At 41.2% G+C, this 57671-nt stretch carries 48 protein-coding genes and 1 pseudogene (2 of these 49 cut by a window edge); 8 read left to right on the top strand and 41 right to left on the bottom strand.

Going from position 1 to position 57671, the window contains the following annotated elements; all coding sequences use genetic code 11:
- Positions 1–791, bottom strand: partial view of a fructosamine kinase family protein gene (locus tag ACTQ5J_RS07770; RefSeq protein WP_441752094.1) — the 5' portion only. It extends 67 nt beyond the left edge of the window; the window shows 791 of its 858 coding nt (coding positions 1–791); it begins with the start codon at positions 789–791; the stop codon falls past the left edge of the window.
- Between the two features lie 396 nt (positions 792–1187).
- On the opposite strand from ACTQ5J_RS07770, the gene ACTQ5J_RS07765 reads away from it, so the two are divergent.
- Both ACTQ5J_RS07765 and ACTQ5J_RS07760 read left to right on the top strand, forming a co-directional pair.
- Entirely contained in the window at positions 1188–2888 is a 1701-nt protein-coding gene (locus ACTQ5J_RS07765) for an FAD-dependent oxidoreductase (protein WP_441752092.1), read from the top strand.
- A gap of 444 nt (positions 2889–3332) precedes the next feature.
- Positions 3333–4466 (top strand): glycerate kinase family protein, encoded by a 1134-nt coding sequence (locus tag ACTQ5J_RS07760; RefSeq protein WP_441752090.1) that lies wholly within the window; start codon positions 3333–3335, stop codon positions 4464–4466.
- Between the two features lie 184 nt (positions 4467–4650).
- Here ACTQ5J_RS07760 and ACTQ5J_RS07755 read toward each other — a convergent pair whose 3' ends face one another.
- The 12 genes and pseudogenes from ACTQ5J_RS07755 to ACTQ5J_RS07700 all read right to left on the bottom strand — a co-directional run bounded on the left by ACTQ5J_RS07755 (position 4651) and on the right by ACTQ5J_RS07700 (position 17620).
- Complete coding sequence (locus ACTQ5J_RS07755; RefSeq protein WP_441752088.1) at positions 4651–5391, bottom strand: cyclase family protein; 741 nt, start codon at positions 5389–5391, stop codon at positions 4651–4653.
- A gap of 147 nt (positions 5392–5538) precedes the next feature.
- Positions 5539–6161: pseudogene (locus ACTQ5J_RS07750) on the bottom strand (sugar O-acetyltransferase).
- A 24-nt stretch (positions 6162–6185) separates the two neighbouring features.
- On the bottom strand, positions 6186–6572 hold the full coding sequence (locus tag ACTQ5J_RS07745; RefSeq protein WP_441752086.1) for a VOC family protein: 387 nt from the start codon (positions 6570–6572) through the stop codon (positions 6186–6188).
- Between the two features lie 178 nt (positions 6573–6750).
- Positions 6751–7524: a hypothetical protein gene (locus tag ACTQ5J_RS07740; protein ID WP_441752084.1), complete on the bottom strand. Its 774-nt coding sequence runs from the start codon at positions 7522–7524 to the stop codon at positions 6751–6753.
- 256 nt (positions 7525–7780) lie between these two features.
- Positions 7781–7909 (bottom strand): hypothetical protein, encoded by a 129-nt coding sequence (locus tag ACTQ5J_RS07735; protein ID WP_441752082.1) that lies wholly within the window; start codon positions 7907–7909, stop codon positions 7781–7783.
- Positions 7910–8253: 344 nt separating this feature from the next.
- Positions 8254–9966 carry a Na/Pi cotransporter family protein gene (locus ACTQ5J_RS07730; protein ID WP_441752080.1) on the bottom strand — a complete coding sequence of 571 codons (1713 nt, stop codon included), beginning with the start codon at positions 9964–9966 and terminating at the stop codon, positions 8254–8256.
- A 341-nt stretch (positions 9967–10307) separates the two neighbouring features.
- Positions 10308–12677 (bottom strand): glycoside hydrolase family 3 protein, encoded by a 2370-nt coding sequence (locus ACTQ5J_RS07725; RefSeq protein ID WP_441752078.1) that lies wholly within the window; start codon positions 12675–12677, stop codon positions 10308–10310.
- Positions 12678–12731: 54 nt separating this feature from the next.
- Complete coding sequence (locus tag ACTQ5J_RS07720) at positions 12732–13475, bottom strand: helix-turn-helix transcriptional regulator (protein ID WP_441752076.1); 744 nt, start codon at positions 13473–13475, stop codon at positions 12732–12734.
- A 192-nt stretch (positions 13476–13667) separates the two neighbouring features.
- Positions 13668–14507 carry a carbohydrate ABC transporter permease gene (locus ACTQ5J_RS07715; RefSeq protein WP_441752074.1) on the bottom strand — a complete coding sequence of 280 codons (840 nt, stop codon included), beginning with the start codon at positions 14505–14507 and terminating at the stop codon, positions 13668–13670.
- A complete protein-coding gene (locus tag ACTQ5J_RS07710) occupies positions 14497–15462 on the bottom strand; it encodes a carbohydrate ABC transporter permease (RefSeq protein WP_441752072.1) in 966 nt (321 codons plus the stop codon). Before ACTQ5J_RS07710 ends, ACTQ5J_RS07715 begins: the two co-directional genes overlap by 11 nt.
- An 85-nt stretch (positions 15463–15547) precedes the next feature.
- A complete protein-coding gene (locus ACTQ5J_RS07705) occupies positions 15548–16912 on the bottom strand; it encodes a carbohydrate ABC transporter substrate-binding protein (protein WP_441752071.1) in 1365 nt (454 codons plus the stop codon).
- 483 nt (positions 16913–17395) lie between these two features.
- Entirely contained in the window at positions 17396–17620 is a 225-nt protein-coding gene (locus ACTQ5J_RS07700; protein WP_441752069.1) for a DUF4260 family protein, read from the bottom strand.
- A 243-nt stretch (positions 17621–17863) separates the two neighbouring features.
- Here ACTQ5J_RS07700 and ACTQ5J_RS07695 point away from each other — a divergent pair, with 243 nt between their 5' ends.
- Complete coding sequence (locus ACTQ5J_RS07695) at positions 17864–18286, top strand: N-acetyltransferase (RefSeq protein ID WP_441752067.1); 423 nt, start codon at positions 17864–17866, stop codon at positions 18284–18286.
- A 693-nt stretch (positions 18287–18979) separates the two neighbouring features.
- On the opposite strand, the gene ACTQ5J_RS07690 is transcribed toward ACTQ5J_RS07695, so the two are convergent.
- The 5 genes from ACTQ5J_RS07690 to ACTQ5J_RS07670 form a co-directional block, all read right to left on the bottom strand.
- On the bottom strand, positions 18980–19432 hold the full coding sequence (locus ACTQ5J_RS07690; protein WP_441752065.1) for a DIP1984 family protein: 453 nt from the start codon (positions 19430–19432) through the stop codon (positions 18980–18982).
- A 205-nt stretch (positions 19433–19637) separates the two neighbouring features.
- On the bottom strand, positions 19638–20024 hold the full coding sequence (locus tag ACTQ5J_RS07685) for a hypothetical protein (protein ID WP_441752063.1): 387 nt from the start codon (positions 20022–20024) through the stop codon (positions 19638–19640).
- Between the two features lie 412 nt (positions 20025–20436).
- Complete coding sequence (rpsI, locus tag ACTQ5J_RS07680) at positions 20437–20829, bottom strand: 30S ribosomal protein S9 (RefSeq protein WP_441752061.1); 393 nt, start codon at positions 20827–20829, stop codon at positions 20437–20439.
- 14 nt (positions 20830–20843) lie between these two features.
- A complete protein-coding gene (gene rplM / locus ACTQ5J_RS07675) occupies positions 20844–21287 on the bottom strand; it encodes a 50S ribosomal protein L13 (RefSeq protein WP_441752059.1) in 444 nt (147 codons plus the stop codon).
- Positions 21288–21548: 261 nt separating this feature from the next.
- Positions 21549–22883, bottom strand: coding sequence for a CapA family protein (locus ACTQ5J_RS07670; RefSeq protein WP_441752057.1), 1335 nt, complete (start codon positions 22881–22883; stop codon positions 21549–21551).
- Positions 22884–23003: 120 nt separating this feature from the next.
- On the opposite strand from ACTQ5J_RS07670, the gene ACTQ5J_RS07665 reads away from it, so the two are divergent.
- The 3 genes from ACTQ5J_RS07665 to ACTQ5J_RS07655 all read left to right on the top strand — a co-directional run bounded on the left by ACTQ5J_RS07665 (position 23004) and on the right by ACTQ5J_RS07655 (position 25966).
- A complete protein-coding gene (locus ACTQ5J_RS07665; RefSeq protein ID WP_441752056.1) occupies positions 23004–23528 on the top strand; it encodes a transcription repressor NadR in 525 nt (174 codons plus the stop codon).
- A gap of 238 nt (positions 23529–23766) precedes the next feature.
- The gene (locus tag ACTQ5J_RS07660) at positions 23767–24345 is read left to right on the top strand and encodes a hypothetical protein (RefSeq protein ID WP_441752054.1); all 579 of its coding nucleotides are present in this window, start codon (positions 23767–23769) and stop codon (positions 24343–24345) included.
- 298 nt (positions 24346–24643) lie between these two features.
- Positions 24644–25966, top strand: coding sequence for an NAD(P)/FAD-dependent oxidoreductase (locus tag ACTQ5J_RS07655; protein WP_441752053.1), 1323 nt, complete (start codon positions 24644–24646; stop codon positions 25964–25966).
- A gap of 962 nt (positions 25967–26928) precedes the next feature.
- Here the strand turns inward: ACTQ5J_RS07655 and ACTQ5J_RS07650 are convergent.
- From ACTQ5J_RS07650 to xylA, 7 genes are all read right to left on the bottom strand, one after another.
- A complete protein-coding gene (locus ACTQ5J_RS07650) occupies positions 26929–28587 on the bottom strand; it encodes a LysM peptidoglycan-binding domain-containing protein (RefSeq protein WP_441752051.1) in 1659 nt (552 codons plus the stop codon).
- A gap of 234 nt (positions 28588–28821) precedes the next feature.
- Positions 28822–30321, bottom strand: coding sequence for a xylulokinase (xylB, locus tag ACTQ5J_RS07645; protein WP_441752049.1), 1500 nt, complete (start codon positions 30319–30321; stop codon positions 28822–28824).
- Between the two features lie 31 nt (positions 30322–30352).
- Positions 30353–31192, bottom strand: coding sequence for a carbohydrate ABC transporter permease (locus ACTQ5J_RS07640; protein WP_441752047.1), 840 nt, complete (start codon positions 31190–31192; stop codon positions 30353–30355).
- A gap of 4 nt (positions 31193–31196) precedes the next feature.
- Positions 31197–32129: a carbohydrate ABC transporter permease gene (locus tag ACTQ5J_RS07635; protein WP_441752045.1), complete on the bottom strand. Its 933-nt coding sequence runs from the start codon at positions 32127–32129 to the stop codon at positions 31197–31199.
- 87 nt (positions 32130–32216) lie between these two features.
- On the bottom strand, positions 32217–33521 hold the full coding sequence (locus ACTQ5J_RS07630; protein ID WP_441752043.1) for an ABC transporter substrate-binding protein: 1305 nt from the start codon (positions 33519–33521) through the stop codon (positions 32217–32219).
- A gap of 20 nt (positions 33522–33541) precedes the next feature.
- Positions 33542–35149: a glycoside hydrolase family 43 protein gene (locus ACTQ5J_RS07625; RefSeq protein WP_441752286.1), complete on the bottom strand. Its 1608-nt coding sequence runs from the start codon at positions 35147–35149 to the stop codon at positions 33542–33544.
- Positions 35150–35261: 112 nt separating this feature from the next.
- Positions 35262–36569, bottom strand: coding sequence for a xylose isomerase (gene xylA, locus ACTQ5J_RS07620; RefSeq protein ID WP_441752041.1), 1308 nt, complete (start codon positions 36567–36569; stop codon positions 35262–35264).
- A 157-nt stretch (positions 36570–36726) separates the two neighbouring features.
- Here xylA and ACTQ5J_RS07615 point away from each other — a divergent pair, with 157 nt between their 5' ends.
- Complete coding sequence (locus ACTQ5J_RS07615; RefSeq protein WP_441752039.1) at positions 36727–37887, top strand: ROK family protein; 1161 nt, start codon at positions 36727–36729, stop codon at positions 37885–37887.
- 682 nt (positions 37888–38569) lie between these two features.
- Here ACTQ5J_RS07615 and ACTQ5J_RS07610 read toward each other — a convergent pair.
- From ACTQ5J_RS07610 to ACTQ5J_RS07600, 3 genes are read right to left on the bottom strand one after another with little or no spacing between them, the layout of a single operon-like run.
- A complete protein-coding gene (locus ACTQ5J_RS07610; protein ID WP_441752037.1) occupies positions 38570–39850 on the bottom strand; it encodes an NAD(P)H-dependent oxidoreductase in 1281 nt (426 codons plus the stop codon).
- A gap of 15 nt (positions 39851–39865) precedes the next feature.
- A complete protein-coding gene (locus ACTQ5J_RS07605) occupies positions 39866–40474 on the bottom strand; it encodes an NADPH-dependent FMN reductase (protein WP_441752035.1) in 609 nt (202 codons plus the stop codon).
- Positions 40475–41347, bottom strand: a complete 873-nt coding sequence (locus tag ACTQ5J_RS07600; protein ID WP_441752033.1) for a helix-turn-helix domain-containing protein — start codon at positions 41345–41347, stop codon at positions 40475–40477.
- Between the two features lie 631 nt (positions 41348–41978).
- Here ACTQ5J_RS07600 and ACTQ5J_RS07595 point away from each other — a divergent pair.
- A complete protein-coding gene (locus ACTQ5J_RS07595; RefSeq protein ID WP_441752031.1) occupies positions 41979–42923 on the top strand; it encodes an NAD(P)H-dependent flavin oxidoreductase in 945 nt (314 codons plus the stop codon).
- Positions 42924–43167: 244 nt separating this feature from the next.
- Here the strand turns inward: ACTQ5J_RS07595 and ACTQ5J_RS07590 are convergent, their stop codons facing one another.
- From ACTQ5J_RS07590 to pelF, 13 genes are all read right to left on the bottom strand, one after another.
- Complete coding sequence (locus ACTQ5J_RS07590) at positions 43168–44349, bottom strand: GGDEF domain-containing protein (protein WP_441752029.1); 1182 nt, start codon at positions 44347–44349, stop codon at positions 43168–43170.
- Between the two features lie 137 nt (positions 44350–44486).
- Positions 44487–45206: an EAL domain-containing protein gene (locus tag ACTQ5J_RS07585; RefSeq protein ID WP_441752028.1), complete on the bottom strand. Its 720-nt coding sequence runs from the start codon at positions 45204–45206 to the stop codon at positions 44487–44489.
- A gap of 244 nt (positions 45207–45450) precedes the next feature.
- Complete coding sequence (locus ACTQ5J_RS07580; protein WP_441752026.1) at positions 45451–46299, bottom strand: Cof-type HAD-IIB family hydrolase; 849 nt, start codon at positions 46297–46299, stop codon at positions 45451–45453.
- 1425 nt (positions 46300–47724) lie between these two features.
- On the bottom strand, positions 47725–47979 hold the full coding sequence (locus ACTQ5J_RS07575; RefSeq protein ID WP_441752024.1) for a hypothetical protein: 255 nt from the start codon (positions 47977–47979) through the stop codon (positions 47725–47727).
- Positions 47980–48180: 201 nt separating this feature from the next.
- Entirely contained in the window at positions 48181–48897 is a 717-nt protein-coding gene (locus ACTQ5J_RS07570; RefSeq protein WP_441752022.1) for an EAL domain-containing protein, read from the bottom strand.
- A gap of 102 nt (positions 48898–48999) precedes the next feature.
- Complete coding sequence (locus ACTQ5J_RS07565; RefSeq protein ID WP_441752020.1) at positions 49000–50049, bottom strand: GGDEF domain-containing protein; 1050 nt, start codon at positions 50047–50049, stop codon at positions 49000–49002.
- Positions 50050–50083: 34 nt separating this feature from the next.
- Positions 50084–50872 carry a hypothetical protein gene (locus ACTQ5J_RS07560; protein ID WP_441752019.1) on the bottom strand — a complete coding sequence of 263 codons (789 nt, stop codon included), beginning with the start codon at positions 50870–50872 and terminating at the stop codon, positions 50084–50086.
- A 378-nt stretch (positions 50873–51250) separates the two neighbouring features.
- Positions 51251–51919 carry a DUF4956 domain-containing protein gene (locus tag ACTQ5J_RS07555; RefSeq protein ID WP_441752017.1) on the bottom strand — a complete coding sequence of 223 codons (669 nt, stop codon included), beginning with the start codon at positions 51917–51919 and terminating at the stop codon, positions 51251–51253.
- A complete protein-coding gene (locus tag ACTQ5J_RS07550; protein ID WP_441752015.1) occupies positions 51919–52656 on the bottom strand; it encodes a polyphosphate polymerase domain-containing protein in 738 nt (245 codons plus the stop codon). Before ACTQ5J_RS07550 ends, ACTQ5J_RS07555 begins: the two co-directional genes overlap by 1 nt.
- Before the next feature lie 9 nt (positions 52657–52665).
- Positions 52666–54312 (bottom strand): CotH kinase family protein, encoded by a 1647-nt coding sequence (locus ACTQ5J_RS07545; protein WP_441752013.1) that lies wholly within the window; start codon positions 54310–54312, stop codon positions 52666–52668.
- Complete coding sequence (locus tag ACTQ5J_RS07540) at positions 54293–56047, bottom strand: CotH kinase family protein (protein WP_441752011.1); 1755 nt, start codon at positions 56045–56047, stop codon at positions 54293–54295. Before ACTQ5J_RS07540 ends, ACTQ5J_RS07545 begins: the two co-directional genes overlap by 20 nt.
- 8 nt (positions 56048–56055) lie before the next feature.
- Positions 56056–57510 carry an exopolysaccharide Pel transporter PelG gene (gene pelG / locus ACTQ5J_RS07535; protein ID WP_441752009.1) on the bottom strand — a complete coding sequence of 485 codons (1455 nt, stop codon included), beginning with the start codon at positions 57508–57510 and terminating at the stop codon, positions 56056–56058.
- Positions 57498–57671, bottom strand: partial view of a GT4 family glycosyltransferase PelF gene (gene pelF / locus ACTQ5J_RS07530; RefSeq protein WP_441752007.1) — the 3' portion only. It continues 1263 nt past the right edge of the window; 174 of the gene's 1437 nt are visible here — the last part of the coding sequence; its start codon lies off the right edge, out of view — the gene reads right to left on this strand; the stop codon is at positions 57498–57500. The genes pelG and pelF overlap by 13 nt, the downstream gene beginning before the upstream one ends.

Genomic DNA, 57671 nt, shown 5'->3' with positions numbered 1-57671 from the left:
TCTAAATGAACTAGCAATAAATACAGGCGATAATAGTGGATTCGCTTTTGCCAACCCGTCGCAAGTGGATAGCTGCTCTGATAAGCATCGTAGAAGTCTTGATTGAAGCCACCGAAAACAGTCGTTATGCCAATATCAAATTCGCGATCGCCGTAAAAAGGTGAAGGATCAAAGAGTGCAGGGCTCCCGTCTGTTAAAAACATAAAATTACCACTCCATAAATCCCCATGCAACAATGTGGCCTTGCTTTCGTGTTGAGCTAGTTCTTGTAGTATATGTTGGCGCACGGCTTCATACAAATCGCCTTCGTAAGAAGTCCAGCGGCCTTTGGCAAGCAGCGCATCTCGCAATTTATCCAGCCTCCCTTCAACTAAAAATTCACTCCAGGATGATGTCCACTGATTATCAAAGCTGATGGCGCCACCGTGATGAGGTAAGTGAAAACCGAATTGACCATCAGCTTGATACTGCCGGTGTAATTTAGCAACAAGTTGCCCGAGGTCTTTTTGGCTACCATGGCCCTCTTCTAAAAACTCTAACAGCAAGTAGGCAGCTTGATCAAGCCTGCCACTAGCCAGCACTTTGGGAGCACGGATACCCGCGGAGGCGAAAGCATTTAATCCAGCTATTTCTGAAGCAAAAAAATCTTCTGTTCTGTTTGCTTGAAGCAACAAGAAATAATCTGCTGCCTCTCCTTTCAGACGATAGGCTTGATTGACGTCACCACCGCTGACTTCAATCACTTCACGAATTCCATCGATGGGTAAGTCCTCTAACCAGCTAGTATCCATCCCCACTCACGCTCCCTTTCCTATTTAGGTTATTATACCCAACTCTCCTTATAAACTTCAAAAAAAGGTGAGCTTCTTTTAGCTGAATTCCGTTAGATCTTCCGTGAATTGGGAGGACATGCCTTTTATTGCTCACAAAAACACAACTTTACTGATTAGATAATCTAATTATTACAAGCTCATAGTCAAGTGTTTTATTTCTAGTTGATAATAAGAATCTAGCTTAGAAACTAATTAACTATACACTCTTTACATACACGAGTGACTTATCATGCTGCATGATTTACTTGGTTAGGACAGAAGGATTTGGTGAACTATTTTGAAATTTTGGTTGTTTTGTGTATCTTTTCACTATACAATACAAATTGTAAGCGTTATTAATAAAGGAGAGATAAAATGGGTCAATATAAGTCGGGGATTTACGAAACAAGTGTCAAGGGGAATCACGGGCCAATTAATGTGAGAACGACGTTTTCTGATGAGGCAATTCTTGAGGTCCAGGTGTTTGATCATGGGGAAACGGCGGGATTGACTGCCCCGGTCTTTCAGAGAATTCCTCAGGCGATTGTTGCGCAACAATCACTGAATATCGATGCGATTTCTGGTGCGACCGTGACCAGTGAAGGGATTATTGCGGCAGTTACTTTGGCGGTTGAGGAAGCTGGCGGCGATGTGGAGGCTTTGAAGAATAAAGATCAAGCAAGTAACGACAAGCTTGAGGAGTGTCTTTCAACCGATATTCTTGTGGTCGGTTCGGGTGGTGCTGGCTTGGCGGCAGCAATTTCTGCTTATGAGCATGGTGCTAAAAATATTCTCGTTTTAGAAAAATTGGGGACCATTGGTGGATCGACTGGTTTGTCAGGCGGTGGCATAGCTGCGCCAGGGACTAAGTTCCAACGTGAAGCTGGGATTGAGGATACAAAGGTTTCTTGGATGAGCCTATGGAAAGAGCGTCAGGCATCTTCGAATCCTGAGGGACTCTATCCGAATTATGAAGTGGTTGATAAGTTTATGGATGAGGCGATTATTACAACTGAATGGCTTCATGATTATGCCGGTCATGCCTATCGACAAATTTATGGCTTTGGGGTTGACCCAGTGCGTCGTTTACATGATCCCATTGAACAAAAGGATGGCGCAACACTTGGTCAATCACTGATTCAAAATTTGGTGAAGTTCCTTGAAGACCATCACATTGAATTGAGAACTGAAACAGCTGTCAAAGAATTAATTTGGGAAGATGGCCAACTGGTGGGGGCCTTGGCAGAAGGACCTGAAGCGGCACTAACAATCCGGGCCAAGAAAGTCATCTTAGCGTCCGGTGGTTTTGCGAAAAATGAGGAAATGCTTCAACAATATGTTCCGCAAGCAGCGGGTACGTCCTTTACAAGTATGGCAACCCCTGGTGCTACCGGGGATGGTATTCTTATGGCTCTGGATGCTGGAGCGACATTGTACGAAGAACCATGGATTATTGGTTTGGGTATTACGAGTTATTTACAACATCCTGTGATGCAAAGTCTGATGATGGATTGGTCAAAAGTTTACGTGAACCAGATAGGTGAACGTTTTATGAATGAACAGTCTCATTATGCAATTGCTGCTAATCAATTGTTGGACCAGGACGCGACCTGGTTATTATTAGATAGTGCTGAGCAAAATCAAGCCTTAGTGGAGGCTTTAGAAACTTTACTACCTAGCGATCAAGCAGTGAAAGCTGAAACAATTGAAGCATTAGCTGAGGCAATGAACGTGCCACCGATAACTTTGAGCCAGACAATGCAGCAATATAACGAAGGTGCAGAGGCTGGACAAGATGCCTTTGGTAAAGACGCTGAATTTCTAGCACCAGTTCGCCAGTCGCCCTTCTATGCTATCAAAATGTATCCTTTAACAATGGGAACATTTGGTGGTGTCAAAACGGATGAGGCAATGCGGGTCTTGAAAGCGGATGGCTCTTCAATTGAGAACCTATACGCGGTCGGTGAAACTGCCAACAAAGTCTTATACAATCAAGTCTATATGTCAGGAAGTGCGGTTCAGTTCGCTCTAACAAGTGGGCGCTTAAGTGGTGAACATGCGGCCAAACATTTATAAGCTCTGACTATTTGGCTGACTAACTCAGCTGATTATGATTAGTTAACTGACTATTAGCCACAAATTTAGTCAAAGATAAAAAAATCAAACACACGTTTTCTCCTTGAGTCACTTGCTAATAGTAAGATGACTCAGTTAGCTACCGTGTGTTTTTTGCTGTGGTTCTGTGAGCTTTCTTTAGGACGGCGACAAATTTTTGAAAGTGGTATATATGAATGGCTTAAAGTAAGAGCGGCCTCGCAAATTCGCCATTATTAACAAACCACTCACACTTTCCAACAAGACTAAGCTACCCCACACACCAATCTCTTTTGATTATGACTGCCTTTCCATTAGAATAGAATAGAAGCAAGGACACAAGCTAGCTAGTCGCGGACTGACTAGATCGACCCCAAACCACTATCATGTACACAACTCAAACACTCACCAGTCAGGAGGATCCACATGAAAACAATCATACTCGCACCCGATTCTTTTAAAGAAAGCGCCTCTGCAATAGAGATTTGTCAGGCGATGGAAAAAGGCATCCGAAAAGTCTTTCCAACGGCCAACATCATCAAGTTGCCTATGGCAGATGGCGGCGAAGGAACGGTTCAAGCACTCGTCAATAGCCGACATGGTAGCATCCACCAGGCAGTCGTTCACAATCCAATCGGCCACTCTGTCACGGCGACCTACGGTATATTAGAGCAGCCCAAAACAGCTGTGATTGAAATGGCGAGTGCTAGCGGACTACACTTACTCACACAAGACGAGCGCGATCCTCGTATCACCTCTAGTTATGGAACAGGTGAATTAATCGCCCACTGCTTGGATCAAGGCATTGACCAGATCATTCTTGGCCTCGGAGGCAGCGCGACCAATGATGGCGGCAGCGGCATGGCCCAAGCTCTTGGCATTCGATTTCTGGACAAAGATGGCATGCCACTGCCACCCGGCGGAGCTGCCTTACGTTATTTACACACTATCGATTTAAGCAATTGCCACCCTAAACTTAGCCAAGTCAAGCTGACTGTCGCCTGTGATGTCAATAATCCTTTATGTGGTCCCCAAGGCGCTTCAGCCATCTTTGGCCCGCAAAAAGGTGCGACACCAGCGATGGTTGAAGAATTAGATCAAGCCCTAGCCCATTATGCCAGCGTCATTGAGCAACAGCTCAACAAATCTATCCGTGAAATCCCCGGCAGTGGTGCGGCAGGTGGTTTAGGAGCCGGCCTATTGGCTTTCACCCCCGCAGTCCTAGAAAGCGGAATCGATATTGTCATTCGAGAAACAAAATTGGCCGATGTTGCCAAGAAAGCGCATGTGATTTTTACGGGAGAAGGCCAAATGGATCATCAAACTCAATATGGAAAAACGCCTTTTGGTGTGGTCAAAGTGGCCAAGAAAGTCAATCCAAACATCACGGCGATCGCTCTGGCCGGTAGCCTCGGCAAAGATTATCAGGCACTATACAACGAAGGCTTCGATGCGATGTTTAGCATTGCACCCGGCCCAAGCGATCTCGAGAACCTGATGAAACACACCCTCACAAACATTGAAGCCACAAGCGAAGCCATTTGCAGACTGTTAAGCTAATCGCAAGACAAATAAGCCGGGAAGCACTCAAGAGTTCCCGGCTTATTTAAGCATTCTATATTTCTCTCAACAGCATTTCTAAAATTTCTGCATCATCGCCTGTCCTGCATCTCAAGACATCAGAACCCCAGAGCTTCACCAGTTCACCACTTCACCACCGAAATACCAACAACTCACCAAAGGCCTAATTTGGCACAATCGCAAAAACTTCTGCGGTAAAACCAGGCGCACCATGAATATGCGGCACCGTCACAAAAATAATACTCCCCACAGCCGGCACCTGATCCAAATTCGCCATCAACTCGACTTGAAACTTATCCTCAGCCAACCAATACAATTCAGCATCCAAGAAACCAGCCTCAGCCGCCTCTACCCCACTGTCTGTATTGAGGGTTTCATGACCAATCGCTGTGACACCACGTTTACGACTTAAATATTCAAGCGCTGGAATTGACCAACCAGGCGTATGTTCCGTGCCGCTCTCGTCCACATTTTTAAACACTGCTGAATCATAAAAACGCTTGTACCAACCACTCGAGAAAGCCACAAAACTCCCTGCAGGTAACTCGCCGAACTCTGATTCGAAGGCTTTGATATCTTCCACGGTAACCGCATAGCCCGGAGTTTCCTTGACCTTATCTTCTAAATGAATGACATATAAAGGTAACACCCGCTCTTCAAGGGGGATTTCTTCTAAACTCCGTGTCCCGGCTGCGAAGTGTTTCGGCGCATCAATGTGCGTTCCATGGGACGTCCCAATTGTATACTCACGTGAATCGACACGACCATCTTCTAAAGTTGAAATAATCCCTTGCGATAAAGGATTAAACGTATGATAAATTGGAATCTCCGCTGTCACATCATGCGTCAAGTTGACCCACTTATGCCCTCTTAACATTTTTAATACGTCATGCAAATTGGTCATAAAATCCCTCCTTCATTTCTTTACTACAGTATACGCATTTACCGAAATCTATTCTAGAGAAGCGCTCTTTTCAACTGCAGAATAGACAGACAAAGCTAAGTGATAAACGTCTTATCACCTAGCTGCTTAAAATACTAGTGTGTCTGATTATGCATTTTTACCTTTGAAGTAAGCAGCTCTGGCTGCTTGCCATTTTACCTTGTCTTCTTCACCGATTTCTCGCATCACGCGAGCGGGATTTCCTGCCACAATTGTATTGGCCGGCACACTTTTCGTCACCACAGCACCGGCTGCCACAATTGCGTTCTTGCCAATCGTCACGCCCGGAAGAATTGTACTGTTACCACCTATCCAGACATTATCCTCGACCACACTCGGTAGACCAAACTCGAGGTCTTGAATCCGAACCTCGGCATCGGTCGGATGCCCAGCCGTAAAAAAGCTCACGCGCGGGCCAACCATTACATGATCTTTGAATATAATTTTATTTACATCTAAGAAAATACAGTCCATGTTCGCATAGAAATGGTTACCAATCTCGATATGTCTGCCATAATCAACATACAGTGGTGGCGTAACGTAAACATTCTCGCCGGTTTTCCCAAATAATTCCTTCTCCAAGTCAATTATTTCCTCCCGATTTTCAATCGGTATTCGATTGATTTTATCGGCTAGCATTTTACTAGCTTGCGCCTATTTTCTGGTCGAAAACCGAAGGCAGAATACAGCTCACCAGCCAGCATTTGTTCATAGTCAAAGTCTTTTGTCATATTATCATCGCTCCAATATACTAATTATTCTAGGTCAGTCGTCAGTTCAATTAAATTGCCTTCAGGATCTTGAACCACTGCTTCATAATAGCCATCACCCGTCATGCGCGGTCCATTCAATAACGGATATTGTTTAGACACCATCTTCTCTACGAATGCATCAACATCGGCCTTGCCGCCCACAGCAATCGCTAAATGCGCATAACCAAAGATATCCACAGCACGACCAGCTAAAAACTTTTTCGTCATCAGCTCTAAGCGACTACCAGACTCGAAGGTCAAGAAGTACGATTGAAATTGTGTTTTCGGATTATAATATAATTCACTGCTACTGACATTAAAATAATCCACATAAAACGCTCTCATTTTCTCAAGGTCTTTTACCCAAATGGCTACGTGTTCAATATGCATGTTGTCATCTCCTAGTTTTTATCTGATTCATTTGTCTGCTTAATGATTAACTTATTTCAGTCAGTTAATACTCTCATTTAGTATACCTTTATATGCTGAATATACAATGAAAAAGATTGCTCCTCTGACCTTCTTCGACAAGTGACTAGAACGATTCCCACGGAAAGGCTTAACTTGCTCAAAGACTACCATAAATCCTTTGATTAAAGATGACGCCGCTATAGTGTTGTGACTTTTCATTTTTAAATTCTTCACTGAATAGTTGGTTACCTAAATCCTGCGATAGAATATCTTTCAGCTTAAGTCCTTGATTATTATAAACATTCTCTTCAATCATTTTTTGCTTGTGCAAGACAGAAAAGAAACCAGCTTTTTTATAGCCATCCTTTACTTCAATCAGAGCATTTGGATCATCCGTTACGTATAACCTTTCACTAAATGATAGGAGTGTGACATCATTGTTAAATAGCTCTCGCCAAGTTTCTGTTAATCTCATTATAAAATTATTGAATATTTCTGCTTGAAATTCTTCACTAGTTAGTGTTAATTCTTGACTAATATAAACAGCCTCGAACGTCGCCCACCGATTAATCCCAATACCAGTTTCCTCAATAAGTGCATCGTGAAAGGCAGAATCCTGTAATTGTTCGTACATTCCTTTAGCAAATGCATAATTCTCAATCGTACTCTCAGAAATTGCATCAGCAGTGTATAGGTAATCAGTGGCTAAATCAGCAGTATGACCAACAAGCGTCATTGCTGAAACGCTCTCCAAGTCATATTGATCGTCATCTAATTCTGTATTATATTCGTCGACGTAATTTTTTTTCCAGATGACAAACTCTGCTTCAAATCTGAATACCGGACCTTCCGTTTCTTGTGCTTCGGCTGGTAAATAAATCAAAAACTTTATAAAAGAATCGTCCAATTGATAAGATGAAAGTAGATTCATTTAAATGCTCCTTTTTAAAATGATCTTTAGAATAAATTTGTCCGCCCCTGTGTTATCATCAATTTTGCAACATTACAATATGAACTATTTAAACACATAATACCGAACTAACGTTCGTATGTCAATGGGGTTTTCCTTTTAGAAAATTTATTATATGCAAAAAAAACACCTCCAATTAATGAAAGTGTCTAGAAATTTGCATTATATTTAATGGATAATCACGAGGCCTAAGCCCCACAACATATCAAACCACCGATTATTTATTGAAAATCTTCGGTCCTTTTCGCATGTATTTAGCATCATTCTTAGGCTCGGTTTTGTTCTTAGATCGGCCACCCGACTGCTTGTTTTTGATAATTTCTAACATTTTTTCTTTTGCATTCATTCTTTCCACCACCTTCATTAACGGTCTACTTTAGTCTCGGCGGAATAAGTAGTTTCATCAATCACCACATTATACCGCAACACGACTCTTCAGTGTATTAAAATTACATAAAAATTAATGATAAATTAATTTTTAATTGATAGACAATCTGGACATCGACTACTTAAAGCGATAACTGAATTCCACCACGTTTAATTCAAGCAAAAACACTTCCTCGCAATGAGAAAGTGCTTGCCGTTAACATTTCTATTATAAATTTGCTGAACCTTTCAGAACACTTACCCGACGCCAAACAGCAAACTAGTCACTTTCTACATTTTTAGTCACTAGCCGTCAGATTAAATCTAACGTTCAGAAATTCTCTTCTCGTTTTCAACGGCTTGCATTGCTTCAGTTCTACTACCGGTTGTTGATCTAATTGAGTAGGCAACGTTAACCAAGTGATCCGAAATTCTCTGTAATGAGAATAGCGTCGAATACACACTCTTAGACACTTCAACTGGATAAAGCTCTGAACTTAAACGCGCCACATGTTCATCACGAGATGCAGCAATTAATTTCTTAGTTTTCAAGTGAAGTCTAGCGATTTTACTGAAGTTTTCAGTTTCACGATTAGAAAAGGCATCAAAACCTAATCCAAACATGTGACTAATACGCTCGTAAATTTCGTTCAGCTCTTCTTTAGTTTCTTCTAAGAACCTAATATTATTTTCCTTCATGTATTGAGTTTCATCTAACAAGAGGACCGCGTAGTCTCCTAGACGCTCAATATCGTTTGCCACGTGGTGTAAACCACCAATCAGCATTTCATCATCCGCATTCGAGTTAACTGATGATATTTTGATAAAGAAACTGGTTAATTTAGTGGTTAAAAAGTTAATTCGATATTCATTATCTTTAATTTTTTTACTGTCGGTCAAATCTTCATTGATTAAAGCCTCGTAGGCACAGTCAATGTTTTCTTTCGCAAGGATTGCCATTGCGTACATTTCTTTCAACGCTTGTTCAATCGCAACTGATGGCGTCTGTAAAGAACTTTCATCGATAAACGATAATTCTTCCAATTCTTGATCCTTATCCTTCACCATGCCTGTCACCATGTTAACTAATGGGTCTAGGAATAGCAGGAGAGGTAACGTATAAATGGTGTTATAAATCAAGTTAAACGTCGCTAAACTAAATGAAGGATTATTTGGAAACATGCCATTAAAAAAATCTACAATCGGCTGTCTAAATGCGATCGTAATAAATAAGAAGGCAATCGCACCAATCACACTTGTTATTAAGTGGAATAAAGCGATTCGTTTACCATAAGCATTTGTCGTCAATGAGGCCATGATACCATCACTACAAGTACCAATATTCGCACCCATTACTAAGAAAAAGGATTGATCAATATCAGTAATAACTCCCGTGGCTAAGAATGCTATGAAAACACCCGTTGCAGCTGAAGATGATTGGATAATGGATGTAAATAAAATTCCTAAAATCACTAACATAAAAGGGTTCTGCATAATGTCATATTGGAAGACTTTTGATAATTCAACACTTAATGTAGAATCCGCGCCCCCAATTGCCATTTCCATAACTTCCATCCCGATAAATAACATCCCAAAACCAATTAGGAAGGGGGCAGATTTATTCAACGTGATGTTACTGGTCGTGAAGATGATCATCACACCAATAAAAGCGAATGAAGCAAACAACGCACTAATTGAAAAGCCGCCCTTGCTAAGCCCTGACAAAGCAAAGATATAAGCCGATGCGGTTGTTCCGACTTTTGCTCCTAAGATGAAACCTGCACCTTGTTTTACAGAAATAATTTTCGCGTGAGCCAATCCAACTGACATAATTGACGTTGCTGATGACGATTGAACCAAAGCAGTTGCCCCAATTCCAATCCCATAGTTCATCATTCTATTTCGGTTCATCTTCTTAAAGATGCCACGGATTCTTGTGCCAGCCCCTTGTTCTAATCCTGAACTCATCTGTTTCATACCAAACATGAAAACAGCGACTCCACCTAACATCATTAGCAAATCCATTGCAATATTCATTTATTTTCTCCTTAAATCGCTTCACTATATTTTTCATTAAAATGCGACTGATTTTAAGCATTTATCTCCATACTGTTCAACTTTAAACGATAAAGTTCACAAAGGCAACGTATATTCTAATTTTTTATTAAGTCTTCACTTAGTGGCTTCTATTCTCATTTTTTATTAATAAAACGCGCATTTCCCCCCTGACAAAATACGATAACTAGCTCTCCCATCTTAATTTTTCTAGAATAAAGTAATCGAAGAAATAAAGATGTTTATCTTTTAATCAACTAGCAATAAACTTTAACCAAAATGATCACGCAAAAAAGAGGAGCAACAAAGCCCCTCTCTAACGTTTATCCTTTAATTTTTTGAATTAATTTCAGTACATTGAGTGCCGAGCGTTGAGCCTCTTTTAATGTCAGTCCATCAGGATGATCTAAGGATTGAATAAGTGACGAATCTGATTCCTCTATTTCAAATGATTGACCACCAGGCATTAAGATATCGACTTGAGCTCTCACACGGTAGGCATTGTTTTCAATCTGTGGACAGTTCGGATCGCTTGCCATACGCATCCACCAATCCGTCATAATACAACCTTGAAAGTCCCATTCTTTTCTTAAGACTTCGGTCACTAAGTCATAATGATAATGAGCCCATACACCATTAATCTTATTATAAGCGGTCATAATGGCATGAGGTTGAGATTCCTTGACACAAATTTCAAAAGGCTTCAAATAGATTTCCCTCAAGGCTCTTTCTGATATTCTAGAATCATTATAATTTCGGTTGGTCTCTTGATTATTGCATGCAAAATGTTTCGGACAAGTCGATACATTATGACTTTGTACTCCTTTGACATAACTCGCAGCCATTTTCCCTGTCAAATAAGGATCTTCAGAGAAATACTCAAAATTGCGTCCACCTAAGGGATTGCGATGAATATTCATACCTGGTGCAAGAATAATATCAGAGCCCAGTTCAACTAGTTCTTTTCCAAACTCTTCTCCAATTCGTTGAATTAAAGCCAAATCCCAAGTACTCGCCAAAGCGGTGCCGCACGGTAATAAGGACGCGTAATAATTGAGGCGAATGCCAGCAGGACCATCGGTCGTAATGACTGATGGAATGCCTTTATCTCGAAGAGACTCAATCGTTCCACCAAGCATGCCCGCATTCCCTTTCGGACCAAACGGACTATTCATCTTGCCTTCACCGCGGGTGATTGCATCTAATTCTATAGCGGATAATGATTGAATGATTTCTGACATTGTTTTACCAGTATCTAAAAAGACCTGCTGGTCTTCTACTTCAGATAGCGTTTCTAATTCTTGATCAATTCTTTCCTTAACCGAAATATGTTGCAGTGTGACCGGCTGGTAGCTTTCAACTAATTTTCCATCTTTTACTTCAGCCACTAAGCGATCAAATTTTTCAACTGGAGCTGAAATTTGACTTAAATTTTCCACAAGAACTAAATTTTCCAAGTAATAAGAGTCAACTGCTTCTAAGTTGTCCAAACCAGTCCCCACAAAGAAGTGATAATCCCCTGCTTCTAACACATAACTGAAGGGGTGACCGGTTATCCCCCGATCGTCGTAGGAAGCTAATTCATTCAAGTCAAAAGTAAATTCAATCTCTTGCGTCGTATTGGGGTCAAGTAAAATCGTTTTAGCAAAGCGAATTAAATTTCGACTTGGTTTACCCAATTGACCTTGTGGCGCTTGATAATACACTTGAACAACTTGCTTTCCAGCAACTTTTCCAATGTTTGTCACGCTAGTTTGAAGGGTGACCTGCGGCCCTTCTAGGCTGAAATTGGATTCTATTTCAAATTCCGTATAACTCAGTCCATAGCCAAAAGGATAGAGGATTTTTTCTGGATGGAAGGTTTCGAAATAACGATAACCAACATAAATATCCTCAACGTATTCCACAAATTCTTCATGACCAAATTGCTTGGCACTTGGATAATCTTCATAATGACGTGCGATGGTATCCGGTAATTTTGCAGACGGATTCACATCTCCTAGCAGAATGTCAGCAATTGCATGCCCGCTTTCCATGCCACCTTGCCACGCAAATAAAATAGCTGAAAAGTTATAGACTTGTGTCCAAGCTAGGTCGATCACATTCCCGCTGTTGATGATCAAGACCACTTTTTCAAATTGCGTCGTGACTTTCTTAATGAGTGCTTCCTCTTTTTCGGTTAAGTAATAACTTCCTGCTTCTAAAATGTTCTCTCTGTCTTCACCAGCAGCCCGACCAATTACCAAAATAGCGACATCAGAGTGCTCGCGTACTTGGGTGATTAATTCATCAGATACTGGCATTTCTTCTAAGAAACGTGGCCATTGTCCCCAAACACCATCATCAACTTGATGATGACGTGAATAGTCTTCATAGACTTCAACCAAGGGTTGATAGAGTTGAACGCTTTTTTGCTTAAGTCCTTCTAGCATATTAACAACGTAAGGAGGATTTACTTCCCCTCCAGAACCATAGCCTACATAAAAATAATCCAATTGACTCCGACCGAAAACCGAAACCTTACTGTCTGATTTCAAAGGTAATACACCGTTATTTTCTAGTAGAACGATGCTCTCTGCTGCCGCGGTTCTCAATAATTGAGACATTACTGGCCGCTGTCTTTTTTCACCAATGATACCGTCTTTTATATTAATCAGTTGAACTAACTCATTGACATTATTTGTATTTGTCATTTCCTTCCTCCACTTACTGATACATAAATCATCTAAAAAGATGATCTAGTCTATTTATTGTTCTAATGTCATATAGTATTTATCTCTAAATTTCTTAGGAGTAATCCCAACAAACTCTTTAAAATGTTTAATAAAATGGCTTTGTGAAGAAAAAGAAAATTTATTAGCAATATCCAACACTGTTTCATCTGAATACCTCAACAAATTCATCGCTAACCTGATTTTCTGTTGATTAATATACTTACTAATAGGTAGGCCCATCTCAGCTTTAAACAATCTCGAAAGATAACTTGCATTTATATTTAACTCCAACGCGATATCTTCCACTAGCATGCGCTCCTGGATATGTGCATAAATATAGTTTTTACTTTCAGTCACATGCTTTGATGCTGTATCACTAATTTTGATGATACGCATTTTATTCGTGAAATCCAACACCATTTCCTGATGGAGACGATGTACTTCCTCAAATGTATGCAAATGATCCAATTTTTGAATGTAGTAATCACTTAAGCGAAAAGCTCTTTCTATTTCCATTCCAGCACCACTGCAAAATCTGGTAATCAATGCTGTTGTAATCACAAAATGATATTTAATATTCACAACATGATTTTTGGATAGCTTGCCCACCCCTTTTGATTCAATAAACTTTTCCTCTTTGAAATTTTTATCAATCATACTAAGGTTGCCTTCAGCTACAGCTTTATAGAATAAATATTCTTCTGATAACTTGCGATGTTTCATACCCAATTCAGAAAAATCTGATTCAATGATCCAATTATCGTTTAATGGTCCCAATAATACACACCTCAATTTACGGCTTTAACCTAATTTGCTTATCCTTCTATATCATATCATCAATATATCCATAATACTTTGTTAAATTTATATTATTTGGTCAGTAAACTTTAGAATAGCCAGATAGCATCAGAATATTTCGATCCTTTATAATAGGTCATGCTGACTCAGTGACTTTCTTTACTCAACACGTTATTCTTTCACACTTCCGAGCGTCACACCCGCAATGATATATTTCGATAATAATAAATACACAACAACAATCGGAATGATAGCAACCACAATCATCATATAAACTTTCGCCATATCAAAATTCATAAAGTCAGCGCCACGCAGTGTAGCAATCAGAACAGGTACTGTCATTTTATCTTTCGAATTAATAATTAAAGCCGGAATAAAATAATTATTCCATGCGCCTACAAAGACGAATATGGCTTGTACTGCAATTGCCGGCTTCATAATTGGTAAGACAATTCGATTAAAAATCGCAAACTCGCCACAACCGTCAATCCGTGCTGCTTCGACAATCGAAAGCGATAAAGTCGCTCTTAAGTAACTAAACATAAAATAGAATACAGCAGGTGAAGCAATCGATGGGATGATTAGCGGCCATAAGGTGTCATCCATATTTAAATTGGTGACTAAACGTAAGAATCCCATAGCGGTGACTTGAGTTGGCATCACCAAAATTGCCATAATAAAAGTAAAAGCACCTTTTTTCAATCTAAAATCATACCGATAAATTCCGTAGGCAGTCAAAGCTGAGAAATAAGTACAAAGCACAGCTACAGCTGTAGAAACCCAAATACTGTTCGCAATTCCTCTAAACATTGGGAAGGTTCCGTCCGTTGCAACTTTGCGCAGGTTCTCTATAAAGTGTGTGCCGGGTAAAGCTGAGAAGCCTTTTTGTAACTCTGCATGAGAACGAGTTGAATTAATCAGGAGAATATAAAAGGAAAATAAACATAGAATCGACAAGAATATTAGCACAACATATTTAATAATAGTATAAAGTGATTGTTTAGATTTCATTTGTTTTCACTCCCTTTTTTCGACTTCTCTTTGCTTTCTCACGCATCATCCCTGTAGGATCGCGGTCTTCTAACATTTTATATACAAAATAACACAGAATACCACTTACAATAAATAGGTAGACAGATAAAGCTCCCGCCATTCCATAGTTACGACTCTTCAAATGACTATTAAGAAACATGATTAAAGTCATCGACGTTCTATTTGGTGAACCTTGTCCATTAGTTAATATTTGGGGCACGTCAAACATTTGCAAGCCACCAATAATTGAGGTAATTAATGTATAGGTAAGAATCGGACGAATCAAAGGTAAGGTAATGTTAGTAAACTTCTGTAATGGTGTACATCCATCCATTTCTGCGGATTCAAAGATTTCTTCATTGATTCCTAAAATTGCGGCCATTAGTAATATCGCCGTATTACCAAACCACATGAGGAAGTTCATAAAAGCAATCATTGCTCTTGTTCCAAAAGGCGTGCCTAAAAAATCAATCTTATCTGTAATCCAACCTAAATTTATCAAAATAGAGTTAACAGGACCATTCGTTGAAAATAAAGCAAAAAACATCATCGCGAATGCTGAAGCCATAATTAAGTTGGGTAAATACATCACTACTTTAAAAAATTGTAAGCCGGTGATTTTTGTACGTTTATCTGTAAACCATAATGCTAAAAGCATCGCTACCACCATTTGCGGGATGAAACCTAAAGACCAAAGCACCATCGTATTGCCCGCGTAGCGCAACATATCTGAGTCTAGTAACGCCTTATAGTTATCTAAACCAACAAAATTCGGACCAATTTGACGTAGGCCTGAACTAAAATACTCAAAAAAACTAAATCGAAAAGTATCTAAGAGTGGAATAAATGAAAAAATAAAATATATAATAAAGAATGGGATAATAAAAATATACCCCCATCTTGAATAGTCGACTGATCGCTTGCTTCGTTTCATATTTATTCTCCTTCAAGAAATAAAGCGAAGTGAAGCAAATAAATCACTGCTTACTTCGCTTTAATATTTTGGTTATTGGATTATACTATTCTGGCCAGGCAACTTCTGTAATTTCTGGATGGCGCTCTTTCACTGCCGTTTCAAAGTTGGCTTTTGCTTCATCAAACGTAACTTGTCCTTGGAAGTAATCGCCAAATGCATTCTGAATTAATTCTACACAAGCTTGATCATAAGCTGATAAAGGTGCCACTTTGATATTCTCTGCAACGGGTGTAAAGTATGTGAAGGGGTTTTGCCCACCTAAGAATTCAGAACCGAATGAATCATCAGCGCTGGCTTCTCGCATACCAGTGATAGTGTTTGTAAAGTCTAAGTACTCTTTAGAAATCGTCATTAAATTATCTTTATTAGCAGTTAACTCAAGAATGATTTCTTTGGCGTGCTCTAAATTATCTGTGCCTCTTGCAGCATGAATATATGATCCACCCCAGTTATATTCTTGAGGAGGTGTTGTAACTGCCCAAGAACCTTCATCTCCATCCCAGTTTGGTTTTAAGACAAAGTCAATTCCCCAAGCAGGGAATAGGAAACCAAATGATTTAGATTGAGATCCCATTGCTTTGTTCCAGTCATCATTCCATTGGCCTTTGACTGTTTCGTCGAAGTAACCTGCGTCCAACCACTCTTTAGAATCGTTGACCCAATCAACAATTTTCTGATCAACGGTAATCACTGTTGAATCTTTTTCTACCCATGGGTTTTCAATCGCATTTCCATAAAGTCGGAAGGTATCTGCATAAGATGAGAAGACGTGATAGCCTTTTTCTTTTAATTCTTCTGCTGTTTCTTTCAAGACTTCCCAGTTTTCAGTCTTTTTAGCGATTTCTGCTGGATCATCTGTTCCAAATACTTCTAAAGCAATATCACGACGATAAACTAAAAGACCTGGTGTACCTTGCCAAGTTGAACCTCTTTGGACACCACTTTGATCTGAAGGAGTCGTTTTTGCAAATTCGAATTGGTCTGCTAAGTCACTCTCAGGGTCAATTCCTAATTCTGTTAAAGGCACAGCAACATCGACGACTTCATCAATATATTTGTTAACATAGTCTGTTTCCGATAAGAAGATGTCTACTTTGTCGTCTCCAGAAGCATCCACTTGTCTGATTAATGCCTCATCTAGTTTTTGCTGATACACACCATCTTGATTCGGATTAATGATCCAATGAATTTCTGTTCCGTCCGTTAAGGTTGTAACAGTTCCATCACTTGAAGTACTCTCTACTTTAGAATAAACTGCTGTCACACGGTCTCTAAATTCTGTATTCCAAGAATAGATATTGATGACTTTCCCCTCTTCAGCACTAACTTTGACTAAAGAAGAAGCCGATGACACCATAGCAGCACTAAGTACTAATGCCAAACAACTTTTTGCCCAAAACTTTCTCATAAAAAACCCTCCTAAAATTTGACATTTTCCAATGCCATAAGATAGATTAATCTTAACAGAATGCGTATGTATCCGTTACCAATTCTATGACAATTATAGCACATTCATGACACTAAATGATACGCTTACATTTTACATAAAAATAATTACTTTAACGTTATTATAGTTAGTGTTCGATGAAATCACTAAATCACATTGGTAAGTCGCCATTTAGAGACTGAATATCAATTTGTTTGCCCACTATGCATCGCATTCTCTAAAATTTGTATATACTTTCGTAAAAATAAAGTGCTTTATTTGCACTAAAATGTTATTTTTTCTATCTCAACTCATGGTTTCAACTATAACCTCATTATTTCTCTCGATTCTGCTGAAAGTTTTATTGCCGTTTACTTGTTTTTAGACAACTTATTTTTATAACTTAAGCGATTTCTGTGGATGAGTAATTGAAACCGCCGGTGTTTAAAGATGTTTTTTTCTTAGTTAAACACGATTCAAATGGGTGTCTTTAAATTCCGTTGGATACTTTAAGCCAATGCCAAGCAGTCGATCGAGTCCAATATGGGCCGACCAGATTAAGGCGATTGCCAACAAAGTTTGATTTACTAAAACGATGGCTAACAATAGAAAGGCAAAAGAAAACAGATCAGTGTGAAATATGTTATAAATCCATGACCCCATCATATGATTAAACAAATAACCGACCATTCATTCTATATCTTTTCCTAATATTTTCGTAGTGACAAATTCACAATGAAAATGAACCTTCCCGTAAGTTTATTTTATACCAACTCCTGGCAAAGCGCAGCTATTCTAACTATAGATACGTTGTCCTTTCAGCCGATACGCTTGCCAAAATAAAAGCAAACAGTTTAACTCTTCCAACTAAAGACTAAGTTAATAATGTATAATTACATTTAAGATTAATAGTTAAATGGGAGGCGATATAAAATGATCAGAAGATTTTCAAGTGATGATCTTGATGCTGTTGCACAAATTTGGCTTGAAGTTAACACTGAAGCTCATCACTTTATTTCTGAAAATTATTGGATAGCACAGTTTGAGGCAGTAAAAAAAATGCTAGCCCAATCCGAGTTGTATGTTTTTGACCAAAACGGAGATATTATTGGCTTTGCTGGAATTATTGATAATTATATAGCAGGTCTTTTTGTTAAATCTACTTCACAATCTAAGGGAATTGGAAGAAAACTGTTGAATCATATCAAATCAATGAAAAACACCCTATCATTGAATGTTTATCAAAAAAATGAACGCGCGATAAAATTTTATAAAAGAGAAGGTTTTAGGTTGCTATCAGAAAACATCGATGGAACTACCGAAGAAATTGAATTTTCTATGCTATGGCAAAGATAGTATGACACATTACTTTCTAAATAAGTTAACGCTTTTCTACTGCTTAACACATGCCATCTTTGATAGCTAAACTTAAGTTTATTCTGATCAAGCATTGGTTTCCCAGTTTATAAATAATCTTCAAGCGACTTTTTTATTATCTGTTCGTGATCGAACGCCTAATTATTTATTTGTATTTGTTTTGTAATAGTAATCTTAATAACCTACACCTAAAGATAGCCGATGTAGGTTAAACAGTGTAGCAGTCACGGTATTTGAATAGAGCCTATTGAGTGACTGCCGATTCATGTCAGACTTTCTGCCTACTTCGAGCATGTTTTTCTATGGTGTAAAGTTATCCACTTCCCTCAAGATTCCACGTCATGTCTACTGAATAATTCTTTTTTGATAAATACTATAACGTAAATTAATAGTGTGAGTAACACTCTTACAGCAGCAACAGAGTGAGCAGGTTTATTGCATTTAAGGTATCTCATACAATAAAAATCTTAATCCCCCTTGATACAATATCAAGAGGGATTTCCCTACCATCATCAAATCAGCACATGGTCATTAATTTTTAATCATTTATTGTTTCTGATGTCATTGTTTAGCAGTCATTGTTGATTTAAGGTTTCTGCCAAACCTCATAGGTGTACATTAAAGCCTGTACGGGCTGTGTGCTCGCCTTTGATTCCCACCCAACAGCTTAGCTTATAGATCAACCAACCAATTTGTTTGTTGAATTTTTCCGTCTAGTTCCCGCAATTTCTTAGAGACTTCATTCATTTCTTTCGTTAATTTCTTTGTATCCACGGTTCGCACCATTCGAATTTCATTTCGTCCAAAACGTCGGATATCATTGGCAGCTTCAATCGTCTCGTTAAAAAGCCCATGCTGCCTTCTTAACGATTCTCTTTCTTCCAACGCCTCAACAATTAATTTATCTGCATCATACAAGGCAGCTGAGGAATTTCGTTGATTGATTTTTACAACTAATTGGGAAAATTCTTCATTAGTTTTTTGATAATCCTGAAGCAATTCTTCCAGACTGATATCCAATGAGTCCCCTTCTTGAATCAAAGCGTTTGATAAAACTTCTTGTTTCAATGCCGTTAACTTTGATTCCAGATCTCGCCTTAAGAGTAATGCTTCTGCAAGTTTCATAGAAAAGCCCCTTTCAGTTTAACAGTTTATTTAAGGTAAGGTTAATTAAAAAAGTAGTCTTTTGCAAGTAAAGTGTCCAAGAGATACTGTTAATTATTCCACATTCTATTTACCTTTATTCTCTTTTTAATATAGTAGCCCTTTACTTTTTTGCGTATATCTTCTGATTCATTGAACCCACTTAATTTAAGTCTCACAAACGGTATTAGTTTAATAGATGCTCTATATACACTACCCCCTTATCAATCGAAGTCTCAATATATCCAATTATCTGTTCTAAACTAAATACTTTCATTTTTTCGTTTATAGCATCTACTTCATAGTTCATATCTTCTAGAACATACGGAAGAAACTTTTGTATGTTTTCCTTCGGTACTTCCTCAATATCAGGAATACCTGGTGGAATAATCAATGATTTTCTAAACTCTTCTTTATAACCATAGTATGCTAATAATTTTCCGTTCAATAAACTGAAATCATTATAATAGGCTTCTGCTACTGCTTTATCTGACTCGATTCGATTCTTTAGCCAAGGCACATAAAATCCTTGTAACCAAAGATCATCAGCAATTAAGTGCGTATAGTATCCCAATATGTAAGGACTTTCCTTGATAGATTTATACTTAATAAGGAATTCTCGATAATCAATATATCTCGTGAAATCTAAGTGACTTCCTCTGAAAAAGTGGGATGAATCTTTAGAATTCCCTGCGTCAGGAGCGATTCCTCCTAGTAGAAACATTGTTCTGTCTTTAATCACTAATTTTTCGCAATTCTATCCGTAATGATTAAATGCATTATTCTTGACCCCAAACTACTCTCCCCTTTTAATACAATGGTACACTATTCAATTTAGCATACGATTAATATATACTTTTATAAAAAAAAGACACCTTCCAATAAAGGAAAGTGCCTTGTTTTTGAAAATGATTGGTACTCGATTTCTTCGTAATCTTCGTCCCATAGTGTCTTCGTAAGCGAATAAATTCGTAACGAATCCAATATTAACGTTTTGAGAATTGAGAAGCTTTACGAGCTTTCTTAAGACCTGGTTTTTTACGTTCCACCATACGTGGGTCACGAGTTAATAAACCAGCAGCTTTTAAAGCTGAACGGAAATCAGGATCAACGTTTAATAACGCACGTGCGATACCATGACGGATTGCACCTGATTGACCTGAGAAACCTCCACCGTTAACGTTAACGATCACATCGTATGATCCTAAAGTTTCAGTAGCGTTGAATGGTTGTTTGATTACTTCGTGTAAGTGAGGGAATGGTACGTATTCTTCTAATGTTTTACCATTAATTGTGAATGCGCCTGTTCCTGGCACTAAACGTACACGAGCAGTTGAGTTTTTACGACGACCTGTACCTAAGTATTGAGCTTTAGCCAAAATGATTTCCCTCCTTAAATTAATGAATTAATGTCTAATAATGTTGGTTGTTGAGCAGTATGATCATGCTCAGCTCCACCATAGACATGTAATTTAGTGAATTGTTTGCGACCTAAACGGTTCGCAGGTAACATACCTTTAACAGATAGTTCGATTAAGCGACGTGAATTTTTCTCTCTCATGTCACCAGCTTTAGTAGATTTTAGTCCACCTTGGTAGCCAGAGTAGCGGTAGTATAATTTATCTTCAGCTTTGTTACCTGTTAAGGCAATTTTATCAGCGTTGATTACAATTACGAAATCACCAGTATCGATATGAGGTGTGTAAGTAGGTTTATTTTTGCCACGTAGAATTGAAGCGACAACAGTTGAAAGACGACCCAATGGGATATCTGTCGCATCTAGGATTACCCAGTTACGTTCAACTTCGTTTTTCTTAGCCATATATGTTTGACGCACGTTAATTTCCTCCATTTAAAAATCTAGTTGTTTGACAATACTTTTGAGTTTCCGGGGCTCAACAGTGGGGCAAACAATACCGCTATTTATAATACGTCTAATCCCAAGATTTGTCAACTAGTTCTGAGAACTTTTTATATTAATAATTTATGAGACGCCTCTAAATAAACAGCATGGCCTATTATAGCATTTCCAGCTTCCTTTTCATACCAAAATATGACTCAACATCACCTGTTTTTCAAAAAGAAAAACGGGCTAAGTTTAGCGAAAGGTATTGCTGGCTTCCAGTGTCCACTCGGTCTCCAAATGAGAGACAAAGTCGAAAGCCTCTGTCAAAGTGGCCATATGTTCTTCTAAGCTGCTATACCATAGCGCGCCATCCGGGATTGCCATCGACTCATAGTCAGCCATCGGCACAGTTTCGTACTGCTTCTCTCCTTCAATTCCTAACATAAAGATTGGCATAAATTTAGGTTCAGTGACATAGACTTCGCCGTCTTCATTCCGCTTGAAGGTTACTTCAGTGATGCCACCTTGTTTATTATCCAGTTCTCTTTGGCCACTTAAAAAGCTAGCTTGAGAATAAATCGCGAACGTTTCTTGGTCATTGAACCAGGCAACTGGCTGCAAGACATGCGGGTGTCCGCCTAAAATTAACTTAACGCCAGCATCGGCCAAGGCTTGAAAGACGTATAATTGTTCATCATCTGGCATCGTGCCGTATTCTGGACCTAATTGTAGCGTCACGACCACCGCATCGACTTGGGGTTTGAGCCATTCGACTTCGGCTAACATCGTTGGCAGATCAACGAGGCTGATTAAATAGTCTTCACCGGTTGGCACCGGGATGCCGTTTGTACCATAAGAATAGGTCAGAAAGCCGAGTGAAATACCATTAGCTTCAATGATACGCGGCGTTTGGAAATCTTCCAAGCTATCGTAGGATCCGGTATACATCAAGTCGGCGGCTTTTAAATACTTGATCGAGGCATGCGCGCCTTCTCTCAACCAGTCAAGTGTATGGTTACTACCATTCGATACAATATCAACGCCTATCTTCTTGAGTGCTTCCAAAATACTGGCCGGCGCATTGAATTGAGGATAACCTGAGACCGGCAAGTCTGGATAGGCTGCAATGACTTCTAAGTTAGCGATCGTAACGTCCGCATAGCTCATGTAAGGCGCGATTCTTGCTAACATGGGTAGAAAGTCAAATTGGTCAGAATCCAGGTTAAAATCGATGCTTTCGCCCCCTAGGACGTCTCCGTCTTGAGTGATCAAGCCCTCTTTTTGCAAGTTAGCCAAAGATGCTTGATAAACGGGCGAATCAATGTCGGCTAACCAGCTGACGCGGTCATGGATTAAGACGTCGCCAACTGAGCGCAAGACGAGCTCCCCGTCTGTTCCTTGCCAAGGCGCTTGGGCTTCTCGGGCCGGTAGGCCCATAAGGCTGGGCGGTAGTGTGTCAACGGGTGTTTCTTCTTGAGCTGCTGCGATTGGGTGGTGGGAGGAGTTAATGTTGTGGCTGGTTAAGTTTTGGGCCCTATTTTGTCCGAATAGGCAGAATAAGGTGATGGCTGTCAATAGTTTTTTCATGTTTGGCCTCCTTTGGTGTATTTATTATACCTTTCTCGCTGATTTAATTAAAACATTATATTTTTTTGGGGTGTGTGCATGATATACTAATAGATAGAGTATATATTAGGAGACTGAATTATGAATGGAGATCAGAGGCGAGTCAAGATTTTGACGGTGCTTGAGAATTCGTTGGAAGCTGTGTCAGCTTCACGTTTGGCTGAGCGTTTTGGTGTCAGTCGTCAGGTTATTGTTGGTGATATTGCTTTATTACGTGCGAGTGAGCATGATATTGAAGCAACGAGTCGTGGGTATGTGTTGGCGGCTCATGATCAGGTGGTGAATGAGCGGTTTGTCAGTAAGGTAGTGAGTGTGCATGAGCCTGAGTTGTCTGAGACTGAGTTTAATGTGATTGTTCAGCATGGTGGCGAGGTGTTGGATGTTCAAGTGGAGCATCCGGTGTATGGCTTATTGACGGCTCCTTTGAATATCAAGTCCTATGCGGATGTTGAGTTTTATTGTGATCAGATGGCTGAGCATTCGGCACGGGATTTATCTGTGTTGTCTGATGGCGTTCATATCCATACGATTGAGTGTGATTCTGAGGCGCAGTTTGCGGGGATTTTGCGTGCTTTAAGGGCGGCTGGTTTTCGTTTGCGTCATTAGATAGGGGCGTGTTGTTTGATTGATGGTTTGGTGGCGTCTTGGCTGGGCTATGCGCTTGATTGGAAGTGGTGCGATTGCGGGAGTAGATGGTGGGAGGTCGGGTCGGGGCGGGGCGGGGCTGGTTTGATTTACTCCTTTCCACTTGTTTACTCATTTTAGGTCGTCACTATTTACAAGCGTCAAACAAATCGCTATAATTTTGTAAACAAGTTGAATTTTGTGTGAAAGAGGTGTTCTCTTGGTAAAATCTTATTCTAAATCGTCGTCGAGAACTTTACAGTTGACGAGTGCAGCCATTTTGACAGCTGTTGGGATTCTCATTCCTATGGTGATGCCGATTAAAATCGTGATTGGCCCGGCTTCCTATACATTAGGCAGTCATATTCCGATTGTGATGGCGATGTTTTTGTCACCTTTAGTGGCTTTAGCAGTTGCCTTCGGGACAACCCTTGGTTTTCTGATGGCTGGCTTCCCAATTATTATTGTCTTTCGTGCCCTTTCGCATACTCTATTCGCGACGGCGGGAGCCATTTATTTGGAGCGCTCACGCGGTATGTTAGGTAATCTTTGGAAACGTCAGATATTTAGTTTCTTCGTGAATGTGATTCACGGCCTAGCCGAAGTTGGCGTCGTCTATTTCATGACAGCTTTTGGTCAACAGAATCTCGATGGGAATTTCTTGTATACGTTATTCGTTTTAGTCGGTATTGGCACCATTATACACGGCATGGTCGATTTCGAACTGGGCTATCAATTTACACGGATGTTATCGTCTCGCACAAGTTTACATTTTGATAATTACGACCGCAATCAGTAAACGCTGTATTAAGTGTGTTGCTTGTTGTGGCTAGCGGCTTGGCTGGTGGAGTGTTAGATTGATGTAATTGCTGTGATTGCTGTAATTGATGCATGGCTTGAGTTAGACAGGCGTCGTTTAGAGAGCTTGCGTTGGTGGTAGGTGTTTGGGCGAGTTGGATGTAATTATTTAAGTTTATTTCGGTATGTTATGGCGCCGCCCAATTGCTGGGCCTGGCGCTTTTCTTATGTTTTGGTGAAGGCTTGCGGGGAGTATTGGGGATCGGAGCAGATTTTTATTAATAGAAAGGTGGAGACAGATGTCTACTACTCATGAATACAATTACGATGTGATCGTCGTTGGAGGCGGCTCGAGCGGTTTGATGGCGGCGATTAATGCGGCGGAACAAGGCGTTCGCGTCTTAGTCATCGACAAGAACCCTAAGTTGGGTCGCAAGTTATTATTATCCGGTGGCGGTCGCTGTAACGTGACGAACCGTACAAGCCGCGAGGAATTGATCAAACACATTCCCGGCAATGGCAAGTTTCTTTACAGTGCGTTGAATCAGTTCGATCAAGAGGATATTATTACCTTCTTCGAAGGACGCGGCATTGCGTTAAAGGAAGAGGACCATGGTCGTATGTTCCCTGTCACTGATTCTGCTCGTACGATTTTAGGAAGCTTGGTCGACGTGATGAATAAACTAGGCGTCACCGTTCGTTTAAAGGACCCGATCGATTCGGTCTTATATGAAGAAGGCCGTGTAATAGGCGTCCTAACGCGAGCGGGTGAAACAATTACCGCCCCTTCGGTGGTCTTGGCCGCAGGTGGTCGGGCTTACCCACGAACTGGCGCTGAAGGCGATGCCTACGCATGGTCACGTTCGGCTGGTCACACCATCGAGCGCCTCTACCCGACGGAAGCCCCTTTATTGTCGAGGGATGATTTCATCGTATCAAAGGCATTGCGCGGCGTTTCCTTACGCGATGTGGCGGTCACACTATGGGACACGCAGCTAAAAGGTTCGCCTGCTGAAAACGCCCACACCTTCCTCAATAGCAAAATAGTACCATTAACCATTCACCAAATGGACATGATTTTTACTCACTTCGGCTATTCTGGTCCGGCAATCCTACGCTGTAGTGGCCATGTCAACCAGTACTTGCACCGCACTGGTTTCAAGACGGCTTACTTGAGCATTAACTTTGTGCCTAACGAAACGCGTGACGCGATGAAAGCTGTCGCTGAAGAGATGCGCGAGAAACAATTGATGACGGTTCTGAAACAGTGGATGCCCGAAGCAATGGCGACCCAACTGTTAGTCTCCGCAGAATTAGAGCCAACAACACCATACAAGCAATTGGTGCATGCGGAAGTTGAGCGTCTGTTCGACTTCATCCAAGCCTTCCCTATCACGGCTTACGAGTCCCAACCGATTGAAAAAGGTTTTGTAACGGGAGGGGGCGTGTCTACTAAGGAAGTGAACCCGTCGACAATGGAATCACGTTTAATGACCGGCCTATACTTTTGTGGCGAGTTACTGGATATCAACGGCTATACTGGTGGTTACAATATTACAGCCGCTTTCGTTACCGGTACGATTGCAGGAAGAAACGCCGCATGGTCTAGTTTTGCTGGATAGATCTTTTAATTGGTCCCTCTCGTTTATGCGAGAGGGACCTTGTTTGGTTTGGTGGTGGATAGTGATGGTTGCATTGGTAGGGATGGTTTGGGATGGTGATAATTTGCGGTAGATCAAACGATGGTCAAGACGCCCAGGACAACAAGGACGACCAGGGGCAAAACTGATATTGGCCGTTACACCCAGGGGCAAAACTGATACTCGCCGTCACGACCAGGGGCAAAACTGATATTCGCCGCGACGGCCAGGGGCAAAACTGATACTCGCCGCGACGGCCAGGGACAAAACTGATACTCGCCGCGACGGCCAGGGGCAAAACTGATATTGGCCGTTACGGCCAGGGGCAAAACTGGTACTGGCCGTTACACCCAGGGGCAAAACTGCTACTCGCCGTCACGGCCAGGGGCAAAACTGATACTCGCCGTCACGGCCAGGGGCAAAACTGGTACTGGCCGTCACGCCCAGGGGCAAAACTGATACTCGCCGTCACGACCAGGGGCAAAACTGATACTCGTCGTCACGACCAGGGGCAAAACTGATACTCGCCGCGACGGCCAGGGGCAAAACTGATACTCGCCGCGACGGCCAGGGGCAAAACTGATACTCGCCGTCACGGCCAGGGGCAAAACTGATACTCGCCGTCACGGCCAGGGGCAAAACTGGTACTGGCCGCGACGCCCCAATACTATCTCTCCAAAAGTGCGAGCGGTGTCGTTCGACAGGTCTCACGACGATTTAAAGAGTCAGTGGTTTTATAAAATCGTCTGGCACGCAGTGACGGACACCTTTATCTTTTCAACAGAAAGCAAGAGGTGTAACACACAGGCACTTGCTTTCAGTTATCCCGGCTTTAACCGTGTTTGCGGGTCATTATTGCTCCCGACTTTTTGGTTAGCCAATTTATGGTAGAAAAAAACAGCGACGTGGTGTGATAACCGCTCGCTGTTTTTTGAAAGGCTTATTTAATTATTAGTCGTTTCTTCTGAAGATTCTTCTGAAGATTCTTCGCTAGATTCAGTTGTTTCTTCTGTTGTTTCTTCATCCTTGTCGCCTGTTGGATCTGATATATAAATTGTGCCGTTAACTAGGATCGCTTCGGCTGGTAATTCGTTCCAGTCGCGGAGGTTTTGAACTGTTACGCTATGTTTTTGCGCAATTTCGTTCAGCGTTTCGCCTGGAGTCACCTCGTAAGAGTTGGCTGTCGGATCTGAAACAATCAGTTCGTCGCCAATTACTAATTCATCAGTTTCTTTCAGGAAGTTCCACTCGCGAATATTCTTAACCGTCGTTTTATATTCTGTTGCTAAAGTGTCCAACGTGTCGCCTTCTGCGAAGACGTGAATGGTCGGCTCGATGTTAGGGTTGGTGATGAATAACTCATCTCCCGTCGCAATCGTTGCATCCGTTAATTCGTTCCATGTCAATAATTGCTCTTCGTCAATAAAGTTTTGACGGGCAATATTGACCGTGTCTTCCCCTTCGCGTACAACGTGAACGCGTGGTAAAATCACTTTTCTAGCATTCGGATTCGTTGCTTCCGATGGTGTCGTTGGTGTCGTTTCCGCTGGGGTTGACGGTTCGTCAGCCGCAACTAGGCGAATTTCTTGACCGATTTGCAGGAAGTTTGTTTCCAGGCCGTTAATCGCCATTAAGTACTCTTCTGTTGTACCATTCCATTGAGCGATATCCCACAGGTTGTCACCTTTTTGAACAACGTAAATATCGTCAGATGTAGGGGCCGTCGGCTCTGTTGGCGCCACTGGTTCAACTGGTTCAACTGGTGTCGTGTCTTCTGTTGGGCCGTAAACTGAAATGCGGTCACCAATTTGTAAGAAGTTCGTCGCTAAGCCGTTCCATGCCATCAACTGTTCTTCTGTCGTACCGTACCATTGAGCGATATCCCACAGGTTATCTCCCGCTACGACTACGTGTACGCCGTCGCTAACTGGTTGGTTAGGCGTTGTCGGCTCAGTTGGTGCGTTATCAACGGGACCATAAACTGAAATCAGATCACCAATTTGGAGTAAATTATTTGAAAGACCATTCCAGGCCATCAATTGTTCCTCAGTTGTTCCGTAACGTTGCGCAATATCCCACAGGTTGTCACCCGCGATGACCACGTGTACGCCATCTGTCACCGGTTGGTTAGGTGTCGGTGTAAAGTCAGACTCGTCGCCCGATAGAATAATTTTCTGTCCAATTTGAAGTAAATTTGATGATAAGCCGTTAATTGCCATCAAGTACTCTTCTGTTGTGCCATTTGCGTGTGCGATAGCCCACAGGTTTTCACCTGCTTGGACGATATGTACACCGTCCGTTTGTTCAGGCACTGGGTTCGGAGTTGAGCCGTCTTCGTTAGGCCCTTCTTGGGGTAAGACAATTTCTTGACCAATTTGTAGTAAATTGGTGGATAGCCCATTAATCGACATCAAGTGTTCCTCGGTTGTGCCGTAATCTACGGCGATGCGGTATAAGTTATCCCCCGCTACGACAGTGTAGATGTCTTTTGCATTGACTGCCAGTGGCGTCACTGTAGTTGCCATCATCCCAACCGTTCCTAAAATCGCGGCCGACTTCGTCATCCATCTATTCGATTTTTTATGTAATTGTTTTATATTCATTTCGATTGCTCCTTCATTTAAGAACCATGTTAATTCAATAGTTAAATCAATTATAACACGATTAGAAGATTGTCAAAAGTTTTTATACTCAATGTCACAAATCGGTAATCTAAAACCAACATTTATCATAAAATATGACTCATCGCATGACGGCTAAAAAAATAACTCTTTGAGCTTCTTAGTCAAAAAAAGCTGTCCGACGTCTTTGACAGTGTCGGACAGCTCATTATTCTGTTAGTCATTCACAATATCAATCAGACCATGCGAAATGTCTTTCGTCGCATCGTAAATTTTACGATATTGTTCGTAAATTTTTTGATATTTCTCTACATTTTCTTTGATTGGTTGTGTAACCAATCCATAATCAACAAAGGCTTTATTACAGTCTAACATTGTATCGTACCAGCCTAGACCAACAGCCGCTAACATCGCAGCTCCCATACCGGGTCCTTCATCCGCGATCAATGTTGTAATGGGTGTGTTAAAGATATCTGCTTGAATTTGTAACCAGTTTGGATTTTTAGATCCACCACCGACTGAAACGATTTTTTCAAAACGTTTATTAGCAACTGTTTCCATCAAGTGTTGTGAGTCCTTCAAGGAGAAAGTAATCCCCTCTAATACTGCACGCGCGAAGTGATCCAGCGTATGCGTCGTATCCATTCCTAAGAAACTACCACGTATTTTGCTATCGGAATAGGGTGTGCGCTCTCCGACAATATATGGTGCAAACAATAACCCCTTAGCTCCTGGCTCAATTTGATCAATGTTAGCTAACAACTCATTAAAGGTTTTGTCTGGCGCAAATGTGTTCTTGAACCAAGTCAAGCTGTGCCCCGCTGCCAAGGTGACACCCATTGAATAATACGCATCATCGGCGTGGTTGAACAAATGTAATTGACCTTGATAATCGACAGAGTCATCGGCTTCATAAGATAAGAAGACGCCTGAAGTCCCAATACTAACCATACCTGTTGTGTTATCCAGGATGCCTGAGCCAACAGCTGCGACAGCATTATCCGCACCACCTGCAAAGACTTGAACGTCTTTATCAAAACCAAATCGTTCTTTCAGCGCTTGGGTGACTGCGCCAACGTTACCATAAGACTCGATTAATGGGGGTAGCACAGTTGTGGCAATTTGATACTCAGCTAAGACTTCTGCTGACCACTCTTTCCCACGCACATCGAGCATTAATGTTCCAGCAGCATCAGAGTAATCCATATGATAGTTACCTGTTAACCAGTATCGTAAGTAATCTTTCGGTAGTAAAATTTGAGCGACCTGCGCCCAAAGCTCTGGTTCATGCTCTTGCACCCATAAAATTTTAGGCAAAGTAAACCCTTCACGCGCAATATTCTGTGTGATGTTTAAGATTTGTTCACCGAAATCAGTATTGATACGGTCACATTCTGCAGAGTTCCGCACGTCATTCCATAGAATAGCATGACGTAAAACTTCGCCAGCGGCATCGACCAACACTAAACCATGCATTTGACCAGAGAAAGAAATCCCTTCTAAGTTCGTTTGAAAATCAGCGACTTCTGCCGATAATTGCTCAAATACTTTCACACAAGCTTCTAACCATTCTTGTGGATTCTGTTCGCTGTAACCTGATTTTAAATGGATTAAAGGATAATCTGCCGAAGCTGACGCAATTACTTTCCCCTTTTTATCTACTAACAAGCCCTTTAAAGAGCTTGTGCCTAAATCTAGTCCTAATACATAACTCATAATTTATCCCCTTCTCGCAACTTTACACTTTTTACATTTTCACTCCACCAGCTGTTACTCCACCGATAATACGCTTAGATAAGAATAGGTAAGCGAAGATTAACGGGATAACTGATAAGGATACACCTAGGTATAAACTACCATATTCAGTTGTATACGTATCCGTTGTCAGTAATTGAACGAGCATTGGCAAGGTATATTTGGATCGGTCGTTGATTAAAATTAATGGCATTAAGAAGTTATTCCAAGACTGCACAAAGCTAAAGATTGACATGGTCGCAATCGCTGGCATCATCTGTGGCAGAATAATACTATGGAAAATCTTCATTTCGCCTGCGCCATCAATACGAGCTGAGTCGACAATTGATGGGTGGTAAATTGTTTCTAAATATTGCTTCATGAAAAACACTGTAGGTGCTGATGCAATCGCTGGAACAATTAATGGAATATAGCTATCCAACAAACCAACAGATGCCATGAAACGGTAGAAACCAATCATGTTCACTTGTGGCGGCAACATGATTAAGAGTAAAACAATCGAGAACAATGTCTTTTTCCCTTTAAAGTCGTAGACAGTAAAACCATACGCTGTTAAACATGAGAAATACATACTTAAAACAGTCGAACCACCTGCAATGGTTAAAGAGTTACGATAACCTTCAAAAATATTAAAGCCACGATCCTTCAGAATATTCCAGTTGGCCATAAAGCTACCACTTGGCACCAGTGACATCCCTTGTTGAATCTGCTCAGCAGTTCGAGTCGAATTGACCATAACAATCCAGAAAGGGATAATACTTAAGATGGTTAATAGCGCAAAGAAAACATAGATTAGTGTTCTTTGCATTTTAATTTTTTTCATTTCATCCATATTATCAATCCTTCTTAGGTTTTCTATCGCGTATCACCATAAAGATGACGATACTTAAGCCAACAGTCATTAGTAATAAGTAAATTGACGAAGCCGCAGCAATACTGATGTTACGTCCGCCTTGGAAAGCTTGCTTGTAAATATACGTCATAACGGTCTCAACGCTTCCGTTAGGTCCACCATTGGTTAATAACAATGGAATATCGAACATTTGTAAACCACCAACTAGCGAGGTAATTAGCACATAAAGTGTAATTGGCTTCAAAAGTGGTAGAGTGATTTTTCTAAAGGATTGCCATGGTGTTGCACCATCGACTTCAGCTGCTTCATATAGTGAGGCATCGATACTTAGTATTCCAGACACTAATACAATCGCTGTTTGTCCATACCACATCCAGAATTGGATGAAAGACACAAGCCCACGTGTAAAGGCAACGTTTCTAAAGAAATCATACGGTGCTTCTAAAACACCTAAATTCATTAAGAGTAAGTTGATCGGTCCTTTAGGATAACTAAATAATGCATAGAAAATTACGGCCACTGAAGCTGCAGTGATAATATTAGGTAGGTAAAAGGCACTCTTGAAAAATGTTTGGCCCTTTAATTTGAGACGCGCATTGGTAAACCAATAGGCTAAAATCATCGATATGAATAGTTGTGGAATAAAGTTCATTGTCCATAATACTAAAGTGTTTTTGACTGCTTGCAGAAACAAACTGTTTTTCAGTAAGTTTGTATAGTTCATTAAACCAACAAAAGTTCCTTCGGTTTGAAAACCTGCAATATTATAAAACGACAAGTAAATAGTGTTGAGTGTTGGATACAGATTAAATATGACAAAAACTAAAAAGAATGGCGCGATGAAATAATAGCCGAATTTATTCATGTCTTTTATTTTTGCATATTGTTCAGGTTTCTTGCTTGCATTTGCTTCCATAATTGATTGCTCCTTTAAAACTCCTTTAATAAAAAAACAGAAGAATAATAGTTCCCTATTATTCTTCTATAATTGTCTACTTAGCGATTACTCAATGATGAGATTTGGGAATGAGTTTTGAACTTGTGCTTTGAAATTGCTGATTGCAGTTTCTTTATCTACTTCACCTTTTGAGTAAGGAGTTAATGCGTGATCAACAAATAATACGTTAAGTGCTTGGTCGTATTCTGTAATGATGTCGCCATTGATGTTGCCTACTAAGTCAGCAAATGCTGCATAATGATTTTGTCCACCTAAGAATTCATCACTATACTCACCTTTGATTTCTTCAACAACGTTGACGTCAGATACAATATCCCCCGTATCTAAAGCCCATTGTGTTAAGAATTCAGGATCCGTTGTAATGTAAGTTAATAAGTCTGATGCTTCTGGTAGCATATCTGAGTTACCCATTGCACCTAACCATGTCCCCCCTCTAAAATAAGCACTTGGTCCTTCAACCATACGCCAGTCACCTTCTGTTGCTTCGCCACCGTTAGGTTTTAACCAGAAGTGTAAGCCCCATGATGGTAAGCTGTAACCAAAGATTTCATCTTGTGACATGCCACCGAAGTATGCTTCTGACTCTGGCGGAGCATCTAACATTAAACCTTCTTCGTTCATTAATAAAGCCGTATCTAATAACTCATCCATTTTTGGATCAATCACTAATGAGCCATCTACAACCCACCCTTGCTCACGCGTGCCTAAGTAAGCAAAACGTAAGTCATCGATTCCTGAGATCATGTATACTTCGCCATTTGAAGCTTCTTTAATTTCACGAGCAGTTTCGATAAAACCTTCCCAGTCTGACATTTTGGCTTGCATTTCTTCCGGATCAGTAATGCCTAATAAGTCTTCGGCAATACTTGCACGGTAGAAGAAGGCACCTGGTGCTGCTTGAAATGAGTTCGCATAATAAACGCCATCTCCACTTGTTCCGATTCCTTTAACATAGTCTAACGTATTTTCAGAACCAGCCGTTACATTCTCAAACTGAGATAAGTCTGCCATTAACCCTGATTCAACATACTTTTTAACGAAGTTCTGTTCTAATAAAATCACGTCAGGTGCGGCATCTGTCCCAACAATTGGATCCAGTTTCGCTTCGAATTCTGCCGTAGGAATGTTAACAATTTCAATTGTATAGTCTAAATCTGGATGATTAACCATGTAGTAATCTTCAATCATCGTATTGATTTCGTTCGTAAATGACCAAATTTCTAAAACGCGGTCACCAGATCCATACGTTTCGGTTTCTTCTTCTTGTGCATTAACCATTGGCCCACCCACACTGCTAAGTACTAAAGATCCAAGCAAAACATTTGTAAGTAAAGATTTAAGTCTCTTCATTTTTTCTTACTCCTCATTTTTTAGTTTTCTTCTTCGTAACGGAAATAATCAAAATCTGCAATCATTTTTCTCCCTGAAGTATCAATAGCATTTACGCCGATAAACGCGCCCGTGAAAAAGCCTCCTTCCTTCTGTTTGATGTACTCATCTGACAATTTACGCGAATCAAAGGTCACATCAATCTTCACCCATTCCTCGCCATCAAGAGAATAACTATAGTAGTATTCAGCTTGATCCACATTAATCCTAAAGTAAACGTATTCATTTTCATCTGGTACAACAATCGCTTCAGTAATCGGACGCGATAGTTCACGGTGATCACAAGCTAATAGGTCAATCACGCGACCTAATTCTGGGTCCCAAGTTAAATGGATGCTCGTCCAGTTATTTGTATTATAGAAAGCAACAAGACCAGCTTGTTGTTGATACGTTACTGGATTTGCGGATACTTTAGTTTCTGCTTCAAAGTTAAGTGCTTGCCAACGTCTTGCAACTAATGACTGTTGGAAAAGGTTATGGAAGCTTCCGCCACCATATAATCTTAAATGTCCTGGTTTTTCAGTTAAACTTCCCATCGTGTCATCAAACGGAATTCTTAATGTATTCCATTGGTGATTTAAGCTGGTTTCATCAAACTCATCCACAATCGGAAAATCTGCTGGCCAAGGAACTTCTTCTAAGTCAGGCATTTCAACTTCATCTTTCGGGAAGTTTCCGCCAACGATATAAGGCCAATCCTCTTTCCATTCAACTTTTTGAATCGCTGTTTCGCGTCCTAAAGGACTGTAACCACGATCTTCTAGAATACTGGCTGTTTCGTTTTCTAATGGACGTGACGTTAAATGGACGAAATACCATTCACCATTTTGTGTTTCAACAAATGACCCATGTCCAGCTCTTTGTAATCTAATTTCTGGATGTAAGAAAGATGAAATTAAAGGATTTTCCGGATGGACTTCGTAAGGGCCATCGATAGTCTTCGAACGAGCTACTGTTTGCTGGTGAGTAAATACTGTTCCACCCTCAGCCGTAATTAAATAGTAGTAGCCATCTTTCTTATATAAATGAGGCGCTTCAACCAATTTAACATTCGTTCCTTTAAAAATATTCTTGATTTCGCCCACTAAGGTTTCTTGTTCAGGATCATATTCTTGTAAGGCAATGCCTTCGAAATTGTGATAGCCCACACGGTGATCCCAAATCATGTTAACGAACCATTTACGGCCATCTTCATCATGGAATAGTGAAGGGTCAAAACCTGATTGGTTCATCACAACTGGCTTAGTCCACTCGCCATCTATCGTTTCACACGTTGTTAAGTAGTTCGTGACATCTTTATATGGACCATCAACCACTTTGACATCTGAGTAAATTAACCAGAATTTACCATCTGCATAAGATAATTGTGGCGCCCACACACCCCCACTGTTCGGATTACCTTTCATATCCAGTAATTCTACTCTGTTTAAAGGACGTGATATTTGACGCCAGTTCTTTAAATCTCTTGAGTGATGGATGACAACCCCTGGGAACCAATCAAACGTTGATACAGCAATATAGTAGTCGTCTCCAACACGCAAGATACTAGGATCTGGATGAAAGCCTTTCAGAATAGGGTTTTGGATCATCATTAATTATTTCCTCCGTTCATCTTCTTTATTTAATTGGATGCGCGTTGACAAAGCTCTAAGTTTAAACACAACGTAAAGCTTTGTAACGTCACCCTCTAACTATTTAATTTTAAACTAAGTAATCATTTAAGACTGATTTAACATACTCTAAACGGTTGGATTTGTTTACAATCTCTTGGTTTTTAAAAGCGTACTCAGATAATGATTCTAAGTCTTCTTTACCGGCAACGATACTTGCTCCGATACCTTCAGAGTAGCTTGCATAACGCTCTTCTAAAATGTCTTCAAAGAATTTATCTTCTTTTAATTTAGCGGCGCCTTTCAAGCCTCGAGCAAAGGTATCCATACCTGCGATATGTGCTAATACTAAGTCATCCATTTCGAATGATGTCCGACGTACCTTCGCATCAAAATTGATGCCACCTGGTGCAATCCCGCCATTTTCTAAGACTTCGTACATGGCTAACGTGATATCTAATACGTTTGTTGGGAACTCGTCCGTATCCCAGCCTAACATTGTTTCCGCATGGTTAGCATCTAAAGATCCTAAGGCATTATGTTCACGTGCGACACGAATTTCATGCTCAAAGGTATGACCCGCTAGTGTCGCGTGGTTACCTTCTAAGTTTAATTTAAAGTCATTTTCTAAACCGTGACGGTATAAGAATGCCATTGACGTTGCCGCATCAAAATCGTATTGGTGAGTCATTGGCTCTTTTGGTTTTGGTTCAATTAAGAATTGAACTTTATGATCAATCTTGTTTGTGTAAGCAATCGCCATTTTGAATAGACGTGCAATATTATCTTGTTCTAAGCCCATGTTAGTGTTTAATAATGACTCATAACCTTCACGGCCTCCCCAGAAGACATAGTTTTGTCCACCAAGTTTTTTACTCAAATCTAAACCTTTTTTAACTTGTGCGGCTGCGTAAGCAAACACATCTGCATTGTTTGAAGAAGCAGCACCGTTCACAAAACGTGGGTGAGTGAACATATTAGCTGTGTTCCATAATAATTTAATGCCTGTTTCTTTCATTTTCACTTGCATTAAGTCCGTAATTTCATCTAAGTTTTCAAAGAATTCTTCTAATGAGTCACCTGTAGGTGCAATATCCACATCGTGGAAACAGAAGTATTCAACATCTAATTTCACTAATAATTCGAAGAAGGCATCCACACGTTTGCGCGCAGTTTCCATTGGATCATCTGATAACCAGTCACGTTGATTAGTGGCTGCACCAAATGGATCCGAACCATCTTGTGTCATTGTGTGCCAATAAGCCATCGCAAAGCGTAAGTGCTCTTTCATCGATTTGCCTAACACAACTTCTTCTGCATTATAATGACGAAACGCGAATGGATTCTTAGTCGTTGTGCCTTCGTATTTGATTTTCTCTACATTTTTAAAATAACTCATTTAATAGCCCCCTAAAATTTTTAATCGGTTTGTCAACTTTATTAACTAACTACATGATAACGTTATCATTTCGGTTTGTCAATACTTTTTACAAACTGATTGCTATTCTTTTAAAAATGTTTTATGCTAACAACATGAAGAAAGTTAGGTGTAGATTATGGAGATGACAAACACAAGTAATCGCGACGCAAATGAGATTAGACTACTAAACTCGATTATTGAGCATCAACCAATCTCGCGTGCGAATTTAGCAAAACTAAATGCCTTAAACAAAACAACGACCTCAGCCGTAGTTAATAACTTAATAGAAGAACAGCTCGTCTTTGAATCTGGCATCGGCTCGTCTACTTTTACGGGAGGACGTAAACCAATTCTATTGGAATTTAACCCTAAAACAGCGGTTGCCATTTCAATCGAACTTGGTCAGAATTATATTCAATCTTGTTTGGCTTATTTAAATGGCGAGATAATCCACTATCAGGAAGAAAAAACGGCTTTAATTGAAAGTGATACTATAGTAGATACTTTAAAAGGTCTCATCAATCAACATTTGGGCCATCTGCCTGAAACGCCCAATGGCTTAGTTGGAATTACAGTCGGAATTCACGGAGTGACGTTAAATAATCAGATCACATTTTCCCCCTTCTATGATTTCACTGAGCTTGATATTCACGGCTGTCTACAGTCAACTTACCAATGTCCGGTCTACTTAGAGAATGAGGCGAACTTATCGGCAATTGGTGAATATACTTTTGTGACTGATCAAGATCGGATTATTAATGTCAACATTAAAAGTGGGATTGGTGCTGGTGTGATTCAGTTCGGAAAATTAATGACTGGTACGCATGGTCGCTTTGGAGAAATTGGCCATACGATTCTATTTCCAGGTGGTCGTCCGTGTCCTTGTGGCAATCTCGGCTGCCTCGAGCGTTATGCATCTTCGAAAGCTTTGTTTCGAAGTATCAAAGAAAGAATGGACATTGATTTCATTGAAGTGGATGAGCTGATTAAGTTGTGGCATCAAGGTGATCCGATTATTACCGAGGAAGTCACTCAATTCATCGACTATTTAAGTGTCGGCATCAATAATTTAATTTCATCTTATGATCCGGATGAAGTGATTATTAACGGAATGATTTTCAACCGCATTCCAGCTTTGTTGGACTTATTGACGGCCAAACTTAATCGTCGAATTGCACAAGATACCAAACTATCCGTCAGTCGTTTGACGGATATGGCGACTATCTACGGTGGGATTGCGGTTGTTGGTTCACGTTATTTAAATATTGAGGATTTGAAGTTACAGGGTGACCATTAGATTCTGGGGCTGGTTCTTGGCGCTGAGGCTTGGGCTTGTTTTGGAGCTGGGTCTCGGTAATCCGGGGTGTTTGGGACTTCGAGGTGTTGCTGGATTTAGCTAGGCTCTGTGAAACAGAACAGTTAAGGGATCATGAGCAGTTGTGAATTCTGACTTAGTCTGTCAGGCAGGCTAAGTCAATTTTCTAAGCTTGATCCATGCCGCGAAGAAGCATGGCCTCTCGCCGATGGTCTGATGATACCGGCTAGTGAGGCTCGACCACTAGCCGGTGTTTTGATAATATCGGCTAGTGAGGCTCGGTTAGATAGGGACTTTTCTTATAAGTAACAGGCGGTGTCATCTCCCTTTGGTCAACAACGATTATATTAGAGCAGTGAGACCATATAGTCGTACCGGCGTTCTAACCGGCTCACCTTACGGTTCTCTTAATACTCGTAACACATCAGCCTTCTAAAAGCTTATTGATTGCTCAGGCAGTCTCAATAACAATCTACCGACATGCTAGTCGTTTTTCGGAGATCAGCTCACATCAATCCCATTCCAATCAAGAAAATCAAAAGCAATCATATTCTCTGATCACTGTGAACACACATGAAAAAGCGCCCACTCTCCAAAAGGAGGTTGGGCGCTTTTTCTACTTAATTTATTTCGCGGAAGCTAAATATAATCGATCGACTGAACATTATTCTGAAACACTGGCGCTTGAAACAGCATCCGCGTTTTGTTTAGCTTCGACAGCTGTGACCGTTGCTGGTGCAGCTGGTTCGTCGTGGACTGAAGCACTTGATGTTGCGTCTGGAGCGGCTGCTGCTTGAGATGCACCTGAAACTGCATCAGCTTTTTTACCGCCAACTAATTCTTGACCAGTTTGTTTCAAGTACCATTCGATAGTTGGTTTCAAGTCCATGATGTATTCGTTGATTCCCATGTAGTTGCCGTCAGCGTCGCGCATTGCTTGGTAGTTGTGAACAACATATTTGTCAGGACCGTGTGTTGGTACGTGAACTTGTACGATGTCTTGTTTACCTGAACGTAATTGGCTGATTACCCAAGAAACGTTTTTAAATGTTCTTGGTGGATGGCATTTCGCTAGTGGGTTACCAACTTGTCCTGGTACACGTTTTGCTAACATTTCGTCTGAATCTTTATGACGATTGTAGTATAAGAATTGGTTGTTGTAGTCTGCGAATGTTAATTCCATTGGCATTGAGTTTAAGAAGTAGTTTAATTGATCAACTGTTAAAAGACCACGGTCTAATTTAACGTAGGTGCTACCTTCTGCTGCGCCAACTTGTTCAGCTGCTAATTCTAACCAATTGTCTGCTTGCATATCGATACCATCAACGGTTGTATCAATCGTTCCTGTTGCCCATAAATCTTCCACTGGTGCTGCCTCCTTAGGTATTGCGGGTTTTTCTAAGACTGAAACTACTTCAATAAAGCGTGTAAATTTGTCTAAACATAAGCCTAAGAAACCTTGGGTCCCTTGATCTTTTAAGTTACCTTCGTCGTCAAAGGCTTCTTTAACGTTACCTAATAAGAATTCGTTACCAGGTAAAACAATCGCGTTAACGCCTGGCGAATCCAGGATTTGGCGTAAGTCTAATTGTGCACGTGACGAACCTTGTTTAAAGTAAGAAGCACCAATGATCATAACCGGCTTATTTTCGAACGGATGTATTTTGAAAGAAAGCCATTCGATAACGCTTTTCAATGCTGCGGGAATTGTATGGTTGTGTTCTGGTGTCGCGATAATCACACCGTCGGCTGCTTTGATTTTAGCGGCTAAATCTTGAATCACAGGTGTATTGGTTTGGTCATCTGATTGATTAAATAATGGCACATCTTTAATTTCGACTACCTCTAATTCAAACTTACCATTAAATTGCTTCGCGATATATTGTAATAATGTGCGGTTATACGATTGTTCAGCGTTTGATCCTACTAGTCCTACTAATTTCATATGTGGTCGCTCCCTCTATTTATTGTCCCAAGAAAAGTTTTCAGCGTGTGCTTTATTAGCAGCATGTGCGTGGTTTAATTGCTTCATGATCTCGATAAATTGTAGGAAATCTGCGAATAAACCTTCAAGTAATTCAACGTTTTCAGCGTCAACTAAGTTGCCATTGGCGTCGAAAGCTTGTAAAGAATGGCTTAACAAGAATTCTGAACTTGGCATAATGCGTGCTTTTAATTCAGGTGAATCGAGCATTTGGCGTAAATGTTGTTGCGCACGAGACGAACCTAAAGTGCCGTATGAAGCACCTGTGATCATGACTGGTTTGTCGACGAAAGGTACCACGCCATATGATAACCAATTTAATGCGCTGATTAAAGCCGCTGGAGCTGAGTGGTCATATTCAGGAGTACTGATGATGACACCATCGGCAGCTTCAATTTTTTCTGCCAAGTCGCGCACACTTTGCGGTAAGACTTTATCGGCTGGTTTGTCGAACAGTGGCAAGTCTTTGATTTCCACCACTTCGATTTCTGCTTGAGTTGAAAAATGTGATGCCATGTATTGTAATAAGTTGCGGTTCGTTGATTTATCTGAGTTTGTTCCCACAAGTGCGATTAAATGTACCATTTATAATTCCTCCTGTTTAACTGTTTTTTCCATTTTCTTCAATTCGGTTAAAGCGACTGTATTGCGATTAATTTTCGAGTATGCTCTGGCATCGTAAATTAATTCAAGAATCTGACTGCGCTCTGCCTGCTGCTTGATCGCATTCTTGGCCAATTGAATCGCGGCCCGCGCTAAGTAATATGTCACGTGATTATCAGAACAAATGTTAATCGCGAAATGACAGAGTGCGTCACTTATCTCGATTTCATTGACTTCTGAGTAAAAGACAGAAGATTGGAAGACTACGTGTAAGACACGCCAAGTATCTTCGATTGTCTGGTGTGGATAGTTGTAAATTCGTTCCATAACTTTATGGAAGTAAAATTCTGCCTTATCTTGATCGTCCTCGCCCATATAAATCATGCCAATGCCCGTGTAAGCGAGCATGTGAAAAATTTCCGATTGCTCAGTCAAGGGCGCCGTAATAATTTGATCGAAAACGAACATGATATCCATCGTCGGCGCCTGATTATACATAAGTAGAAAGCCCTCAAGATAGTGATAGCGTAATTTCAATAATTGATCTTTTTCTAGCGCATGCACGTCCAATGTCTTCAGCAGCTGACTCGCTTGCTCGAATTCACTCGTGATTAGCCAAAACTCTATTTGGTTCATTTTTTCAATAGCTTCTGGATTCTTGACGCCAATTTTTGGAAACAAATCGCCTAGCGACAAGTTCAATCGATTGCAAAGCTTCATCAGAATTTTCAGATTAGGTACCTGGCCATTATTCTCAAAGCGACTCAAGGTGGCCTGCGTACAAATGCCTTCACAAAGCTCACTTTGGGCCAAACCCAGTTGCTTTCGCGCCTCTATAAAACGGTCAATATTCACCTTGCTCCCTCTCCCCCTGTCTTTCTCCTAGGTATCACGTCACCATTTGTGTTTGTTTTCACATTAGTTTATATTTAGAGTATACACTCGATATATAAAGCTGTCAAGACACTTATATAATTTATTATATATTATTTTATATAAAATTCCGGCCAAAATATTGCTGATAATCATTCGGTGTTTATTGCATGCTAGGCTGCTGATTAATATTATGAAAAATACTGGCTAAGTCACTTAAAATATCATGGTGGCTGGTGATCTACGATATCAGCTTTTAATGACAAGTCGTCTTAGCAATATCCCTTCCAAATTTCAAATCAGCACCTACTTGTCAACAGACAAAGCTAGCAGCCACTGGATTCCAGCCGATCAAATAAAATATTAGTCTTATTTAATTGCCGTGAACGACTAAAGAATGACTGCGCCGGTCTTAGTTGTTCAATAGTAGCAATCACCCTCTTTGCCGCGCCTAAGCTAGTCTCTCGCTCCGTCATCCCTACTTTTCCCCACTTCCTTCAATTAATATCTCCATAAGTTTTACTAATCGGTGTCAGCTTGTAATTTTCTAAATGGTATCTTACAATTAAATTGTGAAGTAATTAACAAACTAAATTTTGGAGGAGAAAGAATGATGATGAAACTAACTGAGTTATTGGGCATCGAGTATCCGATTTTCTGTGGAGCGATGGGTGGCGTGTCGCGGCCTGAATTAGTGGGGGCAGTTTCTGAAGCTGGCGGAATGGGTATCCTAGCAACGGCTGGTTCAAAACCTGAGCAAGTACGTGCGGATATCCGTCAAATCAGAGAATTAACCGACAAACCATTTGGCGCTAACGTAGCAATTATGACCGGGAATGCAGATGCCTTGATCGATGTGATGTTAGAAGAAGGAATTAAATTCTTTACCACTGGGGCAGGCGACCCCCTACCATATTTCGACAAAATTCATGCAGCTAGAGCCAAGGTTTTCCCAGTCGTACCTTCAGCGCGAGTCGCTAAAAAAATGGAAGATAACGGAGCTGACGGTGTTGTCGTAGAAGGGATGGAAGCTGGCGGGCATATTGGAACGGCAACAACCATGACCTTAACGCGTCAAGCAGCGGCAATTGTCACCACAATTCCGGTCATTGCAGCTGGTGGAATTGCGGATGGTCATGGGATTGTCGCAGCCTATGCGCTTGGAGCGGCTGGCGTTCAAGTTGGGACGGCTTTTGTGGCTTCAATTGAAGCACCCATTCATGATAATTACAAACAAGCTTTAGTCGATGCCAACGATACCGCAACGGTCGTTTCTGGTAGCAAAACGCGTGGTCCGATGCGGATGACGAAAAATGCAGCCACCATTAAACATGTCGAATTGGATGAGGATCCAAGCGTTGATTTAGATGCACTGGAAGCATACACAATTCCATCTTTAGTGAGAGCAGCTCGTGACGGCGATACAACCAATGAAATTGTAACTTTCGGCCAGATTGCTGGACTGATCACAGAAGTCCGACCAGTCAAAGAAATTATCGAAACGATGTTTGCTGAAGCGAATGACGTGATCGAATCGCTTGCCGCTTTTAGAAGATAAGCAATTATTTTTACGACGTTTGAGGCTAAAGACAAACCAGAGCAACTTATCATGCTAACTTTAGATAGCAATAAACACTCAAAAGTATTCAGTTTTTAGCCTGACTAAGAAACTAATGACAATAAAAAAGCCGCGACACTCAAACGAGTGCTGCGGTTTTTCTAATTAAATCTCTAACATTAAGGACTGACTATTCGAACTATTCGGTTTAGTCGGATTTCTTAGATCATTCTGATTATTCGAACTATTCAGTCGTCTCCGGCGATTGAAGTGATTGAGCTGTTAGTTTCGCTTGAATCACTTGGCTAACCTGGTCGACTTGCATGAGCAGGCCGTCGTTCGACGCTTCTTCTACTTTTACGTTCTCTATCGGCGGATACTGTGCCACTTTTACTTGGTTACGTCCATTATTCTTACTGAAGTAAAGGGCTTGGTCAGCGCGGCGATACGTATCCACCGGTGTTTCCGACAAGACACGATGAGCTAGGCCAATCGAAACCGTCGGTTGCGTAATCGCTTGATTAACGAAACCTAAGTAAGGTGTTTTCTCAAAGATTTCTCGAAGCTCGTAGACAAGTTCCTCAGCTTCCTCTTGGCTCTTACCCGTCATGATCAAGGCAAATTCCTCGCCTCCCACCCGGTAGGCATTAGTTTTCAGGCTAATCCGTGCTGTCAATAATTCGGTGAATTTCTGGAGGACCATGTCGCCAACTTCATGGCCAAAAGTATCGTTATATAATTTAAAATGATCAATATCAAGCAAAGCAATCGAGAGGTCCTTTTCAACAGATTCCAGAATCCCAAGATCTTCTTGAAAACGTCGTTGATTATTCAGACTCGTCAAGCAATCATTATTGATCAGCTTGACCATTTTCGTCAAATCTTTGATAATCGCCACACAGAAAAACAATAATAGGAAATTTGCTAACCAAAGTAGAATAATCAGCTGCAATGAGTGCATCACATCTTTAATTAAAATCAGTAATGATATGGAAGTTGTTAAAGTACCATTTGCCAATAAAATAGCCAACTGGGTCGATTCTGAAAAACGTGTTTTCATATATTGAGCTAACAATGGCAAAGAAATCAATAAGTAGACTCCATTCGCTAAATTAAGCAGTGAGACATTATTCTGACCCCACATAAACCGCGCTAATGTTAGAAAAATTAAACTGCTTATGGCCGTCTTTAAATCGAAATATTTAAAAGCAATCGCGAACAACAAGCCCCGAAAATCGAGTCGAATCTCATAAATCGTTATTGAAAATATCATCTGACTAATGCCCACAATTGAAAGTCCCAGCGTATACATCAAGTAATGAGTCCAAGATGGGTCACGGTAATTGGTACTTGATCGATTAACCGAGAAATAGAAATAAATAGCAACTAACATAATACCTACATTGATAAATAAATTTACTAGCATATGGCTCCTCACACCCTCCATTACAGTGTCTTGTCATAATTATACCAGTTTCTAAGTAGGACACAAGCACAGTTCAAGTTCATTTTAATTCCCGAATATAAAAAAAAACCGCGCAGCGGCTTTCTCAAAATTGGGAGCTAAATTTCTTGAATCGGTTTCGACCAAAAAAAACCTTGTTGAAAAATAATGCCGCGCGAAGTCATGATGTCCGCGGTTGTTTGATTTTCGATTCCTTCAATGACCAAGTCAACCTTAGCATCTTTAGCAATTCGCACCCAAATGTCAACGTATAAGCCAACTGTAATTGGGTCTAAATGCTGTAGGTGTAAGAGCGAAATTTTAACCATATCGACGAGGTGGATATTCTTCGTGACGAAACTAATCGAATGTTGACCATTGCCAACGTCGTCGAAAGCTAGTGGCATACCCAATTCGCGGATGTAAGCCATCGATTCAAAGAATAAACGTTTGTGTTCGAGGTTCGACACTTGATAAAATTCGGTCATTTCAATCGCGATGCGTTTCTTAAATTGACTGAGAACTTTTAATAATTCCCACGTCGATGTGTATTGCATTTGTTGTAAGTCGACATTCAAATTAAAGATGACTTCTGGATACTTGCTTAAATAATACGTGATCTTATTTCCATACCATTGATTGAGTAATTTACAAGCTTCTTCAGTGCGTGTTAATTCATTAAAAATCTCAAATGGGAAAAAGTCTCCATCCGCGTAACGCAATAGTATTTCGTAACTCTTAATAACCGCTCCACTACCAGTTATTTCCCAAATCGGTTGAAAAGCTAGACTTAGGTTCTGTACTTTTTTGCTAATTGACTGAATTGTCTTTTCTTCCAATTAATATCCAACCTTCTCTTGTTGATTTTCGCTAATATTCCCCACAAAACATTATGTAATTGTATCGTTTTAATTATAGATTAACAAGTTTTTTATTAAAACTTTAAGACCTTATCATTTTTTGTTACAAAGCCCAGTGGACAAGCGCCATTTCGGAATTTTTATCCGCTGAACCAAATAAAAAACACGTACTAAAGACGTGTTTTCTGAACGCTACTTTTAATTGCTCGACTATTTCAACTATCTATTTGGACAAACCAAAACGCTCAATCAGATAGTGTGCCAAACCGTCCTCGTCATTCGTCAATTCTGTTTGGTCGTTGGCGACAGCTTGAAGCGCTTGGTTGCCATTGCGCATCATAACGCCCGTTCCCGCATAGTCCAACATATCAAGGTCGTTCAGTTCGTCCCCAAAAGCTAAGACGTTCGACGCCGAAATTCCGTAATATTTCGCAATCGTATCGACTCCAATTGCTTTATGGACGCCTTGTCGCACAACTTCTAGGACCGGCGCTTCCCCACCCCAAGTATGAATGTCAACATAGTCGCCAAATGAGCGTTGAATATTCTTCTGAATCTCACTTTGTCGCTCGCGCTGACTCAACAAAAGTAGTGCCGTCGGATCCGCGAAAGTTGCATCATTCGACAGAATCGCTCGCTCGTCTAAACGCATCCAATCATAAATTCCTATTGTCTGGGAGCCATCGCGTGCCATTTCATTGTCACCAAACGTTAAGCGGCGCGAATATAATTGATCCTGGCCTTCAACCAACATCAAATCGATCGCCAAATCGTTCTGCTGTGCCAGTAATTCCAAAGCTATTTCACGCGTCAACCCTTGATGGTAACGCCCGGTCCAAGCCGTCTGTCCTGGAAAATGACACAACGCACCATTAAAATTGACCATTGGACGTCGAATTCCCAACTCTTGATAAATCGACGCACTACTTCGATAAGGTCGCCCGGTCGCAATCGACACCACATGCCCTTGCTTATTCAATTCACGCAAAGTCCGAACCGTTAAAGGACTCAACTTAGACTCATTATTCAAAGTTGTTCCATCCAAATCAATCGCAATCAACTGACGCTGCATCTAAAACTCCCCTTTTTCTAAAGCATTTCAATCATTATACCAGAAATATACCTCATCAAGATATCTATTTTTTGCTGGTGCATGCCTGCACTGAGTCTATGCAAGGTCTGATGCTTTTTAGGCAGAATATAACATAATACTGTGACTAATCCTTAGAAATCCAGTGTCACGACGTGAGCGACAACGAATACCAGCCACAATTCGGCGTCGCTCAAGGTGCCACACCGGAATTAGTGGTTTTAGCGAAGCATCAACCAATGCGACAGCAATTACACGTAAGCCACGTAAATTTTGATTTGATTTTTCACGTCCCGAGGTTAGCCACGTGAATTTTCACTCGCCATTCGGTGTCGCGCAAATCGCCACACTGGTTTTAGTCTCATTTCTTTAGTTTATACTCAATAAAACGCGAGATTCGTTGATAAAACGGCCTTCTTTGAGAAATCTAGCGAGTTTTCCGGTGTCATGATTGGAGCCACACCGAAAGCAACGCGCCATTCGGTGTCGTACAAATCACCACACCGGTTTTAGTCTCATTCCTTTCTACTAATAGTTTAGTCTTCTGACATTTTATTAGTAGATACTTCACTATCACGGGCTTACTCGCTCAAGGTGCTACACCGGAATTAGTGGGATTAGCGAGGGCTGGCAGGTGAGTATGCAGACTCGATAACACAACGTCATGAGAAATCCACGTGGCGATAGACGCCCTTCATTTCATTCACGTTCAGTCAACCAGATATCTATATAAGGTTGGACGAACGTGCATTTCGACATAATACACTGACGGTGATTCGAGTCGAGGTAGATGATAGTGGGTTTGAGGGACAAGTGCTTTTAGAAGTCGATTTAAGAGCTCTAATGCAGCGTCACGCTAAACTGAAAACACCGTGCTTGAAGTACAGTCATCACTTCCTCAATTCTACCATCAAGCCCAGCGGAGTCGTTCACCTGAGGTTCACGACGATTAAATAAAGAACAAGTGGTCCTTCTATAATCGTCGCGACTCGAAGAGATGCGACTCCTTTTGCACTTCAAAGCTAGTGCCTTTAATATTGAGTCGAGAATAATAAAGTTACTTGACAAAGCCTATTGATAGCCTGAAGTTTCCTCATCCGCGCCTCACAGCCGTCAAGCCTGCAGTTCAGCCATCAAAAACAGTGGTGTCATTCACCTGAGGTTCACGACGATTTGATAAAGAACCCGTGCCTCTGCTGAAATCGTGCGGATCAAAGAGATACGACTCATTTTTTACTTCAAAGCCAGTCACCCTTCCAAAAGCATGGCGAATTAAAGAGAAGCGACTAGTTTATAGAAATACAGACCTATCTCAATCAGCTCTTACAACGTTTCTAAGTCCGTGAAGTCAAATGCAATTCCTTAACAAACAAAAAAACCACCTAACTTAATAGACGGTATCGCAATTTAAAAAAAGCTGGAAATAAATAATCCGAGCGTGGCCACCCCAATGGCAAATGACACCAGGACCATGCCTTCAAAGCGTTTATTTTCTTGGTATTCACGCCAAGAGTTCCACAATTGGTTAATTCCTACTAGCAATAATAAAACTAGACCGAATGTCCGGATCTCAATTAAATCAAACCACATCGCAAGATAATTCACCGCAATGGCGCCTGAAAAAAGATAGCTAGTCCATTCTCCTAATGTTTTTTCCTTCAAAGAAACCGCCTCCATTTATAGAAGAAGTTTATCATATTTAAAGAAATCTTGATAGATGGCTTGCTAAATCTAGGCCTTAATTTTCGTCAAGCATTCAGAGGGCGACTAAAAGCTGGGCGCAAATATAAAAAGCTCCAACGAGGTTTTTCTTTCACCGTTAGAGCGTATCAGTCTTATTTAGTTATAAAGAGCTAGAATGTTTTAAAGGTCGATTTTTTCGGCCCAGTAGTAGCCTTGTTGCCATTCGATGCCGTTGGCAAATAGGTAGTCGGCGACGGTTTGGTTTTCGACTCCTTCGACGACGATGCGTAGGCCGTAGGAGTCCGCGAAAACTCGCCAGGCAATGATAAAGTGTTTCAGGACGTCAGGGGAAATCCGTCGAAAATTATGAATCGAGAATTTGAGGGTCGAGACGCCTGTCATTCGGCCAGCGATCAATTCCAGCGTGTTGATGCCTGAGCCAACATCGTCTAAACTTATGCGGTAACCGAGCTTTTGAATAGCTTTAATCTGATTGCACAGGCTGTGGTCATCACTCGTTTCGGTACAGGATTGTTGAAATGGTTTTTCAGTCATTTCAATTTGAATCCGGTCCTTCCATTCTAACAAGCTTTCTAAAAAGACCCAAGTCGAGGGATGTGTGAGTTGTTGCGGGTGAATGTTAATGTCGAAGCGATAGGTCGGATGTTTTTGGATAATCCGGATCATTTCTTCACTATACCATTCCAACAATTGGCGATTGCGATTTTCGCTCGAAATTAAGAAATCCATAAAGTCACCCGGGTAGCGGTGGTTGCGTTTGGTTCGCAATAAGACTTCAAATTCAGTCATTTCGGTTTCTCGTGTCGTAATTCGGCGAACAATCGGTTGATACACTAGATACAAATCGTTTCTTAATGACGCTAATTGACTCTGCATTCTAACACATCCCTTCTATAATTGTGATGATGTTTTTCGAACTCTTTCAATTTCTGAAAGATCAGGAATAAATGAATCCTCCAATTGGTACAATATGGCTACTTAGCCAATAATAATTTGGTTCTTACCATTGTGTTTAGCTGTATACATGGCTTGATCGGCGCGTTTAAAGGTATGGTTTAAATGCTCGTCGCGCCACTGATAGGCCACCCCAATTGAGGCGGTGACTGTAATCAGTTGTTCCCCGCCCATTGGAGAAGCAATGACTAAATCTTGGAGCCGGGTTTGAAAGGCTTGAGCAACTCTGTAGGCTACTTTGCCATTCTGATCTTTAACCAGCACGACGAACTCTTCTCCGCCATAACGGTAGGCACTATAATCTTTTCCGACGGCTTCTTTCAGCACTAGCGAAAATCTGCGAATCACTTCGTCGCCTACTAAGTGGCCATATAAATCGTTGTAACATTTGAAATCATCAATATCAATCATCACTAAAGCATATTTAGTATCGGATTTAGAATACTTCGATAAATCCTCTTGCAGGCGTCGGGAATTGTACAGGTCCGATAAGTTATCGATGATTGCTAAGTTTAAAAGTTTTCGAATATCAAGCATCACATAATGAATAATTAGAATAAAAACCGTCGAGGACAGCAGTGCAATTGAAAAAAACATGAAAGCCTTTTGCAAACTGCCCAGCGTATAAATATAAAAAGGTAGTAAACTGACCAAGTAAATATCATTGACGACCAACAACTGTCCCAGATCATTGAAATACTTTTTCGACCATTCAAGGAAGAATGGTAGGGTCAGTATCAGATACGCCGAAAAGATCAGATTCGATGTGATACTTAAATAACTACTAAAGAACAGTCGGCCGATCGCAACTATCGCGATGGTTGGAAGGGTGACTTTCAGCCCCAGATATGTGGCCATCAGAATGTACAGGATGACTCGAAAGTCAAACCGAAGCCCTAAAATCATTGGGGCCATTGCTAGCATAAAAAGACAAACAATTGTTTGAATTAAAATGTAAACAGCTAACTCCTTCGGGCCTTGTTTCTTAAGTGGGAAATCGTTATTATTTAATTTAATTAATATATATAAATCGACTAAAATTATTGCTAAGTTACCCAATATTCTAACTATCAAGTTCTCGCCTCGCTTTACTAGTCGCCGCCCATTGTTACTTAGCCAATCCACGTATCCCCTTTTCATCCACAATAATCGTGTATGGATAATGTCCGCCTGCAAAAGTTTCAACGACTAGATTGTGTCGCCCCTTGCCAAGCGTGGCTAGAAATGTCCGTGAAAGTGTTAATTGTCCTAAAGGAACGTCCGGTTGATAATCTTCTAAATAGGTCAAGGGAATCGGTTGGTTACCTGTTACTAAGTTAATGCGTTTCACATCGTGACCCGCAAACTCTACGGGAATCACGAGCGTACCTGCTTGGGCTTGGCTTGTTGTTTGGTTGATGTCGGCGGGTTCGCGGTCAGCGTCTGGTTGAGCGTTGATGTCTGGTTGACTGACGCGTTCGCTATCGGCGATGGTGTCATCGCTGGTGCCTTGGTCGGCGGCGACGCTTTCGCTGCTGACTTCTGCTTGACTGGTGTCTATAACAATTTCGCCACTGCTGATGTTGGGGCTGCCGTTACTGCTGGTGTCTGGCAAACTGCTGTCCGCTAGAATGAAGTCGCCAACAATTTTCACCTGTTGGTTCCAAGTTGCACCTTGCGTAAAACGCATGGTTAATGTGCCACCCTCACCCGCAAAGCCTGGGTACAAATAGACGCCGTCTTGATTGACTTCAAAGTCACGACCAGCAAGCAAGTCTTTTCCATTGTACAATAATTCGTCCAAATTCGCACCATTATAACTCAGCGTAATAAATAAATCTGCTTCAGCGTCAGTTAAGTAAGAGGTATTAAAGAATGTCCCATAAGCCGAATCACTATGCATCGATTGGCTAATCACATCGCCAAATTCCTCGAAACGCCAAGTCAAAGCCAGCCGGTCAAAGTGTTGGCCGTTGTCCCATAAGAACAAGCTGATGGGTTGGTAACGCGTTAACTGGTTAAGATGGCTGATGTATTTGTAAGTTTCACCGATTGGATTAACATCATCTGAACGATCATAGCCAAGTAAGTCATACTCACCAATAACAACACCGATCCCTTGATAGACAAAAGTCTGATTTAAACGTTGAATGAAATAGGGTTGTTCATGTCAAAGTTTCGGGTAGTATGAATAATTCAGGATTATGTATAATATTAACAATTGTTCAAAAATTCCGCATCCAAAAAGTACAATATTGTATTTCCGAAAGGGTTCAAGCGGGCGACCTGATCATTTTTATTGCGCAAATTCTCCGCTGTAGGTCACCAACGACACAGAATGGACCTGCGGGATGGCAGTCAATTTCTCGGTGAATTGGGTATTCTCGTCACTCATGTTGATTTCGACCGTCATTTCAGTCAGGCCATTCCGCGATATTTTCGAGCGCAACACCGACTTGAACATTTGCAGCACGGCATTCACAGCCGGGAACGCCTCATCATCATAGGAAATGACCAACAAATAGATGACATCCTTCCTTTTTAATTTGGTCATAAACATAAAAGCTAATCCAATGCACAGATTTCCCAACAAGACCATGACCCACAATCGGGCGCCTACCGTAATACCCGCTGCGACAGCCCAGAATAAAAAGATCAAGTCAATCGGATCTTTTATCGCTGTCCGGAACCGCACGATGGACAAAGCCCCCACCATCCCCAAGGACAGCGTGATGTTCGATGAAATCGTGGCAATGATCATAGCGGAAATGATCGTCATCATCGCAAGGGCCACATTGAAATTATGGCTGTAGATGACACCGATATAGCATTTTTTGTAAACAATATAGATGTATCCCGCCACCACCAGGGACAAGCCCAGCACTAAAAAAATCCCCGGAATGCTGATTTGAGTAGTTGAACCCTCCATAAAACTTTTTTTGAAAATATCAGAAAATGTCTCCATTAGTATCTTTCCTTTCTTAAAACACGTCTGGCTGGATTCCACTTTAATTGGACCATCCGACAATAGACATACTTTGAAATAGCTTCTTTTTTATGAGAATGAATCTGCAACGCATTCAAAATATAATCCGGAATATAGTCGTCATATTTTACTTCCAATATCAATGCGTCAGGCGGAAACGCCTGGACAATCGTCATTTTCGGATCGAAAATATCGGCGGTATCAATGCCCGCTTCCAGATTCTTATCGAAGGTGATCCGGACATTCCCTTCTTCGCACGTGAAGACTTCCCGCTGATAATCTACCACGACCGCGGGAGCCAATTGTCGCGTCCGGATATGCCAAAACATCTGTTGCGGCATTTCTTTTTCCGAATGCAAAAGGAAATCAATGTTGTCATTTTCGATGATGTGGTAGAACTGTTCTTTTGAAAGGGTCAGCGACTCTTTGGAAATCGTGTCGCTGTACTTTTCTTTGCGTTCCAGCTTAATGACATCATCTTGTTTATTGTAGATTCTGATGCGATATTTCTGTCGGAATTGGACCCCGCTCATTTTTTCGTTCAAAGCCGTATCATAGACATCATCAAAATAAAGGCTGCGGATATGATAGCCGTCTTTGCCGCTATTTTTGTCGTATGCCATGATCCCTTCAAGCCTGGCTTTTAGGTAGGTGTATTCATGATAGTTGATGTAGTATTTAAATTCATGCCGAAGTTGGTGCCCTTTATAATGCATATCTGCCTCCTAATTGATTTCTACCCCGCCGTAAATGGTCCGTCCGAGCCCATCCAACGAGATATTTCCGCATACAACGCGCTCTCCATCTACTGTAACACCAACGACTCTTAAGTAGTAGCTGCCCGCCATTTCGTATTCGAAGCGGCCCTCGTTGATTGGAAGGGTCTGGACGATTTCCGAAAAACGCCTGTCCGCAGCTATTTCCGCATAATAAGTCAGGTCTGCTTGGGAAGCAAAGTTTATCGTGACGGTATTGCCTTCCCGTGTGTACGTTTCGATATATGGTGGGAGAACGTCGTAATTGATGCTGTCCACCTGCGCTATATTATCGACCAATGCAGCAATGTAAGGCTCCACATCGGCAGCCGGAATCGGCAACTGGATGATTTCCGGCATACTATACAGGTAAGGCAAAAGCTGCTTTGTATAGCCTGCGACGGTTTCCGTTATCCGTTCTTCGGTCAGTATTGATCGGATTTCAGTAACTTTTTCCCTGAGCTTCATGCGGTTTTTTTCTTCTTTCAAATATATCCTGAATACCTTGTTGTTCATCAAGTAGGCATAGCTTTGCCACTCCGGAGTTTCGAAAGCATTTCGGAAATCTTCCGGTATGAAATACCAGGTTTGACTGTTCTCCGGACTGTAGATCAAATAGTCCGTCACAGTTGCTTCGACATTCCCCATCAGCAGACTGAGGGCTGCGTACGTCAACAGGTTATCCTCATTAAAGGAACCGGACAAGAGCACATCACTCGTCACTTCAGGATCGTCGAGGAGAGCCAATACCTCCAGCAATTTGCTGTGATCCGTCGTCTCTCGGATGCCGAGCACCGATTCAAACGCTTCTTCATCATAGGCCGGATCGTCCATTGCACGGATTTCGGTTTGTTGCTCAAAACGAAAATTCTTGGCGCGGTACAACGTAGCATTTTCGTTCAAACCATGGGCTCTCAGAAAAGTTTTATTCGGTTGTTCCACTAAAGTATAGATGCCCATATCCTCCCACTGGAGCAGACCGCCCTCGGTTGTGTCGTAGACGAACAGACGCACAAACTTGCTTCTCAAGCTGGCCACATCCTCGAGTTGACTAGCTAAGTCCAAACCTAGCTTGATCTTCATCCGCGAAGCATCGTCGTTATTTTTGATCAGATTGAACGACTTCATGCCTTCATACAGACCGGCCCGGTCGTATAATTTCAGTTGCCAGGAACGCGATCCGATTCGATCCGTATTTCCTTTCACGGTCAACTTCGCGTTCGCTGTGAGTTCCCCGAATCCAAACCCAGTCACGGACGTCGGTGCCGATTCATCGCCTTCCGTCAAAATAACATCGACATAAGGCTCGACTCCTGTGACATCGCCTTCTGTATAATTTTGAAGATAAGAAAAGGAGAACACGTCGCCTTGCTCCGTATCTTTCCCTGGCTGAATTTTTAAATAAAGGTGTTCCAGTTCGTCCGCATACACGTCATAGATTCCCTTGTCTTCGTTCAAGGCACTGCCGTTCAAGACGGATACCTCTGCATTCCAGATTTCTTCATCATAATAGGCGCTGTCATCATACAGATAGTCCGCGCTACAACCGGACAACAGCAGCAACAAAAAGGGCAACAGGACTATCCGGGAATGCTTTTTATGGTAATTGTGTTTCACTGTCGTCAGCCTCCTTAATTTCCCCATTTTGAACCGAAAATTTCTTCATCCCGAACCGTATTAATTTCTGGTAGCCTGGCTCCACCTTGCAGCGATCAAAGGAAACTTGTCTGTTTCCATTGTTATCCATAGCAACCGCTTGCCAATAATAAATTCCATCAGCCAAATCGACATTTTCTGCAAGCACCTGGTTACTGGTAGTCGTCTGCGACCAGATACTGGTTGCAGCAGGATCATCTGGATTAGTGAAAATAGATACCTCGTACGAAAGCACATCATTCTGAAGATCAACGGCATCCTCCCAATTCATTGCGATACCATCAGCTTCTTCAGAAATAGTATCCAGATAAAATGGCATCGGTGCTTCCAAACGTTCATAGTAGGTCGCGTAGTTATAGCTTAAAGTAGCCGGCATCTGATCGATCCGCTCTAAAATATCCGAAGGCTTCATTCTTTTCACTTCTTCCAAGTAAGTCCGATCAGCTTGTGAAGCTATGACATATTTTTCATAGATTTCTCTATATTTTTGGGCTTTTTCTTTGATTCCATCTTGCATCATCGCTTGATATAGACTATCGATTTTCTCGTTGAGAGCAACAACATTTTCCGGCGTCTGGAAGAACTTCCGATGCAAAGAAACGCCCCAGTATCGCTGCAGACCAAACCACTTGGCATATTCGGATGTTTCCCATTCAGAAGAACTGATCATCGAGACATCATAATCCCAAGGCAAGAAATACCACTTATCGACGTTCGACGGCGAATAAAGCAGAAAATTCCGGGACATCGTATCATAGTTATTCAGTAGGATATTCAAGGCAATCCAGGTCAGATAGTTTTCACGGTCAAAGTATTGGTCAAAAATGTCATCGAATGCCGTTCCTGGTTCATTAATGGCCGTGATCATCTTCAGCAACTTGTCATCTCCAGGCTGGTTGATGTCTCTTAAAATCAACGCTGCATCCAGGTTCGAATGAACCTGTTCCGCTTCTGCTACCGTAAACGCAAAGTCTACCGGCTTCAGAAAAGTCGCATTCTCATTGAGTCTACGGACCTTCAGATACTCATCATCGACATTTTCGACATGCGTGAACAAGCCATAGTCGACATAAGCAGCCGCTGGATCGGTACCATCTTTTATTTGTACATGCATGAAATTTGTCCGGACACTGGTGAATTGTGACAGACCAATCATCGTATCAAAGGCAAACTTCTGAGTGATCCGTGTATCGTCGGAAATGTGCTTGTTGAGATTTAGTTTTTGTTGCCCCTGAAAAAAGCGTGTTTGCTTGGATAAGTTGATTTTATAGGACTTCTGATCAAAGTTCCGGGCGCTCTGTCCGCGCAATTCAATTGTTGCGTTGAGACTCTCGCCCTCTTCCCCAGCCACTACTTTACCCGTGTCCGGATCGATTACAAACACATTGACTTTCAGTTCCGGATCAAAGGTTCTGCCTTCTATTTGATTGAGTTCCGTCAGATCGAACGACTCACCACTTTTGCTGTCCAAGCCGGTATACACTGTCAGATAGACTTCATACACTTTAAATTGATCTTCTTCCTTATATAAACCCAAGTTATCTTCCAGCGTTGTATCATAAACGATGTCGGTGGGGATGCTGCTTTCTGGCTCCTGCTCTGACTCCGCATGGTTTCGATCGGCAAAAAAATAAAACAGCCCCACGCTCAGCCCTAAAACAAGCAGGGCAGTAAAGCCAAGCTTATACTTATTCAAAAATCGTCTCATTTCTTCTCCACCCCATCATTAAGTGCAGCGACAAATTTTTCGAATCTGCCCCGCGTCAAGGACGGCCGTAAGGCGCCCGTTGTAAAAATAACAAAATTGATTTCCTGCAATGTTTCCCGCAGTTTGACCATCGTATACGCCAGCGTCAAAAAGGAGGAAAATACGATACCCATTCCGTAAAAATCTCTCCCCATCATCAAAGTCAGTTGGCCGAAGACCAAGTTAAGGAATAGCCCCAGCAAAAAAGTGCGCATGCTGTCATCATAATTTTCAAAATACTGCATCAGAGTGCCTCCCAAAAAGGAGAAATACAGCAAATAGATACCTAAAACGAGAGCAGGAAAAACTTCAATCGTCAACGATGGTGCTCCAGTCTGTTTAAAAAACAGCAAGCCGATGATCAAACAAAACATCGAAATCAAACCCTGCACTTCCATGCTGTAGAGGAATTCCTCCCACATGCTTCGCTCCATCTCCTGCTTGCGTTTTTTAATTTCCAATCCCGTACCGTAATTGATCGCATCCAGATACGCGCGATAGGTATCATAGAAAAAAACCTCCGTACGGACGACGAACAAGACCGCGGCCGGCAAAATTGAGTAGACCGCAAAGGCGGTGGCCAAATCGAAAGCTTCGGAAAAATGGAACACGGAAACCTGTTGTTTGGTGGCCGGATGATTCCAAAATAAAAAAATATGGGCATACAGCGTTATGGTATAAGCTACATTCGAGAAAAAAAGTTTTGGATATTTTTTAAAATACAAGAGAAATTCGAAATAATTGCCGTTCATTTGCTTAAAAACTTTTCTCACGGCCATATAAAGGCCAATCAATGTAAGTAAGGTACCCAATGCAAAGTAAAAAATCAGATACACAACAATCGCATCATTTTGGTAAAGGAACCCTTTTGTGAGCAAAACCAAACCGATGACCGTACCCATCCCGATAATAAAGCTTTGGGCGATTTCTTTATAATTTTTTAGTGCAGACACATACGTCATCAACAGATAAATCAATCCCATCTGCATATACAGAAGATACGATAGGATTTTTAAGAGCAGTGGCAAATCCTGTCCACGCCCGAGCAACAAGATACCCGGCACGGAAAAGACAACAACATAAAGCGTCAGCACACCTAAAATGGAAGAAGCAATATCCGCATGCTTCCGGTTCCATAATTTATCCGCGATGTAACGGGACAGAACAATCGTGATTCCGGAAGTGAAGATGAGTGGAAAGATAAAGGAATGAACAACAATCGCCGAGTAGAGCTGCTCGGAATAAAGCGAATCGAAACTATCACGCAACAAGACTTTGACCACCATCAACATGCCGATCGTGATCAGAACATGTCCGATCGTAACGAAAATAGAGTAAAAACCTCCTTTGATATGCGCAGCAACTGTATTTTTCTTATAAATTTTTTTCAGCTCAAATCCTATTCCAGCCATTGCCTATCGCCTTCTCCCAGTAATTGATATAGTTCCCGGTATGCGCTGATAAATTTATGTTCACTGTAATATTTTTCAATCCTCATTTTGCCTACTTCACCAAACTGGCTGGCTATTTCCGGATTTTCAAGCAAGGTGATGATATTACTGGCTATTTTTTC

Source organism: Fundicoccus sp. Sow4_F4 (assembly GCF_052116145.1).
In the GTDB taxonomy this organism is placed as follows: domain Bacteria; phylum Bacillota; class Bacilli; order Lactobacillales; family Aerococcaceae; genus Fundicoccus.
Note: the sequence above shows the minus strand (reverse complement) of the source record. Positions and strands in the feature narration are given on the sequence as shown.

Excerpts from the sequence above, each read along its gene's own strand:
- ACTQ5J_RS07765 (WP_441752092.1), top strand. The coding sequence starts at position 1,188 with ATGGGTCAATATAAGTCGGGGATTTACGAAACAAGTGTCAAGGGGAAT.
- ACTQ5J_RS07760 (WP_441752090.1), top strand. The coding sequence starts at position 3,333 with ATGAAAACAATCATACTCGCACCCGATTCTTTTAAAGAAAGCGCCTCT.
- ACTQ5J_RS07755 (WP_441752088.1), bottom strand. The coding sequence starts at position 5,391 with ATGACCAATTTGCATGACGTATTAAAAATGTTAAGAGGGCATAAGTGG.
- ACTQ5J_RS07745 (WP_441752086.1), bottom strand. The coding sequence starts at position 6,572 with ATGCATATTGAACACGTAGCCATTTGGGTAAAAGACCTTGAGAAAATG.
- ACTQ5J_RS07740 (WP_441752084.1), bottom strand. The coding sequence starts at position 7,524 with ATGAATCTACTTTCATCTTATCAATTGGACGATTCTTTTATAAAGTTT.
- ACTQ5J_RS07735 (WP_441752082.1), bottom strand. The coding sequence starts at position 7,909 with ATGAATGCAAAAGAAAAAATGTTAGAAATTATCAAAAACAAGCAGTCG.
- ACTQ5J_RS07730 (WP_441752080.1), bottom strand. The coding sequence starts at position 9,966 with ATGAATATTGCAATGGATTTGCTAATGATGTTAGGTGGAGTCGCTGTT.
- ACTQ5J_RS07725 (WP_441752078.1), bottom strand. The coding sequence starts at position 12,677 with ATGACAAATACAAATAATGTCAATGAGTTAGTTCAACTGATTAATATA.
- ACTQ5J_RS07715 (WP_441752074.1), bottom strand. The coding sequence starts at position 14,507 with ATGAAATCTAAACAATCACTTTATACTATTATTAAATATGTTGTGCTA.
- ACTQ5J_RS07710 (WP_441752072.1), bottom strand. The coding sequence starts at position 15,462 with ATGAAACGAAGCAAGCGATCAGTCGACTATTCAAGATGGGGGTATATT.
- ACTQ5J_RS07705 (WP_441752071.1), bottom strand. The coding sequence starts at position 16,912 with ATGAGAAAGTTTTGGGCAAAAAGTTGTTTGGCATTAGTACTTAGTGCT.
- ACTQ5J_RS07700 (WP_441752069.1), bottom strand. The coding sequence starts at position 17,620 with ATGGTCGGTTATTTGTTTAATCATATGATGGGGTCATGGATTTATAAC.
- ACTQ5J_RS07695 (WP_441752067.1), top strand. The coding sequence starts at position 17,864 with ATGATCAGAAGATTTTCAAGTGATGATCTTGATGCTGTTGCACAAATT.
- ACTQ5J_RS07690 (WP_441752065.1), bottom strand. The coding sequence starts at position 19,432 with ATGAAACTTGCAGAAGCATTACTCTTAAGGCGAGATCTGGAATCAAAG.
- ACTQ5J_RS07670 (WP_441752057.1), bottom strand. The coding sequence starts at position 22,883 with ATGAAAAAACTATTGACAGCCATCACCTTATTCTGCCTATTCGGACAA.
- ACTQ5J_RS07665 (WP_441752056.1), top strand. The coding sequence starts at position 23,004 with ATGAATGGAGATCAGAGGCGAGTCAAGATTTTGACGGTGCTTGAGAAT.
- ACTQ5J_RS07655 (WP_441752053.1), top strand. The coding sequence starts at position 24,644 with ATGTCTACTACTCATGAATACAATTACGATGTGATCGTCGTTGGAGGC.
- ACTQ5J_RS07650 (WP_441752051.1), bottom strand. The coding sequence starts at position 28,587 with ATGAATATAAAACAATTACATAAAAAATCGAATAGATGGATGACGAAG.
- xylB (WP_441752049.1), bottom strand. The coding sequence starts at position 30,321 with ATGAGTTATGTATTAGGACTAGATTTAGGCACAAGCTCTTTAAAGGGC.
- ACTQ5J_RS07640 (WP_441752047.1), bottom strand. The coding sequence starts at position 31,192 with ATGGATGAAATGAAAAAAATTAAAATGCAAAGAACACTAATCTATGTT.
- ACTQ5J_RS07635 (WP_441752045.1), bottom strand. The coding sequence starts at position 32,129 with ATGGAAGCAAATGCAAGCAAGAAACCTGAACAATATGCAAAAATAAAA.
- ACTQ5J_RS07630 (WP_441752043.1), bottom strand. The coding sequence starts at position 33,521 with ATGAAGAGACTTAAATCTTTACTTACAAATGTTTTGCTTGGATCTTTA.
- ACTQ5J_RS07625 (WP_441752286.1), bottom strand. The coding sequence starts at position 35,149 with ATGATCCAAAACCCTATTCTGAAAGGCTTTCATCCAGATCCTAGTATC.
- xylA (WP_441752041.1), bottom strand. The coding sequence starts at position 36,569 with ATGAGTTATTTTAAAAATGTAGAGAAAATCAAATACGAAGGCACAACG.
- ACTQ5J_RS07615 (WP_441752039.1), top strand. The coding sequence starts at position 36,727 with ATGGAGATGACAAACACAAGTAATCGCGACGCAAATGAGATTAGACTA.
- ACTQ5J_RS07610 (WP_441752037.1), bottom strand. The coding sequence starts at position 39,850 with ATGAAATTAGTAGGACTAGTAGGATCAAACGCTGAACAATCGTATAAC.
- ACTQ5J_RS07605 (WP_441752035.1), bottom strand. The coding sequence starts at position 40,474 with ATGGTACATTTAATCGCACTTGTGGGAACAAACTCAGATAAATCAACG.
- ACTQ5J_RS07595 (WP_441752031.1), top strand. The coding sequence starts at position 41,979 with ATGATGAAACTAACTGAGTTATTGGGCATCGAGTATCCGATTTTCTGT.
- ACTQ5J_RS07590 (WP_441752029.1), bottom strand. The coding sequence starts at position 44,349 with ATGCTAGTAAATTTATTTATCAATGTAGGTATTATGTTAGTTGCTATT.
- ACTQ5J_RS07580 (WP_441752026.1), bottom strand. The coding sequence starts at position 46,299 with ATGCAGCGTCAGTTGATTGCGATTGATTTGGATGGAACAACTTTGAAT.
- ACTQ5J_RS07570 (WP_441752022.1), bottom strand. The coding sequence starts at position 48,897 with ATGCAGAGTCAATTAGCGTCATTAAGAAACGATTTGTATCTAGTGTAT.
- ACTQ5J_RS07555 (WP_441752017.1), bottom strand. The coding sequence starts at position 51,919 with ATGGAGACATTTTCTGATATTTTCAAAAAAAGTTTTATGGAGGGTTCA.
- ACTQ5J_RS07550 (WP_441752015.1), bottom strand. The coding sequence starts at position 52,656 with ATGCATTATAAAGGGCACCAACTTCGGCATGAATTTAAATACTACATC.
- pelG (WP_441752009.1), bottom strand. The coding sequence starts at position 57,510 with ATGGCTGGAATAGGATTTGAGCTGAAAAAAATTTATAAGAAAAATACA.